The organism is Pseudomonas sp. NBRC 111123 (genome assembly GCF_001320205.1).
Lineage (GTDB): Bacteria > Pseudomonadota > Gammaproteobacteria > Pseudomonadales > Pseudomonadaceae > Aquipseudomonas > Aquipseudomonas putida_J.
The window spans coordinates 55603-111463 of sequence record NZ_BCAZ01000011.1; the positions used below are offsets into that span (position 1 = coordinate 55603).

Below are 55861 nucleotides of genomic sequence, written 5' to 3' on the forward strand. Positions count from 1 at the left end.
AGCAACAAGAAGTACGCGTGAGGATAACGCCATGACCAAAGCCCGCGCGTTCATCAACCCCAACATGCAGAACTACCACACACTCAAGGCCGGCCTTGCGCTCAGTGGGCATTCGGCCAGCAAGTTCGACGTCCTGAATTCACACATTTACAACAGCGTGGTCAGAAGCGGCGAACTGGTCATTATCGGCGACTGGTCCACGCCCTCATGCACCAGCCAGGAGGCGTACCTGATGGCAAAGGCTGGCGTAGTACACATGGGGTTGATGCGTAGCGGGCAAGGTGCCGACGAGTTCTTTCTGGAGAATTTCGAGTTGCTCAAAAGTCTGCTTACCCATGCCGCTACAGGCGCAGGCGTGGTCAGCGATGGCTGGAGCAGGCACCTGAAGACGATTCAGGGCACGTTGCTGGAAATTGAAAAGCTGTATCAGGAGCATATGAGTTCAGGGACGCTCAAGGCTCGCGATCAGTTTTATGCCAGGCGCGCGGCGCTGTTCGCCAGGCTGGACGAGCAGTTGAGTAAAATGGCAGCGTTTGGTGCCGGCTTGCGAAACAAAGGATCAATCAAGAGAACGCTTGGTATTTCCACTAAAAGCTATTTGAATTCAGGGGAAATTGCGGGGTATGCGGATAAGGTTGCCGGGGTGGGCAAAGCTGCACGCTTGATCAAGAATGGCAGCTATATCGGCGTAGCACTCGGGGTGGGAGCTACGGGGCTCGAGATTCAGAAGGCCTGTACCTTGGGGAGAGAGGACGAATGCAGCAGAGCGCAGTTCGTCGAGACTACATCTTTGGTTGGTGGTTTAGTAGGCGCTAGCGCTGGAGGTTATGCTGGTGCATATATTGGCCCTGCGGTGTGCGCAGCTCTGGGCATTGCCAGTGCCGGGACAGGTGCACTTGCTTGTGCGGTTGTTGGAGGTGCCATAGGAGGAAAATATGCAGGTGAGTACGGCGGAGAAAAGGGCAAATCCTTCGGTGATTTTCTATATCGAGAAAGCCTGAAGTGAACGCCGCCATGGATCCGGGAATAGTAGGATTTTTAATAATTACCCCCATGGCACTCACATTCATAGCCCAGTGCTACGCTGCTCATAAATACACAGAGATTTTTGAGTCATCCTTACCAAACTGCAAATACATCATAGATAACAGAAACATCTACAAGCACGCCGGCCTGCCAGGAAAATTAATACGCACTGGTTCCATATCGGTAGTATTGGCAATCCCCAAACTTTTCATATGGCGAGGACTCGTTAACGCGGAGGAGATCAAGGCTTTCCCCGCAAAGCACCGACGCATTCTTCTTTGTCTGCTGGCCCTGCATATGACGCTACTATCAGCGCTTGTACTTTCCCACTTCCTGTTTCCAGCTCAATGACCGAATCCACGGGGCGATCTACACCACCGAACCTCTTACCTACCCCGCTGTCCGACCTAGCACCACCAAGCTGTAAACCACGACCTTCGCAGGTGGGTTTGCCCCCGCGCTTGTGTCATCATGCTCCGACCGCCGGTTAGTCTTTTTAAGCCTCTCTATGAACAGACCCTACGCATTGCTGCTTGCCTTCGCCCTGCTCCAGGGCTGCCAGAGCCTGGCCCCGCAAAAGGCCGAGCCTCCTGCCGCCGAGGCCGAGGCAAAGAAGCCCGAGGTGTATGGGTCGTTCACGCAGGACACCCTTTATAGCCTGCTGGTGGCCGAGCTGGCCGGCCAGCGCAACCGCTTCGACATCGCCCTGGCCAACTACGCCGACCAGGCCGAGAAGACCCAGGACCCGGGCGTCTCCGAGCGCGCCTACCGAATTGCCGAGTACCTCGGCGCCGACGAGCCGGCCCTCGACAGCGCCCTGATCTGGGCCAAGAACGACCCGGAGAACCTCGACGCCCAGCGCGCCGCCGCCATCCAGCTGGCCCGAGCCGGTCGCTACGACGACTCCATGACTTATATGGAGAAGGTGCTGCAGGGCCAGGGTGACACCCACTTCGACTTCCTCGCCTTGTCGGCCGCCGAAACCGACCAGAGCACGCGCGACGGCCTGATGCAGAGCTTCGACCGCCTGCTGGTCAAATACCCGGACAACAGCCAGCTGGTGTTCGGCAAGGCGCTGCTGCTGAATCAGGACGGCAAGTCCCAGGAAGCCCTCGACCTGCTCGAGGCGCACCCGGCGCAGAATGGCGAAATCGCCCCGATCCTGTTGCGCGCCCGCCTGCTCCAGGCCCTGGACCGCGGCCCTGAGGCGCTGCCGCTGCTGCGTGGGGCGATCCGTGACAACCCGGATGACAAGCGCCTGCGCCTGACCTATGCGCGCACCTTGGTCGAACAGGACCGCATGGCCGATGCCAAAGCCGAATTCCTCAGCCTGGTTCAGCAGTACCCGGATGACGATGAGTCGCGTTACTCGCTGGCCCTGGTGTGCCTGGAGATGAAAGACTGGGACGAAGCCGAGGTCTACCTGCGCGAGCTGATCGAGCGCGACAGCAACGTCGACGCCGCCCACCTGAACCTGGGCCGCATCGCCGAAGAACGCCACGATCCGGCAGGTGCCCTGCGCGAATATGCCCTGGTCGGCACTGGCCCGGACTACCTGCCGGCCCAATTGCGCCAGGCTGACATCCTCATTGCCAACGGCCGCGGCGCCGAAGCATCGCGCCTGCTCGCCGAAGCCCGCGAAACGCAGCCGGACCTGGCCGTGCAGCTGTACCTGATCGAATCGGAAAGCTACAGCAACAATAACAAGGACGCCCAGGCTGACCAGGTGCTGCAACAAGCCCTCAAGCATTACCCGGACGACCTCAACCTGCTTTATACCCGCGCCATGCTGGCCGAAAAGCGCGATGACCTGCCGCTGATGGAAAAAGACTTGCGCGCCATCATCGCCCGCGAGCCCGAAAACGCCATGGCGCTGAACGCCCTCGGCTACACGCTGGCCGATCGCACCACCCGCTACAGCGAAGCCAAGGTCCTGATCGACAAAGCCCACCAGCTGACCCCGGACGACCCGGCCGTACTCGACAGCATGGGCTGGATCAACTACCGGCTTGGCAACCTCGCCGAGGCTGAAAACTACCTGCGCCAAGCCTTTGCCCGCTTCCCCGACCATGAAGTGGCTGCCCACCTGGGCGAAGTCCTGTGGGCCAACGGCAAGCGCCGCGAGGCCCGACAAGTCTGGGCCAAGGGCTTCGAAGCCCAGGCCGACAGCCCTATCCTGCGCAAGACCCTCCTGCGCCTGACCGGATCCGAGACTCTTTAACGCCATGTTCCTGCGCCATTGCATCACCTTTACCCTGATCGCCCTGCTGGCCGGTTGCGCCGGCTTCGGGAGCCGCGAAGCCCTGCAGGGCCACGGCGACCCGCAGCAGTGGCGCGCCCATAAAGAGCAGTTGAGCAGCCTCGACGGCTGGCAGATCAACGGCAAGGTCGGCATCCGTGCCCCGCGCGATTCCGGCAGCGGCACGCTGTTCTGGCTGCAACGCCAGGATTATTACGACATCCGCCTGGCCGGCCCGCTCGGCCGCGGCGCTGCTCGCCTGACCGGCCGCCCCGGTGGCGTGGTGCTGGAAGTGGCCAACCAGGGCCGCTATGAAGCCGCAAGCCCCGAAGCCCTGCTGGAAGAACAGCTCGGCTGGCAGCTGCCGGTCTCGCACCTGGTCTGGTGGGTGCGCGGCCTGCCCGCCCCCGACAGCAAGAGCAAGCTGACCCTGGACGGCGACAGCCGCCTGGCCAGCCTCGAGCAGGACGGCTGGCAGGTGCAGTACCTGAGCTACACCGAGCAGAACGGCTACTGGCTACCCGAACGCCTGAAACTGCATGGCAAGGATCTCGACGTGACCCTGGTGGTCAAGGACTGGCAGCCGCGCCAGCTGGGGCACTGATCCCATGCGCACGCTCACCCTGCCCGCCCCGGCCAAGCTCAACCTGTGGCTGCACATCATCGGCCGCCGTCCCGACGGCTACCACGAGCTGGAAACCGTGTTCCAGTTTCTCGACCATGGCGACGAACTGAGCTTCGCCCTGCGCGAGGACGGCGTGATCCGCCTGCACACTGAAATCGAAGCGGTGCCCCACGACAGCAACCTGATCGTACGCGCTGCGCGTAAATTGCAGGAACAGTCCGGCACGCAACTGGGCGCCGATATCTGGCTGACCAAGGTGCTGCCCATGGGTGGCGGCATCGGCGGCGGCAGCTCCGATGCGGCGACCACCCTGCTGGCACTGGCGCACCTGTGGCAGCTGGACTGGGACGAGGACCGCCTGGCCGCGCTTGGCCTGAGCCTGGGTGCCGACGTGCCGGTGTTCGTCCGTGGCCACGCGGCATTTGCCCAGGGTGTGGGCGAGCAACTGACCCCGGTCTCCCCCGACGAACCTTGGTATGTCGTGCTGGTGCCGCAAGTGTCTGTCAGCACAGTAGAAATTTTTTCACATCCACAGTTGACACGTGATTCGCTCCCCCTTAAGATGCGCCCCGTTCCCGAGGGAAACAGTCGAAATGACTGCCAACCGGTGGTAGAGCAGAGTTACCCAGAAGTTCGCAACGCGCTGAATTCATTGGGTAAATTCACAGAGGCTCGACTTACCGGTACTGGAAGTTGTGTGTTTGGGGCCTTCCCAAGCAAAGCCGAAGCTGATAAAGTTCTGGCCCTTCTTTCAGTGACCCAAACAGGGTTTGTGGCGAAAGGAAGCAATGTTTCGATGTTGCATCGCAAGCTGCAAAGTCTGGTCAAGAAGTCGAGCACATAAGTGTTCGCAGCAACAGATACAGGGGCGTCGCCAAGCGGTAAGGCAGCAGGTTTTGATCCTGCCATGCGTTGGTTCGAATCCAGCCGCCCCTGCCATTTTCCTTATACTCATCCAGGTATACCCTCAGCCTTCAGGTACTGCGCGTGTCCAAGATGATGGTCTTTACGGGGAACGCTAACCCCGATCTGGCTCGGCGTGTCGTACGTCAGCTGCATATCCCTCTCGGTGACGTCTCTGTCGGTAAATTCTCCGACGGTGAGATCAGTACTGAGATCAATGAAAATGTCCGCGGTAAAGACGTCTTCATTATTCAGCCGACCTGTGCCCCGACCAACGATAACCTGATGGAACTGGTAGTGATGGCCGATGCCTTCCGCCGCTCCTCAGCATCCCGAATCACCGCCGTGATTCCCTACTTCGGATATGCCCGCCAGGACCGCCGTCCGCGTTCGGCACGTGTAGCCATCAGCGCCAAAGTCGTCGCTGACATGCTCACTGTCGTGGGTATCGACCGTGTTCTCACCGTCGACCTGCACGCTGACCAGATCCAAGGCTTCTTCGATATCCCAGTCGACAACATCTACGGTTCGCCCGTACTGGTCGACGACATCGAAGACCAGCGTTTCGAGAACCTGATGATCGTTTCCCCGGACATCGGTGGCGTTGTGCGCGCACGCGCCGTTGCCAAGTCCCTGGGCGTCGATCTCGGTATCATCGACAAACGCCGCGAAAAGGCTAACCACTCCGAGGTTATGCACATCATCGGCGACGTCGAAGGGCGCACCTGCATCCTGGTAGACGACATGGTCGACACCGCCGGCACCCTGTGCCACGCGGCCAAAGCCCTGAAAGAACACGGCGCTGCCAAGGTTTACGCCTATTGCACGCACCCTGTCCTGTCGGGCCGTGCGATCGAGAACATCGAGAAGTCGGTACTGGACGAGCTGGTAGTGACCAACACCGTTCCGCTGTCCGCCGCTGCTCAAGCCTGTGACCGTATCCGCCAGCTGGATATCGCACCGGTTGTCGCTGAAGCGGTCCGCCGCATCAGCAACGAAGAATCGATCAGCGCGATGTTCCGCTAAGCGGAACGCGTGTTGATGTGAAGCGCCCCGCCCCAGCATTTGTTGGGGCGGGGCTTTTTTGCCATCCCCGTCTGGCGCTGGTCGCAAACGCCTTTCGGGAGGCTATTTTGGAGAAGCAAAATGACTGATTTCATCCTGAACGCCCAAGCGCGTACTGACCTGGGGAAAGGTGCGAGCCGCCGCCTGCGTCACTCCGCCAACATCCCAGCCGTTGTATACGGTGGCGATAAAGAAGCCCAATCCCTGACCATCGTGGCCAAGGAAATCGCCAAGCTGTTCGAAAACGAAGCTGCCTTCAGCCACGTTATCGAGCTGAACGTCGACGGCGCCAAGCAGAACGTCGTGGTCAAGGCCATGCAGCGTCACCCAGCCAAAGGCTTCATCATGCACGCCGACTTCGTTCGCGTCGTTGCTGGCCAGAAGCTGACCGCTGTTGTTCCAGTGCACTTCATCAACGAAGAAGCACCGGTCAAGAAAGGCGGCGAGATCTCGCACGTTGAATCGCAGATCGAAGTTTCCTGCGAAGCCAAAGACCTGCCTGAGTTCATCGAAGTCGACCTGGCCAACGCCGAAATCGGCACCATCATCCACCTGTCGGACCTGAAAGCTCCGAAAGGCGTAGAGTTCGTCGCTCTGGCCCACGGTGATGACAAAGCTGTTGCCAACGTTCACGCTCCGCGCGTTTCCGCCGAAGCTGCTGAAGAAGGCGCTGCCGAGTAATCCACTCGCACGCCGGTGTTGATCGGGTTACAGTGCGCCCCGCGCCCTGTAACCCACCAACTCCAAGGAAGAGCCCCTGACGTGACCGCCATCCAGTTGATCGTTGGCCTGGGTAACCCCGGCCCCGAATACGAACAGACCCGGCATAACGCAGGGGCTCTTTTCGTTGAACGCATTGCCAGCGCCCAGCGTGTATCGCTGACCGCTGACAAAAAATATTTCGGCCTGACGGCTAAATTCAGCCATCAGGGCAACGACGTTCGTTTGTTGATCCCCACCACCTACATGAACCGTAGCGGCCAGGCCGTGGCGGCATTGGCCAATTTCTTCCGCATCAAGCCGGAAGCGATTTTGGTGGCGCACGACGAACTCGACCTGCCTCCGGGCGTTGCCAAGCTCAAGCGCGGCGGCGGCCATGGGGGGCACAACGGCCTGCGCGACATCATCGCGCAGCTCGGCAACCAGAACGACTTCCACCGCCTGCGGCTTGGCATCGGCCACCCGGGTGACGCCAAACTGGTCTCCAACTTCGTCCTGGGCCGCGCGCCGCGCGCCGAGCAGGAGAAGCTCGACGCCAGCATCGATTTTGCCCTCGGCGTGCTGCCGGACGTACTGGCCGGCGACTTCGCCAAGGCCATGCGCGAGCTGCACAGCCAGAAGGCCTGATTTCCTAGAGAGGGGAATACCCATGGGTTTCAATTGCGGCATCGTCGGCCTGCCCAACGTCGGCAAGTCCACCCTGTTCAACGCCCTGACCAAGTCCGGCATCGCGGCGGAGAACTTCCCTTTCTGCACCATCGAGCCGAACAGCGGCATCGTGCCGATGCCCGATGCGCGCCTGGCGGCGCTGGCGGAAATCGTCAAGCCTAACCGCATCCTGCCGACCACCATGGAATTCGTCGACATCGCAGGCCTGGTGGCCGGTGCGTCGAAAGGCGAAGGCCTGGGCAACAAGTTCCTCGCCAACATCCGCGAGACCGACGCCATCGCCCACGTGGTGCGCTGCTTCGAAGACGAGAACGTGATCCACGTTTCCAACAGCGTCGACCCCAAGCGTGACATCGAGATCATTGACCTTGAGCTGATCTTCGCCGACCTCGACAGCTGCGAGAAGCAACTGCAGAAGGTTGCCCGTAATGCCAAGGGCGGCGACAAGGACGCCCTGGCGCAGAAGGCCATCCTGGAAAAGCTGATTCCGCACTTCACCGAAGGCAAGCCTGCGCGCAGCCTGATGAAGAACATGGCAGACGACGAAAAGGCCGTCATCCGTGGCTTCCACCTGCTGACCAGCAAGCCAGTGATGTACATCGCCAACGTCGCCGAAGACGGCTTCGAAAATAACCCGCACCTGGACGTGGTCAAGGCCATCGCCGAGGAAGAGGGCGCGGTCGTGGTGCCGGTGTGCAACAAGATCGAAGCAGAAATCGCCGAGCTGGATGACGGCGAAGAGAAGGACATGTTCCTCGAGGCCCTTGGCCTGGAAGAGCCTGGCCTGAACCGCGTGATCCGTGCCGGTTACGAGCTGCTCAACCTGCAGACCTACTTCACTGCGGGCGTGCAGGAAGTGCGCGCCTGGACCGTACGCGTTGGCGCCACCGCCCCGCAGGCGGCCGGCGTTATCCACACCGACTTCGAAAAAGGCTTCATCCGCGCTGAAGTGGTGGCCTATGACGACTTCATCCAGTTCAAGGGTGAAGGCGGTGCCAAGGAAGCCGGTAAATGGCGCCTGGAAGGCAAGGACTACATCGTCAAAGACGGTGATGTGATGCACTTCCGCTTCAACGTCTAAGCGGCAGTTCACAGTACTGACAAACCCCTTGATGCCTATGGCTTCAAGGGGTTTTGTTTTATGGGGCACACATGCCTTTCCACAATCTCTGGCATCAAGGCCAGGTGATCTCCCCCGCTTCCCGGCTCAGTACCAAATCTGCCAACGCCCTCCCCATCTGCACGTTATGCACGCTATTCACCAGCATGCCGATGCCCGGCTCGCCGGCATTGCCGCAGATGTATTCGTCGAGGGTGTCTTCAATTCCGCGCAGCAACTGAATGACATAGAGCAATGCCTCGGGTGAGGGCATGTCTTTGTTGATGGTGTAGAACGGCTGGGATGTAACTTTGGCGGGTGGATCTGGAACAAGTTTTTTCATGATTTCTCTCTCGTTTGTTTGCATGGGCTGCCTTCCCTTTCCCTCTCACAGGATTAGGTGGCAGCTGTACGCGGGGTGAGAGACCGGCCAAACAAGAGCGAAAACCGGCCAGGCACGGGGCCTGCCCGCGCACAGCTACCATGACGACAATCTCTTGCTTGTGAGCGGGCTCTCACACCCGGTCGTCAAACTTCGACGACCCGGGGAAATTAGCCCTGATGCTCAACATCGACAACAGAGAAACGGCAGCGGCGTGCGTAGGATAATTCCCAAGCTATCTTCAACAGAAGCATTTGGTTTCAAGTTCGGAATTGTCTTACACCTGAGGGATTGCCGGGGCTGCGTTGCAGCCCCCTGGCTCTGGAGCCCGCACCATGCACGAACTCCCGCCGCGCCGATGCTTCGACTGGCAACGCTGGCTCCCCGGCCTGGCCACCCTGCTGCACTACCAGCCCGCCTGGCTGCCCAAAGACATCGCGGCCGGCCTGGTGCTCACCACCATGCTGGTGCCAGTCGGCATCGCCTACGCCGAAGCGTCCGGGGTACCGGGCATCTATGGCTTGTATGCCACCATCATTCCGCTGCTGGCCTATGCCCTGTTCGGCCCCAGCCGCATCCTGGTACTCGGCCCGGACTCGGCACTGGCCGCACCCATCCTGGCAGTCGTGGTGCAATACGCCGCCAGCGACCCGCAGCGCGCGATTGCCATCGCAAGCCTCATGGCCCTGGTGGCCGGCGCCTTCTGCGTGATCGCCGGGCTGCTGCGCCTGGGCTTCATCACCGAGCTGTTGTCCAAACCGATCCGCTACGGCTACATGAACGGCATCGCCCTCACTGTGCTGATCAGCCAGCTGCCCAAGCTGTTCGGCCTCAAGGTCGACAGCCAGGGGCCCTTGCGTGACCTCTGGCACCTTGGCCAGGCAGTGTTCGCAGGCCATGGGCACTGGCCAAGCTTCATCGTCGGGGCCAGCAGCCTGGTGCTGATCCTGCTGCTCAAACCCTTCAAGCGCATCCCCGGCATCCTGATCGCCGTGGTGCTGGCAACCTTGGCGGTGAGCCTGTTCAACCTCGACCAGATGGGCGTCAAAGTGCTCGGCCAGTTGCCCCAGGGCCTGCCCAGCTTCGCCTTGCCGTGGGTCACCGACATCGACCTGGTCGAAGTGGTACTGGGCGGGATCGCCGTGGCGCTGGTGTCGTTCGCCGACACCAGTGTGCTGTCACGCTCCTATGCCGCGCGGCTGAAAACACCCGTCAACCCCAACCAGGAAATGTTCGGTTTGGGTGTGGCCAACCTGGCCTCCGGCTTGTTCCAGGGCATCCCGATCAGCAGCAGCTCGTCGCGCACGCCGGTGGCCGAGGCGGCCGGCTCGAAAACCCAATTGACCGGCATCATTGGCGCGCTGGCGGTGACCCTGCTGCTGCTGGTCGCCCCCAACCTGATGCAGCACCTGCCCAACAGCGCGCTGGCTGCTGTAGTGATCGCTGCAGCCCTGGGGCTGTTCGAGTTCGCCGACCTCAAGCGCATCTTCCGCATGCAGCAATGGGAGTTCTGGCTGTCGTTCACCTGCTTCGTCGGCGTCGCGGTGTTCGGCGCCATCCCGGGTATCTGCATTGCCGTGGCAGTGTCGGTGATCGAATTCCTGTGGGATGGCTGGCGGCCGCACTACGCGGTACTCGGGCGGGTCGACGGTACCCGTGGTTACCATGACGTGAAACGTTACCCACAGGCACGGCGGATTCCCGGGCTGGTGCTGCTGCGCTGGGATGCGCCGCTGTTCTTCGCCAATGCCGAGCAGTTCCAGGGCACGGTGCTGGCGGCAGTGGACGAATCACCCACGCCAGTGCAGCGGCTGGTGATTGCGGCGGAACCGGTCACCAGCATCGATATCACATCGGCGGACATGCTCGCCGAGCTGGATCGGGCGCTGGAGGCGCGTGGGGTGGAGCTGCAGTTTGCCGAGATGAAGGACCCGGTGAAGGACAAGATGAAGCGCTTCGAGCTGTTCGAGCCTTTGGGCGAGAAGGCATTCCACCCAACAGTCGGTGCTGCGGTGGATGCCTATCTGGCGGATACCGGGGTTGACTGGAAGCCTTGAGTAGCCAGTGCTGGCCTCTTCGCGGGTAAACCGGCTCCCACAGGGATAGGGTGACCCCTTGGGCGACGCTGTACCTGTGGGAGCGGGTTTACCCGCGAAAGGGCCGGTGCAGGCGTGCTAGGCCGCCCGAACCCGACGCCGGTCGATCCAGATCAGCATGGCGCTGGCGTAGAGCGACACTGCCACGAACAGTGCCATACGCACGGCAAAGGCCTTGTACACATCCTGCCCGCCGGCACTGTCCTGCACCGACTGCCCGAGCAGGATCAGCAGGGTCGTCAGGCAGCTCACCCAATACGCCGGGCTTTGCTTCGTGTCCACTGCACGGTAGAGCCTGCGCGCCTGCCAAAGGACGAACAGCAGCACCCAGAGGAAGAACATCCACAGGTGTACGAACAGGCTCAACGCCCCCCACAACAGCATCGCCAGCACCCCGGCCAGCAAGGTCGAGCCAATCAGTTCACGGCTGGCATGCCGCGCCCGTGTCTCCCCCGCCTGCTGCCCCAGGCTCACCGCCTTCATGATCAGCGGCATGAACTGATCCGGGACGATCAGCGCCAGCAGAAACGCCGGCATGACGATGAGCGTGGCGCGCAGGGCAACCCAACCGACATCCGCGCTGTCGGGCAGAGGTGGCGAAGGCTGTACCGGCGCGCCGGCAGGTTCCGGAAACAGCACATGGGCCAGCGCCGTGCCCAGCACCGCCAGCAGCATGCCCTTGGCCAGGGCCTCGACCACCGACAGCGCCAGGCTGAAATCGCTGGTGCCGGCTGCCGCGATCATGGTCAGGCCGATCACCAGCAGGTTGGCCAGCAAGCCATTGCCGCCCTTGAGCGCATAGCGCAAGACCAGGAATACCCCCACGCCGACCAGCAGTACCCCGCTCACCGGGGCATGGCGCAACAGCGGAATCAGCAGCAGCCCGCTGCCGCAGCAGAGCAATACCAGAATCGCCAGTGCAGGCGCCGCCTTGACTGGCAGCGGCTGGCTGCGCATGGCCAGCAGCAGCACCGCGAACACCGGCGCCAGGATCGGCACCGGCAGGCCCAGGCCGAAACTGCTCGCCAGGCACAGCGCCACGCCCCAGGCCAGGCGCAGCGCGCGCAGGCGACGCAGCTCAATAGGCATACGACAGCCAGCTCATCAGCCACATGAACACGCGGCCCAGCAGGTTCAACGGGTTGCCTTCGTTGGGCAGGGCCATGACTTCGGCCTGGCCACCCACGCGCAAGCCGGAGGTGTCGGCCAGCTGATCACGCTCGAGCTCGACGATCACCGGGAAGCGCTGCGCCGAGCGCAGCCAGTCGCGGCTGTTCTGCACGGTCGGCAGGCTGCCTGGCGGCGCGGGCTGGCCGACGCTCACGCCATAGCCGATGCTGCGGACCTGCCCTTTCAGCACGGTGCCGGGCATGGCGTCGAGCACCACCAGCACCGGCGCACCGGGGCGCAGGCGGCCGAGGTTGTTCTCGGTCATGTCGGCACTTATCCACACGTCGTGGATAGTGATCAGGGTCATCATCGGGCTACCTGCACCGACGTAGTGGCCTACGTCGGTGCGCAGATCGGTAATCAAGCCGTTGGCATCGGCGCGCACCACGGTACGCGCCAGGTCCAGACGGGCTTTTTCCACGTTGGCTGCCGCGCTGCGCAGTTGCGCGTTGTCGGCATCGGCACCGCCCTGCTGCTCGCGGGCCCGCACCACTTCGGCGCGGGCGGCCGCCACCTGGCTGATGGCCTGATCACGGGTGGCCTGCGCCCCTTCCAGGCGGCGGACCGATACCGTGCCCGGGTCCTCGTCGATCAGCCGCTTGAGCCGTTCGGCATCCTGGCGCGCCTTGCGTTCGTGGGCCTGCGCTGCCACCAGTGCGGCCTGGGCCGAGTCGATGCCTGCGGTACTGGCGCCGATCTGCCGGCGCACGGTATCCAGGTCGGCTTCGGCGCGGGCCAGGGCAATACGGTACTGCTCCTGGTCGAGCTCGAACAGCACATCGCCCTGGCGCACTTCCTGGTTGTTGCCCACGGCCACACGCTTGATCTGCCCGGCCACTTCGGCGGCCACCGGCACCACGTAGGCCTGTAGCCGGGCTTGTTGGGTGTAGGGCGTGAAACGGTCAGCCAGCAGGTACCAGACCAGGCTGACGACGATCAGGATCAACACCCAGCGCATGCCGCGGTCGGGGGCTGACGGCGTGTCTGCGGCGTCACTCATTTCGGCTCACCTTGTGCGGGGTCGGCGGGGGCCGGCTCGTCGAGCAGGTCGCCCCAATCGGTTCGGTTTTGCATCTGCTGGCGGGTGGCCCGGTCGATCGGTTTGCGCTGGTTGTCCCAGCCGCCGCCCAGCGCCTTGTACAAGCTCACCAGGCTGCTCACCGCATTGCCACGGCTGACCAGGTAGCCGTCCTGCTGCTGCAACAGCAGCTGCTGGGCGTCGAGCACACGCTGGAAGTCGGCAAAGCCTTCCTGGTACTGCGAACTGGCCAGGGCCAGCGAACGCTGGGCGGCCTGCGAAGCATCCTGGCGAATGCTTGCGCTCTGCAGCGAACGCACCAGGCCGCTGGCAGCGTCGTCGGCCTCGTGTGCGGCTTCGCGCACGCTTTGCTGATACAGCTCGATCAGTTGCTGCAGGCGGGCGTCCTCGACCCGCACGGCGTTCTTGCGCCGGCCATAGTCGAACGGGTTCCAGATCAGGCTCGGCCCGGCAGCCAGGTCGAAGGTGTTGGGCAGATGATTGGCCGACAAGAACGTCCAGCCGATGCTGCCGAGCAGGCTCAACTGTGGATAAAGGTCTGCCTCGGCCACCCCTACCAGCGCCGATTGCGCCGCCACCGCCTGCTCGGCGGCGCGGATGTCCGGGCGACGTTGCAACAGGCTGGCAGGCACGTCCTGCAACACTGCGCGGTCCGGCAGCGGCAACTGCCCGTGGCGCGCCGCAAGCTCGGGCAGCGGCCCCGGCGGCCTGCCAAGCAGCGAACAGAGCACGTTGCGCAAGGCATTGAGCTGGTTCTCGAACTCGGGGATGGTGGCCAGGGTCGCCAGGTACTGGGTACGCGCCTGCTGCCAGTCGAGTTCGTCGTTCTCGCCGTGACGGAACAGCCGCTCGGTGATCTCCAGGCTGCGCGCCTGGCGCTTGGCGTTGTCTTGCGCAATATCCAGCCGCGCCTCAGCCGTGCGCAGGGCGAAGTAGGTATCAGCCACCTGCGCACGCAGCAGCAGCATCGCATCGGCGTAGTTGGCCTGGGAGGCGAAATAGACCGCATCGGCGCTTTCGATGGCGCGGCTGAAACGGCCCCAGAAGTCGATTTCCCAGCCGATATCGAAGCCTGCACTGGATTGCCAGAACACCGAGTCCCGGGCAGTGGACGTGCCAGACTGGTCCTGCTTCAGGTACAGACTCTGCGCACGCAGCTGCTGCAGCTGTGGGTAACGCCCGGTCTGCACGATGGCCAGCTGCGCCCTGGCCTCGGCGATGCGCAGGCCGGCCACGCGCAGGTTGGTGTTGTTGGCATCGGCTTCGGCGATCAGCCCTTCGAGCGTCGGGTCGGCGAAGATCAGCCACCACTGGCGCAGGTCCGGTGCCGGGGCGGAGCGCCCGGCCTGCTCAAGCACTGGCGTGCTCCAGCTGTCCAGCCATGGCTCCTGAGGCTTCTTGAAGTCCGGGCCGACCTGGGTGCAGCCGGCCAGGACCATCAGCAACCCCAGGCCATAGCAACGATTGGGCATGGCGGGCCCTGGCTCAGGTGGCAGGTGGTGCCGGCTGCTCCGGCACCTGCAGCGCGACCCATTGCCAGAACAGCACGTAGGTCACGCCGAGGATCACCGGGCCGATGAACAGCCCGATGATGCCCTTGACCACCATGCCCCCCAACGCCCCGATCAGCACCACCGGCATCGGTACATCCACCCCGCGCCCCAGCAGCAGTGGCTTGAGCACGTTGTCGGCAAGCCCGCCGACGAAGGTGTAGATGGCGAAGACGATGGTCGCCACGGTGAAGCCCTCGACATTGAACACGTAGATGATCACCGGCAGCGTGACCAAGGTCGCCGGGGCCTGGGCAATCCCCAGCATGAGGATGACGATGGCCAGCATGCCGGCACCTGGCACACCCTTGACCACGAAACCGACACCGATCAGCAGCATCTGGATGAAGGCGATGCCGATCACCCCTTGGGCAACGGCGCGAATGGTCGCGGTGCACAGCCTTGCAAGCGGTTTGCCACGCTCTTCGCCGGAGACCCGCATGGCAATGCGCTGCGCGGCGACCTCGCCACGCTCACCAAACGCCATGATGATGCCCGAGACGATAATCGCCCCGACAAACAGCAGGAACGCACCACCGGCACTGGCCGCAGCGCCCAGCACGGTGCGCCCGGCACCCTTCAGCTGGGGCATCCACTGGTTGAGCACATGTGCCATGTTTTCCGAGGCCGATAGCCACAGCGCATAGACCTTGGGCCCGATCAGCGGCCAGGCCGCCACCGACTCGGGCGGTGCCGGCACACTCCAGGCGCCGCTCTTGAGCAAGGTCACCATGCTGTCCACCGACTCACCAATGGACATCACCACCAGGTAGATCGGTACCAGCAATACGATCAGCACCAACAGCACCACCAGGGTTGCCGCATAACCGTCTTTGATGCCAGTGCCGCGCTTGATCCGCAAGTACAACGGATACAGGGTCACCGCCAGAATCACCGACCACAGCATCAGCTCCAGGAACGGCTGGAAAACCTGGAAGGAGAAAACCACCAAAGCGGCCACCAGGCCCGCCTTGATCAGCACGTCGAGCAGGCCCCGCGACAGGACGCTGTCCAGCTTCAAACCCGGCTGCATGTTTCACCTCCGAACGTTAGGCGCGCCCTCATGGCGCTAATCGGTGCCTGCTCCAGGTGTCGGCTGCGGGCTGTTGCCATCTCTCAATTGCCGCGCCAATGCCATCATCACCAATGGCACCACTGCCATCGACAGGGTGATGGCGAGCACCAGCAGGTCGTGCACCTGCTGGGTCAGCACCTGATGCCCCAGCGCCAGCTTGAACACCACGAAGGCAAATTCACCGCCGGACGCCAGCACCACCGCCAGGCACAGTGCCTGGGCGTGGTCAAGGCCACCCACCGTACGCCCGAGCACCAGCAGCAGCGGCAGCTTGACCACCACCAGCAGCAACGTCAGCCCCAGCACGATCAAGGGCATGCCGAACAGCAACTGCAAGTCGGCGCTCATGCCGACGCCAACGAAAAACAGCCCAAGGAGCAGGCCCTTGATCGGTTCGATCTGGGTTTCCAGTTCATGACGAAAGGGCGAATCGGCCATCAGCACACCGGCAAGGAAGGCCCCCAGTGCCATGGACACCCCCACGTGCTCCATCAACCAGGCAGTGCCCAGCACCACCAGCAAGGCCGTGGCGGTAGACAGCTCGGGCAAGCCCGAGCCGACCGTCCATTTGAAAACCGGGGTCAACAGATAGCGGCCAAAGACAATCACCACACCAATACCGCCCGCCACTGCCAGCAGCGGCCAGGAGCCTTCGTCGGCGGTGCTCACATCGCCACCGAGCAACGGCACCACGGCAATCAGCGGAATGGCGGCAATGTCCTGGAACAGCAGGAGGGCGATGGCCAGGCGACCGTGCGGCTTGCCCAGGTCCTTGCGCTCGGCCAGCACCTGCAGGCCAAAAGCCGTCGATGACAGCGCCAGCCCAAGGCCAAGCACGATGGCTGCCGCTTTCGACTGGCCAAACAGAAAGGAGGCCAACAGGCTCAGTACCACGGCAGTCAGCCCCACCTGCAACGACCCCACGCCGAACAGCGCCCTGCGCATGGTCCACAGCCGCCGTGGCGACAGCTCCAGGCCGATGACGAACAGGAGCATGACCACGCCCATTTCCGACAGGCGGGCAACGTTGTCGGGGTTGCCCAGCAGGCCCAGCACCGACGGCCCGATCAGGATGCCAGCCAGCAGATAGCCGGGCACCGCGCCCATTTTCAAACGTTGCGCCAGTGGCACCAGAAGCACCACGGCCAGCAGGAACACTACCGTGGCCTGCAGCAGGCTGCCGTCATGAGGCATCAGTTCGCACCCTTGCTACGCACCGCCGGAAGGGATCAGAAGCGTTCTTCGATCACTTTGAAGGGATAGGCCACAGCCTTGTATTTGCCGATCTTGCCGCGCTTGGGCAGCTTCACTACCTGTTCGCGGGTGATGTCCTTGTAGGGGATGCGCGACAGCATGTGGCTGACGATATTCAGCCGGGCGCGCCGCTTGTCGTTGGAATGCGCCATGAACCACGGCGCCCAGGACGAATCCGAGGCGGCGAACATGTCGTCGCGGGCGCGGGTGTAGTCATCCCAGCGGGTGTATGACTTGAGGTCCATGGGCGACAGCTTCCACAGCTTGCGCCCGTCGCTGATACGGTCCTGCAGGCGCCGGGTCTGCTCTTCGGCGCTGACTTCCAGCCAGTACTTGATGAGGATGATCCCCGACTCGACCATCATCTTCTCGAACAGCGGCACCACGGCGAGGAACTTGGCGCTCTGCTCTTCGCTGCAGAAGCCCATCACCCGCTCGACACCGGCGCGGTTGTACCAGCTGCGGTCGAAGATCACCACTTCGCCCGCGGCAGGCAGGTGGCGCAGGTAGCGTTGCACGTACATCTGGGTCTTTTCCCGCTCGGTCGGTGCCGGCAGCGCCACCACGCGGAACACCCGTGGGCTGACCCGCTCGGTGATGGCCTTGATGGTGCCGCCCTTGCCGGCACCATCGCGGCCTTCGAACACGACGCAGACCTTCAGGCCCTTGGCCACGACCCACTCCTGCAGCTTCACGAGCTCCACGTGCAGCTTCCTGAGCGCGTGCTCATACGTTTTGCCGCCCAGCTTTTCTGGCTGCTCCTTCGAATCCTTCTTCTTGGACGGCTTGGCCATAGCGCTCTCCTGAGGGCGAATGAAAAGTCAGTATGGTCGATCCATGACAATTTGCCGTTTCGCCTGTTAGGCAAGTTGCCGCGCCCTGACGCCCTTACTTCGCCAGCTTGTTGTAGCTGGTCATCAGGTTGCGATAGTCCGGGATGTGGTTGGAGAACAGTGTGCCCAGGCCTTCGATATCGTTGCGCCAGTCACGGTGCAGCTCGCAGGCCACGCCGAACCAGGTCATCAGCTGGGCACCGGCTGCCTCCATGCGTCGCCAGGCCGAATCGCGGGTCAGTTCGTTGAAGGTGCCGGAAGCGTCGGTGACCACGAACACCTCGAAGCCCTCCTCCAGCGCAGACAATGCCGGGAAGGCCACGCAGACCTCGGTGACCACCCCGGCGATCAGCAACTGCTTCTTGCCGGTGGCCTTCACTGCCTTCACGAAGTCCTCGTTGTCCCAGGCGTTGATGTTGCCAGGGCGGGCGATGTAGGGGGCGTCGGGGAACTGCTCCTTGAGCTCCGGTACCAGTGGGCCGTTGGGGCCGGTCTCGAAGCTGGTGGTAAGGATGGTCGGCAGCTTGAAGTATTTGGCCAGGTCAGAGAGCGCCAGGACGTTGTTCTTGAAACGGTCCGGGTCGATGTCGCGGACCAGTGAAAGCAGGCCGGTCTGGTGATCGACCAGCAGGACGGCGGCGTTGTTCTTGTCCAGTCGCTTGTATTGGAAGGCCATGCCGAATCTCCTTGCAACAAAGGTTGGGAGCTTCAGCGTAGGCAAGTATCAGGGGCTGATGGGACCGTCAGTCGGTTTGGCTGGGCAAGCCTGTGCTGGCCTTTTCGCGGGTAAACCCGCTCCCACAGGAGTTTCACCGGGCTTGAGTATGATGCAGTACTTGTGGGAGCGGGTTTACCCGCTCCCACAGGAGTTTCACCGGGCTTGAGTATGGTGCAGCACTTGTGGGAGCGGGTTTACCCGCGAAGAGGCCAGCACAGGCTCAATACTCGCGCCGCTTGCTGAACGCCCAGCGCCCCGCCAGGAAGGTGAAGGTCGCCACCAGCGCCACCAGCAGCCAGAAGCCGTTCGGGTCGCCCGAGAGCGGCACGCCGCCGACGTTCATGCCGAAGAAGCCAGCGATGATGTTGATCGGTAGCGCCAACACGGTGACCACGGTCAGGGTGAACAGGGTGCGGGATACAAGTTGCAGTTCGATGATACTTGGGCTCGCCTTGGGCCTTGTTGCGCCTGTGAGATCGAGCGCCGCCCGCGCGGCGCATCGCGGATAAATCCGCTCCTACATTTTTTGCAACGTGCCAAACCTGTCAGGCCGTGGTTGCCTGTCTTGTGTTCTGGGATTCACTTCAGAGATTTCTGAACTAATTATTTTCCGCCTGCGATTTTTTCCCTTGCCCTCCCCCTCCAGAATCGCTTCACCACAATCACAATAACCGTGAGGCCACTCCCGTGGACCAGACACTCCAGGTACGGCAGGCCGCCGCCGACCTCGTCGCCGCCTTTGCCAGCAACGACAGCGCCCGCTACTTCGCCTGCTTCAGCGAAGACGCCACCTTCCTTTTCCACACCTTGCCGCAACCCCTGCTGTCCCGCCGTGCCTATGAAGACCTCTGGGCCCAATGGCAGGCCGAAGGCTTTGCCGTGCTCGGCTGTGAGTCCAGCAACGGGCAGGTGAGCCTGCAGGGTGACGTGGCGATCTTCATGCATGACGTGGCCACGCATATCCGTATTGCCGGCGAGGAGCATCAACTGGCCGAGCGCGAGACCATCGTCTTCCGCCGCCACGGTGAACAATGGCTGGCGTGCCATGAGCACCTGTCGGTCGTCACCGCAGCCTGATCCGAACTTACGCGGCCTTGCCGCACTGCCATCGCACCCACAAGAGGGCTCGCGCACCGCGCCGGGCCTACAACAACCGCGCTGGAGCATCACCATGAGCCACTCGACCGGTATCGAGACCAATGGCGTCGAACAGATCCCCGACGATCAACGCGACGCCTCCCCGCTTGACCTGTTCCGCCTGATCTTCGGCGGTGCCAATACCTTCGCCACTGCCGTGCTGGGCAGCTTCCCGGTGCTGTTCGGGCTGTCGTTCCAGGCCGGGGTCTGGGCGATCCTGCTTGGCGTCGGCGTGGGCGCACTGATCCTCGCACCGATGGGCCTGTTCGGCGCGCTCAACGGCACCAACAACGCGGTGTCGTCAGGCGCGCATTTTGGCGTGCACGGGCGCATCGTCGGCTCGTTCCTGTCGTTGCTCACTGCCGTGGCGTTCTTTTCGCTGTCGGTGTGGAGCTCGGGTGATGCCCTGGTCGGCGGCGCCAAGCGCTTGGCCGGGCTGCCGGAAACCGACCTGACCCTGGGCCTGGCCTACGGCCTGTTCGCGGTGCTGGTGCTGGTGGTATGCATCTTCGGCTTCCGCTTCATGCTGTGGGTCAACAAGATCGCCGTGTGGGCGTCGAGCCTGCTGTTCCTGCTGGGTATCTTCGCCTTCGCCGGGCCGTTCGATGCGGGCTTCGCCGGTAGCGTCAACCTGAGCCAGCCAGGCTTCTGGGCGGCATTCGTCGGCGCCGCGATCCTGGCCATGAGCAACCCGGTGTCGTTCGGTGCCTTCCTCGGCGACTGGTCGCGCTACATTCCGCGGCAAACGCCGAAGTCGCGCATCATGCTGGCGGTGATCGCCGCCCAGGTGGCCACGCTGATCCCGTTCCTGTTCGGCCTGTGCACCGCCACCCTGGTGGCCACCCAGGCACCCGACTACATCGCCGCCAACAACTATGTCGGCGGCCTGCTGGCAGTAGCGCCGAGCTGGTTCTTCCTGCCGGTGTGCCTGATTGCGGTGATCGGCGGCATGTCCACCGGCACTACCGCGCTGTATGGCACCGGCCTGGACATGTCCAGCGTGTTCCCGCGCCTGCTCAGCCGCGCGGGCGCCACCTTGCTGATCGGCGTGCTGGCGATCGGCTTCATCTTCATCGGCCGCTTCACCTTCAACCTGGTGCAGAGCGTGTCGACCTTCGCCGTGCTGATCATCACCTGCACCAGCCCATGGATGGTGATCATGATCCTCGGCCTGATCACCCGTCGCGGCTTCTACCACGCCGACGACCTGCAAGTGTTCACCCGCGGCCAGCGTGGCGGCCACTACTGGTTCCTGCATGGCTGGAACTGGCGCGGCATGGGCGCGTGGATCCCCAGCGCGATGGTCGGCCTGTGCTTCGTCAACCTGCCGGGGCAGTTCGTCGGCCCGCTGGGCGACCTGGCCGGCGGCATCGACCTGAGCCTGCCGGTAACCCTGGGCCTGGCCGGCGTGCTGTACCTGCTGCTGCTCAACCTTTTCCCTGAACCTGCTGGCGTGTATGGCCCCAATGGCCCGCGCTGGGTGCGCTGCAAAAGCGACCCACGCACGCCGGTGACCACCGCCGAATTGGCCTGACTGGATACCGACCATGACCACTTCCCACTACATTGCCGGCCGCTGGGTCGAAGGCCAGGGCAGCGACTGCATCAGCGTCAGCGAACCTGCGCTGGGCCTGCCCTTCGCCGAACTGATGGCCGCCAGCGTGGCCCAGGTCGACCAGGCTGTGGCCGCTGCTCGCGAAGCCCTGCCAACCTGGAAACAGGTCAGCGCCAGCACTCGCGCAGCCTTCCTGCGCGGCTTTGCCGAACAGCTCGGTCAACGCCGTGAAGCCTTGATCACGCTGCAGATGCGCAACAACGGCAAGCCGCGTCACGAGGCCGAAATCGACCTGGATGACGCGATCGCCACCTTCGCCTACTACGCCGACCTGGCCGAACAACTGCCGTCGAAAAACCGCGACGTACCATTGGCTGCGCCCGGTTTCACTGCGCGCACCCGCCTGGAGCCGGTGGGTGTGGTCGGCCTGATCGTGCCCTGGAACTTCCCGCTGGTGACCAGCGCCTGGAAGCTGGCCCCGGCGCTGGCGGCCGGTTGCACCGTGGTGCTCAAACCGTCGGAAGTGACCCCGCTGATCGAGCAGACCTACGGCCAGATCGCCGACACCCTGGGCCTGCCGGCTGGCGTGCTGAACATCGTCAACGGCAAGGCTGAAACGGGCGCCGCGTTGAGCAGCCACAACGGCCTCGACAAGCTGTCGTTCACTGGCAGCAACAACGTCGGCAGCCAGGTAATGCGCAGTGCGTCGGCACAGTGCCGGCCGGTGACCCTGGAGCTTGGTGGCAAATCGGCGATCGTGGTGTTCGACGATTGCGACCCGGACCAGGCGGTGGAATGGATCGTTGCCGGTATCAGCTGGAACGCCGGACAGATGTGCTCGGCCACCTCGCGCCTGCTGGTGCAGGACGGCATCGCCGATGCGCTGCTGCCGCGCTTGCAGGCGGCACTGGAAAAGCTGCGGGTCGGTAACCCGCTGACCGAAGAGGTCGACATGGGGCCGCTGACCAGCCAGGCGCAGTGGTTGAAGGTTGCCAGCTACTTCGCGACGGCTCGCGAAGAAGGCCTGCAGTGCCTGGCGGGCGGGCAGGCGCTGGATCGTGAGGGGTGGTTCGTGAGCCCGACGCTGTATGCCGATGTGCCCAAGAACAGCCGCCTGTGGACCGAGGAAATCTTTGGCCCGGTGCTGTGCGCACGTCGCTTCAGCACCGAAGCGCAGGCAATTGCCGAGGCCAACGACAGCCGTTTCGGGCTGGTCGCCACGGTATGCTCCGCCGACCTGGAGCGCGCCGAGCGCGTGGCCGATGCGCTTGAGGTCGGGCATGTGTGGATCAACTCGGTGCAGGCGGTGTTCGTCGAGACTTCGTGGGGCGGCACCAAGGGCAGCGGGATTGGCCGTGAGCTAGGGCCTTGGGGGTTGTCGGCTTACCAGTCGGTGAAGCATGTGACCCGGTGTTTGGGATGATGGCCTAGGGGTGTGAGCCGCGCCGTCTTTGGCGCCAATGAGATCGAGCGCCACCGGCGCGGCGGTCGATCTCATAGGCGCTGGATCTCTCACGGCGAACACATGATGGCCCTCACCCAATCCCAAGCCAGCCTAACCGAGCCCTCGCCCGACGCCCTGCTGTACGTTTCCCAGTGACTGCGCGGCATCGAAGACACGCTGGACGAATACATCTGCGGCAATGCTGGCGAGCCTGGCATCGGGATGTTGGTGAACACCGTGCACACCCTGCAAATGGCCAGGGCGCTGAATGAGCGGGTCCTGGGCCGGGATGCCGGAGCAATCACAGGGTGCTGGCGCTGAGGCTCCGCTGGAGAATGTAGCGGGGCTGCTGTGCAGCCCAATCGCCGGCAAGCCAGCTCCCACAGGGATATCACAGGCCTGACGACGGCGCTGTCCCTGTGGGAGATCACCCAGCCTTTTGGGCTGCGCTGTCGCGCAGAGAACAAAGCCTCAGCAAGCGCCGCGCCCACAAGACCTCTGCTAAATCAGAGCGTTATGTGTTGCTCAATGAAAGCCGGCTTGTCGGCGATTGGCATCACGCTGACTCGTCAGCCGAACGCGCCCCTTCCTGCACCAGCACCATGCTCTGCGGCGAAGACAGGGCAATACCCTCATCGCGCAAGCGCCCCAGAATGGTGAACAGCAAGTCGCTGCGGGTGCCCGACACCTGCCGCGGCCCTGCCACATAACCGCTCACACCCATGACCATGCCCGCTGAGGTCAGGTCCTTGAACGTCACCGAGCAAGCCGGTGCGTCAAGAATCGCTTCATGCTCGTGATAGGCCGCCAGCAGCAATTCACGCACATGGTTGGCATCGGTCTCCAGGGGCAGGGTCAAGGTAATACCCACCACGCCCAGGGCATTGCCCATGGTCACGTTGCGCACGTTCTGCGAAATGAACTGCGAGTTCGGCACGATCACCGTGGAGCGGTCGGACATCTGGATCTCGGTGGCGCGCACGTTGATCCGGCGGATGTCACCCTCGACCCCTGCCAGGCTCACCCAGTCGCCCACCTTGACCGGGCGCTCGGTGAGCAGGATCAGGCCGGAGATGAAGTTCTGCACGATCTGCTGCAAGCCAAAACCGATACCGACCGACAGCGCACTGACCACCCAGGTCAGACTGGTCAGGTTGATGCGCAGGGTCGACATCACCAGCATGGCCAGGAACAGGAAGCCGAGGTAACCGACCAGGGTCACCAGCGAGGCCCGCATGCCCGCATCCATGTCGGTTTCCGGCAGCAGCCGCTCGCTCAGCCAGCGCTTGACCACGCGGATGCCGAACAGGCCGCCGAGGAACATCGCCAAGGCCAGCAGAATGTCCTGCGGCACGATATTGAGGTTACCCAGCACCTTGCCGCCAGTGCCGTCCCAGTCGCCCAGGCTCAGCAGCAGCTCGCCAGGGCTGGTGCCGGACGGCATCAGTGCCAGCAGCACCGCCAGGAACAGCAGCACCGTACGGCTGATGCCGACCAGGATCGTGCTGGCCTGGGCCTGGTGGCGAGGCGCCAGGCCCAGGGTCGAGGCCAGGGCCAGGCCGCCCGGCTGGCGTGGCGACAGCAGGGTCTCGCAGAGGTCGGCAAGGAACGTGGTGAGCAGGTAGGCGCACACGGCCACCACACTGATCCACAGCAGCTTGGCCGTGAGGAAGTAGGCCAAGGTCAGGTAACCGGCCAACAGGGCCAGCAAGATCAAGCCCACCCACACCACGGTCACGAACGGAATCAGCCCGGCCAACCCGGTCGGGCGCTCCAGTTCGTGCTTGCGCAGGGTGCGGCGATAACGCAGCAACGCCAGCGTGAAGATCACGGCCACCACCAGCGCTGTCAGGCCGTTGGTGGCCACGGTCAGTGCCAGGCTGGTGCCAATCACGCTGTTGATGCGCTCCATGGTCAGCATGACCATCAGCGCCAGGGCCAACAGCTTGGGGAACCAGCCCAGGGCAGTGGCCACTTCGTCGGGAATCGGCGGCAGGCGCCAGGACGGCCGCTGCAACATCAGCATGGCGCGGCCCAGGCCGGTGATGAAGGCGCTGAACACCACCAGGGTCAAGAAGTGATTGGTCAGGCTGGCGATGTCCGAGCCCAGTTCGGCGCTGCTTTCCAGGCCCCAGCGCAGCAACGACACCGAGCCTGCGATGGTGGCCAAGGTGGCCAGGCTCACGCTCAGCGCCAAGGCACTGCGGCGCAGGCGGCCCTCAGGCAGCCAGCGCACCATGGCGTTGGCCAGCAGACGCTCGATCATCCGCCGCACCCAGATCCAGACCAGGAATGCGGCCATCACGCTTGCGATGAAGAACCAGCGATGGTCGGCACTGAAGGCACTGCTCAGCGCATCGCTGGCTTCGCCGCGCAGGTCGCGCAAGCGCGCCACGTCGTCATCGGTAGGGCGAATGAGGCTCGACCAGAACGCCGGGCTCAACGGCGTGGCGGCGCGGCTGAGGATTTGCGAGTTGAACTGGCTGCGGCGCAGGTTGACGATCTGCGTGGACAGGTCGCGGGCCGACTGGGTCAGCTTGGTGGCTTGCTCCTGCTGGGTGACCAGTGCCTTTTTCTCGGCATCGAGCTGCTTGCGCTGCTGGGTGATGCTCGCGCCCTCGTTGGGTTGCACAGGGCCAAGCACCTTGAGCTTGTCGTCGAGTTTTTCCACGTCGGCAGTGCGCAAGGCACTCAGTGCATCGGCCTGGCGCTGGACCTGTACGGCGGCCATGCGCAGCTGCGACAGCAGGTCATCGTTGGCGTTGCTGGTCACGCCCTGACGGATCTGGTCCAGCCGGTCGTTCAATTGCTCATAATTGGCATTTTCGTCCAGCGCCGGCAGTTCGCCAGCGGTCAGGCTGGAAACGGGGGTCGCTGGAGCAGACCAGGCGGGCGTGGCCGCCACCCACATCAGGGCTAGAAAGCCCAGGCAAAATCGGGCAAGGCTGACTCGCCTCATCGAATGTTCCTCTTTAGACATCGATCTGGCGGGGGATTCTACGCGGCTTCAGGCAATCAGGAGAGTGCCGTTTCTCGCGCCAGCAGTTGCCGTTTGCGTTCCACACCCCAGCGGTAGCCGCTGATGTCGCCGTCACGGCGCACCACTCGGTGGCAAGGGATGGCCACGGCGATGGGGTTGGCCGCGCAGGCCATGGCCACGGCGCGCACAGCCCTCGGTGCGCCGATGCGCTCGGCGATGTCGGTATAGCTGACCCGGCTGCCCACTGGCACCTCGCGCAAAGCCTGCCACACCCGCTCCTGGAAGGCGGTGCCCTGGACATCCAGCGGCAGGGCCAGCCCCAGTGCCGGCGCCTCGACAAAGCCTACAACCTCGGCAACCAGCCGCTCGTAACCGGCATCGCCGCCGATCAGGTGCGCTTTGGGGAACTGATCCTGCAACTGTTCGAGCAACACCTCGGGATCATCGCCGAGCAAGATCGCGCAGATGCCCTTCTCGCTCTGGGCCACCAGAATCGCACCCAGGGAGCACTGGCCGATGGCGAAGTGAATGCTCGCGCCGGCGCCGCCTGCCCGGAACTCGCGGGGGCGCATGCCCAGGCGTTGGTCGGCGCTTTCGTAGAAGCGGCTGTTGGAGTTGTAGCCGGCATCAAAGATGGCATCGGTCACCGAGCTTTGCCCATCGCCCAGCCGCTCGCGCAGGCGCCGGGCGCGAAAAGCGCTGGCGTAACCCTTGGGTGTGAGGCCGGTTTCGGCCTTGAACAGACGGTGCAGGTGGAAGGGGCTGACAGACAGTTGCGCACCGAGCTGGCCGAGGCTGGGTGGGGTGTCGCTGCTTTCCAGCAAGCGACAGGCGCGGGCAACCAGGTCGGAGCGGCGGTTTTCGCCGGTTTTGGCCGTGCAGCGGCGGCAGGCGCGGTAGCCGGCAGCTTCGGCGCTGGCGGCGTCGTTGAAGAACTCGACGTTTTCGCGCTTGGCCATGCGCGATTTGCAGCCGGGAGTGCAGTACACACCGGTGGTGCGCACGGCGTAGACGAAATGGCCGGCAGCAGACGTGTCACGGGACTCGACGGCTTGCCAGCGTTTGGGGTCAGTTGTGAATGCTTTCATCGCGGTTAGCCTCGACTGTCTGTTTCGCCTGTTCCGGCCCTTTCGCGGGTAAAACCGCTCCCACAGGGATCGCACCATGCTCAAAGTTGGTTCTGCCCCTGTGGGAGCGGGTTCACCCGCGAAGAGGCCGGCAAAGCCAATGCAAAAATGTCAGGCCCGCCACAAGTACCAGGCAGCCACAGTCCTGTAGGGGCTCCAGCCACCACCCAGCGAGCGCATCTGCGCCGGCGTCGGTGCCTTGTCCAACCCTTTCAACCGACGATATCCCTCGCGTACGCCAAAATCGTCCACCGGCAGGATATCCGAGCGCTCCAGGCTGTAGATCAACAGCATCTCCACCGTCCAGCGCCCGACGCCGCGCAGCGCCACCAGCCGCTCTATCAAGGCATCATCGGCAAGCCTCAGCGCCTCTTCCCGGCACGGCACCACGCCCTCCAGGCTGGCCTGGGCGATGCCGTATAGGGTCGCCAGCTTGCTTGCCGAAAAGCCACACCCGCGCATTACCTCGGGGCTGACCGCCAGCAGTTGCTCAGGGGTTGGAAATGCCTGCTCGGGGAACAGCGCCAGCAACCGCCCAAGGATCGCTTCGGCCGCCCGAGCATGCAGCTGTTGATAGGCAATGGCCCGGACCAGCGCTTCATAGGGTTCACGCCCAGGCGTCGCCTGATGCAGGCACGGCCCGGTCGCCTCGATATGCCGCGCCCAGTCCGGGTCCAGCGCAGCCAGATGGCCAGTGGCTGCGCGCAAGGCGTCAGGCGAAAGGTCGGCGAGGATCATCCGTAGCTCCTGTAGATGCGAGGCAGGTCCAGCTTAGCCCAGCCGCTGATCGGGCAAACCCCGGATCTTGCGCGGCTAATTTCTGGTATGCCTTGCCTGCGCCCCTATGGCAGCAGGCTTGCCCGCGAAAGGGCCGGTACAGGAAAAACCAGATAACTCAGTCAGCAACCGCCGGCAACTTACCCACCCGCCGATACGACTGCCGGGCAAAGCACACGAACAGCCCCGCCGTCAGCGCCAGCGCCATCGGCAAACCATGCGGTACGACATCCATCGCCGCCCCGCTCACCAGCGGCCCGACCAGGCTGCCGACACCCCACAGCAGGCCCACGCTGGCATTCGCCGTGACCAGGTCCTGCCCTTTGAAGCGCTGACCGATCAGCACCAGCGCCAGGGTGTAGATACCGCCTGCCACTGCGCCCAGCAGCACCAGCATCGGCCACAGCAGCCAGGTCACCTGCAGCAGCCACGGCAGGGCGATGCCGATGGCCATCGCCACCAGCCCGCACACCAGGTGCAGCCCGGTGCGCTCGACGCGGTCGGCCAGCCAGCCCAGAGGGAGCTGGAACACCATGTCGCCAGCGAACACCACGGTCACCATCAGTGCTGCAACGGCCACGGCAAAACCATGGCTGCTGGCATATACCGGCAGCAGCGACAGCACCACGGCATCGAAGAACGAGAAGAACAGCACCGCCACACACAGCGCCGGCGCCACGCGGAAGAAGCCCGCCAGGCCGAAGCTTTTCTCGCCTTCATCACCATGCTCGACAGGGTCGTTGGGCACGGTCAGCAGGATGCACAACAGGGCCAGGCCATAACCGATGGTGACCACACCGACGATCCACGGGCTATCGGCGCCAATCAGCGCGATCAGTGCCGGGCCGAGCACCTGGAAGCCAGTAAAGCTGGTGGCGTACAGGGCCATGATCTTGCCGCGGTTGTGGTCCGGGCACAGTGCGTTGACCCAGGATTCGCCGAGGATGATCGCGATGCCCATGCCGATACCCAGGCCCAGGCGCAGCACGGCCAGCATCCACAGCGAATCGAACGCCGAATCGAGCAGGGCGATGCTCACGGTGCACAGGCTGAAGCACAGCAGGTAGATGGTGCGCCGGGTCAGGTGCCGGCAGCAGGCATCGACCATGAACGCCGAGAGCATCATGCCCGCAGCAGGAATAGCCGAGATGATGCCGATTTCAAGGGTGCCGGCACCGGCCTCGTGCAAGCGCAACGACACCAGCGGCAGGCTGGCCCCCAGGCTGAAGCCCACTACCGATACGGCGAACAGAAGGCCCGCCAGCAAACGCATGTTCATGTACCACTCCAGGCAAAACTGAAAAGACGCGCAGATACAGGCGCCCACACGCACACCGGGAAGGCGGGCGACGCAAGGGCGCGGGGTCAGTTCAGGGCTTGGTGTGGCGAGAAGGTGAAGGCGAACAGCACGCTGCGGCGACGCTTGAGCACCGTATCGCTCGGCCACGCACGACGCATGGCCTGAAGAGCAGGCTGGCGGGCGTGTGGGAGGGATTGGGTACGGCGCATTGCTGTGGCTACTACGCAGGTGAGTTGAAAAGAGAGGCGGCACTCTAGGCGAAGGCAGGCGGAGTCGTCAATTGCCCAGGGGCCTCTGCGAGGCCCTATCGCGACACAAGGCCGCTCCTACACAAGCACCCGCCCCCTTGCAGGAGCGGCCTTGCGTCGCGAAAGGGCTGCACAGCAGCCCCCGCGATATCAGCGCTTACCGGTATTTGGCAGAAACACCGCCAACAAGCCGAACAACGGCAGGAACGAGCACAACCCGTAGACGTACTCGATACCGCGCAAATCAGCCAGGTACCCCAGCAGCGCCGCACCAATCCCGCCAAAGCCAAACATCAGCCCGAAGAAGACCCCGGCAATCATGCCCACGCTGCCCGGCACCAGCTCCTGGGCATAGACCACGATTGCCGAAAACGCCGAGGCCAGGATGAAACCGATCACCACGCTGAGCACGGTAGTCCAGAACAGGTCGGCATACGGCAGCACCAGGGTGAACGGCGCCACGCCAAGGATCGAGAACCAGATCACCGCCTTGCGCCCGATACGGTCGCCGATCGGCCCGCCAAAGAAGGTACCCGCCGCCACAGCGCCGAGGAACAGGAACAGATGCAGCTGCGAGCTGGCCACCGACAGGTCGAACTTTTCGATCAGGTAGAAGGTGAAATAGCTGGTGAAGCTGGCCATGTAGAAGTACTTGGAGAACACCAGCAGCCCGAGCACGATCAGCGCCGCGATCACCCGCCCGCGCGAAATACCGTGGGTGGCCTGCACCGCCTTGCGCGCCTTGGCCTGGTTCAGGTGTTCCTTGTACCAGCGGCGCAGCATCAGGGTCACGGCAAAGAAGAACAGCGCCGCCAGGCCGAACCAGGCCACGTGGGTCTGGCCGAACGGGATGACGATAGCCGCCGCCAGCAGTGGGCCAAAGGCAGAACCGGTGTTGCCGCCAACCTGGAAGGTCGACTGCGCCAGGCCGAATCGGCCACCCGAGGCCAGCCGGGCGATACGCGAGGTCTCTGGATGGAAGGTCGACGAACCGATGCCGACCAGCGCAGACGCCAGCAGAATCATCGGGAAGCTGCCGACGAACGCCAGCATGACGATCCCCACCAGGGTGCACAGGGTGCCCAGCGGCAACAGGTTGGGCGTCGGTCTGCGGTCGGTGAAGAAACCGACCCAAGGCTGCAACAGCGAGGCAGTGATCTGGAAGGTCAGGGTGATCATGCCGATCTGGGCGAAACTCAGGTCGTAATTGGCCTTGAGCATCGGGTAGATCGCCGGCAGCACCGACTGGATAAGGTCGTTGATCAGGTGCGCCAGGGCGCAGAAGGCGATGATGCGCATTACCAGCGGATTGGCTTGGTTCGCCGAACCTGTGCTGGCGGTAGGGATGCTGCTGATGGCCATGGGCTTGAATTCCGTCCGCAGGTTTGGGATCCGATTATCAGGAAACAAATAGATACATAGCTACCTTTTTTATTTGGCGGACATCACGCACTTGTAAATGGTTCTCAATATATTTAGCATCTCTGGCCTGAATTCTCCGTAATCGTTGGGCGAAACCGCCCTCATGCGAGCACACCGACCCATGAGCCCGATGCCCGCCACGCCGATTCAAGCCGATCCTCAGCAGGAAGCGCTGGAGTGGTTTTCCCGCTTGCGCCAGCCCGGCTGCGATGAAGGCGAACGCCAGGCATTCGGCCGTTGGTGCCAGGATCCGCTCAATGCACACGCCTATGCCGAACTGGAAGCTTGCTGGCAGCAACTTCAGGTGCCCCCGCCCCGTCCTCGGCCGCGCTTGCTCAAGGTCCGCCGCAGCTACTTCAGTAAAGTGCTGGCCGCACTTTTCCTGCTTGTGCTTGGCGCTCTGGCTTGCCTGTATTGGCCGCTGATGCAGCGTCTGGCCAGCGAACTGCACACCGATATCGGCGAGCGCCGCAGTACACGCCTGGCCGACGGTTCGACCTTGCACCTGGGCAGCGCCAGCGCGATGAATGTCGACCTGCGCGGGCGCACACGCCAATTGCACCTGGTACAAGGCCAGGTGTACCTGGATGTAGTGCTCGACGGGCGCGCCATGGAGGTTCAGGTGGACGATGCCCGTATCCAGGTGTTCGGAACACGCCTGATGGTGGCGCGGCATGGCGATCATGACGAACTGCTGGTGCTCAATGGCAAGGCCATGGTCATCCAGGGTGGCGACCAGCGCATGGTGTCGGCGGGTGAGCGAGTGACCTTCACCGAGGCGCGAATCAACCCGGTGCAGAAAGCCGATATGAAAACTGCCGATGCCTGGCGCACGGGCCAACTGCATGCCAGCGAAATGCCCCTGGGCCAGGTCATCGAACGCTTAGCCAGCGCCCAAGGCCGAAGGGTCTGGCTAATGGATGAGCAGACCGCTTATCGACGCGTCAACGGCGACTTCAACCTCGACCACCCCGGCCAGACCCTGGACGCGCTGGCTGCCGAGCAGCATTTGCAGCTCTACGACGTGCTCGGGCAGTGGCTGATCGTTCGCTGAAACCGGGCTCGGCCGCTAAGTTTTTGAAAGCGTGCAAATTTTTTTGAAAAAGAGTGTTGACACAGGTCCATCACAAGGGAATAATGCGCGCCATCGGCTACATAGCTCAGTTGGTTAGAGCATAGCATTCATAATGCTGGGGTCCGGGGTTCAAGTCCCTGTGTAGCCACCAAACCTGAAAAGGGCTTACCGCAAGGTAAGCCCTTTTCTTTTGCCTGTAAAAAAATCCCTCCCTCTCAGCGCACCCCGGCAACCGCCACGGCCAGCCCCAGGCTGATCAGCGCAAGACCGATCACCCGGTCGACCAGGCGCTGCCTTGCGATCATCAACGCACGCAATCGCGCACTGGAAAAGAACACCGCCACCAGGCTGAACCAGGCCCAGTGGGCGAACGACATGAATGCGCCGTAGGCGAAATCCAGCGTCAGCGCTGTACCCGGTTGCACCACCTGGGTGTAGGCGCTGATCACGAAGAGCATGGTCTTGGGGTTGAGGGCGTTGGTCAGGAAACCGGTACGCAGTGCCGACGGCCAACCTGATTGCTGCCCTCCCCCCTCCAAGTCGATGCGGGACGTATTGGTCAGCGACTGGTAGCCCAGGTAGATCAGGTAACCAGCGCCCAGCACCTTCATGCCAAGGAAAAGACCCGGGCTCTGGCTGATGATCACCGCAACGCCGAACACCGTATACAGCACATGCACCTGCACACCCAGGGCGATACCCACTGCCGCAGCCAGGCCAGCCTTGCGACCTTGGGCGTAACTGCTGCGGGTGACCATGGCGAAGTCGGCGCCGGGGCTGACGACGGCAAGCAGGGTGAACAGGGCGACAGCGATGAGTTCGGTCATTGGAAAGGGCCTTCGATAATCGATGAAAATGCACGGATGCGCTGATTATCGACGGCGTGATGAGGCGTTAAAAACGATTTATAGTGCAGCACATCTGATAGCTTTCCTGACAGATAAGTACGGCCCGACTGGGCCGCTTCGCGGTCAAGCCCGCTCCCACAGGTCATGTCAGGCTGAAAGGGATGCCATGAAACTGCCGCCACTCACCGCCTTGCGCTACTTCGATATCGCTGCCGAAACCGAAAGCTTCGTGCGCGCCGCCGAGCGCCTGCATGTCACCCACGGCGCGGTCAGCCGCCAGGTACGCCTGCTCGAAGAAAGCCTGGGCATTGAACTGTTCGAACGGCGCAACCGGGCGATCTTCCTCACCCCCGCCGGCCGAGAACTGCATGGCACAACTCAGGCGATCTTCGAACAGCTCGAAGGCACCGTGCAGCGCCTGCAGCAGCAGGAACGCAACAATGTGCTGGTGCTGTCTTGCGAGCCGACCATCGCCATGCGCTGGCTGATTCCGCGCCTGCCGCGTTTTCACGCCACACACCCGGACCTGCAATTGCACCTGGTGGCTGCCGGAGGCCCGGTGGACTTCGCCCGCGGCGGGGTCGACCTGGCGCTACGGCGCGACGATTTCCACTGGCCGCCGACGCTGCACAGCATGAAGATCTGCGACGAGTGGATAGGCCCTGTCAGCCGCGCGCGCAGCGACAACCTCGACGGCCAACGCCTGTTGCACAGCAGCACTCGCCCCAGCGCATGGCCTACCTGGCTGCGCCTGAGCGGGCGGCAGGCAATACACAACGAACGCAGCGACTTCGAACACTTCTACCTGTCGCTACAAGCCGCCAGCGCCGGCCTGGGCCTGGCCATCGCCTCGGCATTGATGGTGCGCGACGAGCTCGACAGCGGCCCATTGCAGGCCCCATTCGGTTTCCTGCGCGATGGCTCTGCCTATCACCTGCTCAGCCCCCAACCACTAAACGATGGCGGCAAGCGCCAGCGCTTTGCCGAATGGGTGAAGCGTGAAAGCCACGCCTGCCTCACTCACCTGGGCTTGCTGCAGAATGACGAGGCTGCGCTGCCATCACCACCCCAGGTGCGATAACCAGCGGTATCGATGTGGATACGCCCGCTCGGATAACGCCCCAACCCCATGCTCCAAGCCTGGCCGTACTGCTGCCAGAAGCGGCACAGCGGATTGGGATCGGCCCAGGCCGGCAGCAGGATATCCACCGCGAAAGCGCGGGTATGGGCGCTGCCCACGGCGCCACCGGCACAACGATTGAGATCGGGATCCCGATAGGCGGAGACCACTTCGAACTGGCGCAGCATGTTCTGCTCATCGAGGGTCTTGATCAGCGAAAGGGTGGAGCGCACTGCCGGCCAGTTACTGGCAGGCGGCACCGCGAACGGCGAGGCATGGCACAGCTTCCAGTCCGAGGCCGAACGCAGCAGCTGATGGATGGGCACCACACCATAAAGACGAGCATCCACCAGCATCTCGCGAAACGGCCGGGTCTGATGGTCACCTGCCCACTGCGCGAACATCCACAGGTCACGCTCGTCGGCCAGCGCCACTGTGCTCCACAGCACACCTGCAGCCAGCAGCATCCCGCTTGCTCTTCTCATCCCCACGCTCCCTGCTCCAGTATGAGTGCGGCCGCCACCCCGGGCGGCCACTTACAAGGAGTTAAGCATGCACAAGACTGCCGCAACGAGCCTCGCCGCCCTCGCCTTCAGCGGCCTGGCCATGGCGGATGCACGCATCGACCTGGGCGATGCCCAGCGCGTCACCCGCCTGTTCGCCTTCCCCAACAACTGCCACGTGATCTGTTACCGCGACTGGACGCTGGAGCAGACCGTGGAGCACTACCTGACCCAGAGCGTACGCCGCGACGGCCATGCCAAGGCTCGGGTACACGTCGGCCGCGACAACGGCCGGTTGCATGCCACCATCAGCGACGTACCCGCTAACTATGCCGAGCCCCTGCGCAGGCTGCTCGACAGTGGCGAGCTGGCCTATGACGGTGCCACCCAGCTGAACAAGGACGGCAAATGGTCCTACGACTGGTACCTGTTCCTGCCGTTGGGCATGGCCCTGCAGAACCGCCGCAGCATCGAACTGCTGCACTTCCCGCCGGACTATTCGTTGACTCAAGCCCAGGACTACCTGCGCTCCAACACCACCGACCGCTGGGCCGAACTGCTGACCTTCAATGGCATCGACGCCAGCCAGACCCCGGCCTTCCAGACGATCATCGACATCGCCCCGATTGCCGCCCCGGCCAGCGCGGGTGATGCCCTGACAGGCACCTACGGCTATTTCAAGGACTACCAACTGCGCATGGTCCGCGAGATGACCCTGCAAAGCGCCACCAAACCCCTGCCGATGGTCGCCTTTGGCGCACCGGTGCGCAGCTGGATCCAGCAACAGTACGGGCCGCAGGTGAGCGTGTTGGGCCTGGTCAGCATCAGCCCGCAACCGGGGGCGCAGGTGCCGGTGCTCGGTTCCAACCATCCCAGCGCCATCTGGTACGCGGCGGATAAGGACAGCCATGGAGGCGATCAGGATGCAGCGGATGCGGCAGGCTTGAAGATGATGGGGCAGGACCTGACCGCAGCCTGCTGGCAGGCGGGGATGGGGCGTAACCCGGGGGCCGAGCCGAAGATGACCCTGGATGCCTGTTCGAGCAAATGGCAAGTGACGCAGAAGAAGCAGACCTGCGAGCTGTTCTTCCGCACGATACGCAAGTACACGCCGGAGCAGGCGGCGGCCAAGTGCAATACCGGGGAGATGACCCGAAGCCTGCGGGACCTGCGCAAGCCGGTCGAGGTTGTGCCGCGGGAGCTGTGATCGACTCGATGGCCTCATCGCGGGCTTGCCTGCGAAGAGGCCAGTACTGGTTACTCAGTCCTCAAGCAGCGTACAGGCCATCACCAAGGCATCTTCACGCCCGCCGGCGACCGGGTAGTAGTCACGGCGGCGGCCGATCTCGTTGAAGCCATAACGCTCATACAGGCGATAAGCCGACTGGTTGCTGGCCCGCACCTCGAGGAAGCACTCACGCCCGTTGAGCTGATAGGCCCGCGCCATGAGGTGCTCAAGCAAACGCAGACCAAGACCGCAGCCCTGATTCTCCGGCTTTACCGTGATGTTCAGCAGGTGCGCCTCATCGATGATCACATTGATCACCCCATGGCCCACCTGCTGCTGGCCATCGAACATCAACCACACTTCGTAGGATTTGAGCGCATCCTGAAAGATGCCCCGAGTCCAGGGATGACTGAACGCGGCATATTCGATCTTAAGCACGGCATCCAGATCCGCCTCGGTCATCGGGCGGAAACTGATCGAGTCACTCATTCAACGCTCTTCCAGCGCGCCATCAGCTGGCGCATCGCTTGCCAGACGTCCGCCTTGCGCTGCGGCTCGTCCATCAACAGTTCAAGGCCCGGCAAAACCCAGGCATCGCCCAGGCCGTCGACCTTCAGTACTTGGTAATAGGCTTCAGCGTCTGCGCTGGCGGCATAGCGCATGGCCGGCAGGCCGATCAGCCACAGCACGCTGCAGGGGGCCTGTTCAAGGCGCGCCTGGATAAAGCCCTGGACGAAATCACGCGCTGCATCCGGGCCCTGGTCCATGTTGCCACGCACCAGCAGCGGCCAGCGCACCGGCTCGCCGATGATCTGCGGCGCATCGGGCAAGCCGGCGGCACGCAGCATGTCCTTGAGCAGCAGATAGGAGGGATCCCGACTCTGGAAAGGCTGCCCCGTGGCCAGCTCAACCAGCAACAGGCAGTTGCCGGCGCGCAGCAGTTGCAACGAGAAACGCGGCGGCGGTACCGGTGCCGGACGTGGCGCCGGCGCCTCTTGCTCGGCTTCGACCGGCTTGGCAACTGCCTTAGGCGTGCTGCCAGGGCGAGGAATCTCGATTTTCGGGCGCTCGCCGGAACGGGCCTGGGGCGTGGCTGGCGCCTCGCTGGCCGCCGGCACGGATGGCCGGCTGTCGAAATCGGCTTCCTTCACCGGCACTGGCGGCAACAGCAGCTCGGGGCGCGAAGGTGCGGCGAACGGCAGTTCGGCGCGCGGCAGCCAATGCACCACTTGCATGGCGGAAAGGTAGGCGCGGCGGCGGGGTTCGGTCAGCAAGGCTCGGGGATCCGGGGTTTGAAACGTCGCACATTCTAACGTTGTTGGCCAGGCTGTGCTGCAACTGGTCGGCGGAAATTTGCTGACCGGGCCGATCTCTTCGCGGGTAAACCCGCTCCCACAAGTACTGCACAGTATTCGAAACCTGTAGAGAGCCTGTGGGAGCGGGTTTACCCGCGAAGAGGCCAGCAAATCTCGCACAAGGACCAAGGTTATCCCTCATTACAGACCAAGGGGTGAAATCCTCCCCCCCGGATGAAGTACAATCGCCCCCTTTTTACTTGGCAACGAGTAGACGCCAATGATCGAACCCAAGCGCGTCCTGCGCGCCCTAGCCGAACACTGGGCCCTGATCGAGCCGCTGTGCGAGCGTTTCGACCAGGGCACCCTGAGCCTGGTGGAACTGCGCCAGCAACTGGGCCGCCAGCAGGTGGAAAGCACGCCGCAGGACATCACCCAGCTGCTCGACGTGTGGATCCGCCTGGATATCCTGGTGCCGGTGGCCAAGAGCCCGAACCGTTTCGAGCTCAACGCCCAGATCCACGACTTCCTCGCCTACCTGCGCCGCGAGCACCGGCTGGGCCTGTGCCTGGAGATCGAGGCCTACCTGCGCCACCTGGAGCGCCTGGCCGGGCACATCCAGGATGCCTTCGACAACCGCGACAGCGACGACCTGGCGCGCCAGCTGCGCTTGCTCGACATGCGCGTGCGCGACGTGCTGAAAAAGCTCGACAACGACGAGCAGGCGCTGGTCGCCGTGGCCGAACGGGCCAAGACCAGCAACCGCCAGATCCCGCTGCGCCAGCGCTACGCTGAAGTGCTGGCGACCTGGGACGAGTACGTCGAGCCGATGATTCAGCTGGTGAACGCCGACGGCGCCTTCGAACAAGGCGTGCGCAAGGTCGAAACCGTGCTGCTGAAGCTGCTCGGCGAGCAGGCGCGCCTCGGCCACCTGGTCGATGATGACATGCTGCTGCGCACCCACGCGCGCATCCTGGAAATGCAGACCAGCGCCCAGCTGACCCTGCGCCACGCCCGCGAACTTTTGCTGCCGCTGCGTGAAGAAGCGCGCCGGCACAACGCCGTGACCCGCGGCGCCGCGCTGGCGCTGTCGGTGATCCGCCGCAAGGGCATCGACGCCGTGCCGCAAGCAGCCATGCCGCTGTTCACCCGCCCGCAAAGCACCTTCCTCGGCAGCGCCAGCCAGGTCGAGGCCTACGTCTATGCCCTGGCCCGCTTCGAGCCGAAGCCGGCCAAGTTCCCCAAGGCGCACAAGACCCAGAAAGGCCCGCTGCCGCGTGCCCCGCGCACGGTCAAAGAGATGCTCGAGCGCTGCGAAGACGCCCTGCCGCTGCCAGACCTGATGGTCTGGCTGCTGGACCAGGAGCCCGAAGGCGCCACCGACGAACTGCTGTACTGGTTCTCGCGCCTGTCGCGGGAAAAGCGCTTCAAGCGTGAACGCCTGGAGCGGCGCGAGTACACCACCCACGAACACCTGGTCAGCCTGCGCTCGTTCGCCCTGACGTCCAGCCGCGAAGCGCAACCTGAAACCAACGCGAGCCCAGCCAATGCATCTTGATCTTTCCGAACTGTCCCAGCTCGCGCCGATCTTCCGCGAGCTGTTCAAGGGCTTCCACGTCAGCCGCCGCGACCCGGAAATGTACGCCCAGCTGTCGAACTTCCAGGACCAGTACCGCACCCTGTTCAAGGCCCTGGGCTTCGAGCTGGTGTGCGACACCCGCGGGTTCTACTACTTCGTCCCCGAGCAGGCCGCCGCGCAGGTCAACAAAACCGCCCAGCGCCTCTCGCTGTTCACCTTCATCATCGTCGAGCATCTGGCCGACCAGGGCCGCGACCCGATGGCCGTGCTTGACGGCGGCAGCATCGGCCGCGACGAGCTGCCATCGCTGCTGGACAAGTACCGCGACCTGTTCCTGCAGGCCGAAGTGCAGACTGTCGACGAGCTGGAAGAAAAGATCATGCGCCGCATGACCCAGCTCGGCTTTGCCCATGAAGAAGGCGGCATCTACCGCTTCCTGCCACCGATGCACCGCTTCCTCGACGTGTGCCTGTCGGTGCAGCAGGACCGCGACCTGGCCGCCAGCCTGCACAGCGACCTGCCGCTGCCGACCCCGGTACTGGTGGAAGAAGAAAGCCCGGAACAACTCAACCGCACCGACGACCCGCTCGACCTCACCCCGTTCGACGGCGAGAAAAGCGAAGAGGACGCCCTGGCCCGGGCCATCCGCGAAGAGCAACAGGAGATTGACGCATGAGCCAGGAACGCTACGGCATCCGCCGCTTCGCACTGCTCAACACCGCCGGCTACAGCCTTGGCCTGTTCCCGCTGGAGCACCCGCTGTCGGTCTACGGTGCCAACAACCTGGGTAAATCGGCGTCGATCAACGCCCTGCAGTTCCCGATCCTGGCGCGCATGTCCGACATGAGCTTCGGCAAGTACAGCCTGGAGCAGTCGCGCCGCTTCTATTTCGCCAGCGACACCTCGTACATTCTCTGCGAACTGAACCTGCCCCACGGCCCGCACGTGATCGGCGTAGTCGGCCGCGGCCCGGGCGGCGGTTTCGGCCACCAGTTCTTCGCCTACAAGGGCGAGCTGGACCTGGCCCACTACCAGAAGAACGACACCTGCCTGCGCCAGAAAGAGCTGTTCACCAACCTTGAGCGCCTGGGCCTGAAGGCCTATGAGCTCAAGCCCGATGAACTGCGCCGGCTGCTGGTCGGCGGCCACACCTCGTGCCCGCTGGACCTGACCCTGATCCCGCTGCGCTCGACCAGCGAGCAGAGCCTGAAAACCTTCCGCGCGCTGTTCATCAACCTGCTGCACATGCGCGAAATCACCGCCGCCAAGCTCAAGCAACTGTTCCTCGACGCCTTCGAGCACAGCCTGCGCTCGGGTAGCGTCGACTACATCGCCGCCTGCGAAGAAGCTTTCCGCGACGTGCGCCGCATGGAGCAGGACTACAACGCCCTGGTCGCGGCCGGCCCGCTGGTCGAGGCGCTGGCCGGCGGTGTGGCCCAGCGCGACATCTTGCGCGGCAAGCTGCACCGCCTTTCGCCACTGCTCGACAACCTGCTGGGTACCTGGCAGGAATACGCCATGGCGCGCAAGGAAGAGCTGGTGATCCAGGCCGAGCACTTCCGTGGCGAGCAGGACCGCCTGCAGAACGACCAGCGTGGCGGCACTCAGGAGCTGATGCGCCTGGAGCGTGAAATCACCGGCATCCAGCGCTGGCTCGGCGAGCTGTCGGTGCTCAAGCACCGCTTCGCCCTGGTCGATGACGTCAAGGTTCTGGAGCAGCAACTGCTGGCCGCCAAGGACGCCCACGACGAACTGGCCGGCGCCCTGGCGCAGTCGCGCCAATTCAGCGCCGAAGACCTCGACGAGCGCGTGCGCGACCTGGAAAAACGCCTGAAGCAGGTCAAGCAGCAGCTCGACCATGCCGACAACAACAGCTACGCCCGCCTGCGCGAAGAGTTCTCGCAGCAAGACGTCGATCGCCTGATGCGCCTGTTCAACGGCGCGCTGTTCAGCCTGCCGCTGGGCGAGCGCGGTATCGAGCTGGACGACAGCGACCTGTGGGTAAAATCCCTGGAGGCCGTGCTCGACGGCTTCAAGGGCGAGCGCTTCGAAGCTCCCGGCCTGTCCATCGACCTCTCCAATATCGACCCACCGGCACTGCAGGCCCTGGCTGACCGCGCTGCACTGCGCGACCAGAAAGAGCGCCTTGAAAAAGAGCTCAAGCAGCTCAAGACCCAGCAGCAGGTCGCCGCCGACCGCACCGCCTCCAAGGCTCAGACCGAAGCGCTGTACCAGGAAGTTCTGGACGCCCAGAAGGCTCTGGAAGACTACCGCCGCAGCGAAACCCTGAGCGCCGAAGAGCCGGAGAAGATGGAGCAACTGGCGCAGCTGGAAGCCGCCCAGGATGAACTCAAGCGCTCCAGCGACGCCTTCACCGAACGCGTCCAGCAGCTGTCGGCCAAGCTGCAGCTGGTCGGCCGCCAGATCGGCGACCTGGAATCCAAGCAACGCACCCTGGAAGACGCCCTGCGCCGCCGTCAGCTGCTGCCGGCTGACCTGCCATACGGCACGCCGTTCATGGAAGCGGTCGACGATTCCATGGACAACCTGCTGCCGATGCTCAACGACTACCAGGACAGCTGGCAGGCCCTGCAACGCGTCGACAACCAGATCGAGGCGCTGTACGCCCAGGTGCGCCTCAAGGGCGTGGCCAAGTTCGACAGCGAAGACGACATGGAGCGCCGCCTGCAACTGCTGGTGAATGCTTACGCGCACCGCACCGACGAGGCCCTGACCCTGGCCAAGGCGCGCCGCGCCGCGGTCACCGACATTGCCCGGACCTTGCGCAACATCCGCAGCGACTACGACAGCCTCGAGCACCAGTTGGCCCTGTTCAACCGCGAGATCAACAAGCGCCAGGTGTCCAACCTGGAAAGCTTCCGCGTGGTACTCGCACCGAACAAGGAAGCGCTCAAGCACATCGACCAGATCATCCACAGCGCTGGCCAGTACGAGGAAGGCGAAACCCTGTCGGTGTTCGACCTGACCCAGAGCGCCGAGCAGGACAACAAGAACGAAGAGGCCAAGGAGTACCTGGCGCGGCTGGTGGCGGCCAACCACAACCAGCTGGGCCTGAAGGACCTGTTCGAACTGGCGTTCGAGATCACCAAGGTCAATGGCCAGCCGATCATCCACGCCGACATCGACGGCGCGGCGTCCAACGGCACCACCATGACCATCAAGGCGCTGACCAACATGTACCTGTTGCTGCACTTGATGGACCGTGACCTGGCCGGGCGCATTCGCCTGCCGTACTACCTCGACGAGGCAGCGGACATCGATGAACGCAACCAGGCAGCACTGTTGGAGACCAGCCTGCAGCTGGGCTTCGTGCCGATTCTGGCGAGTGTGAAGCCGCAGGTATCGGCGCGCGTGGCGATCGACCTGGAAGGGGGCAGCGGGCCGAACGGCATCTACATCGACGAGGCGGACTGGAAGTACATCAGCCGGCTGGATGAGGTGAAAGCGGTTGTGCGGGAGGATCAGGCCGAGGAGCTGGCCTGAGGAACCTGGGGCCGCTCTGCGACCCTCTCCGACCGGCCCGGCGCCCCGGCAAAGCCGCCGCTACAGGGGTATGCGTTTCCCTGTAGGAGCGGCCTTGTGTCGCGATGGAGGCCGAAGGCCTCCCGGCAATCTACCAGGCTATCAGTGAGCCCACGGCAAAATCGGAATAGCCGTCACCGCATTCTGCGGGCTGCCCTCGATCATGCGGTCGCTGTACACCAGGTACACCAGGGTATTGCGTTTCTTGTCCAGGAAACGCACTACCTGCATGGTCTTGAACACCAGCGAGGTGCGCTCCTTGAACACCTCCTCGCCGTCCTTCAAATCACCCTTGAAGCTGATCGGCCCGACCTGACGGCAGGCAATCGAAGCCTCCGCGCGATCTTCCGCCAACCCCAAACCACCCTTCACGCCGCCGGTCTTGGCCCGCGACAGGTAGCAGGTCACACCCTCGACCTTGGGGTCGTCAAAGGCCTCGACCACAATGCGGTCGTTCGGCCCAAGGAACTTGAACACAGTGGAAACCTGGCCGATCTCCTCGGCCCCAGCCAGCATCGGCAGGGCAAATACTGCCAGGGCGAGCGCCCGCTTGAGCAGGCTCATACCAGCACCAGATTGTCGCGATGCACCAGCTCCGGCTCGGCGATGTAGCCCAGCACAGCCTCGATCTGATCGGACGGCTGGCCGATGATCTTCTGCGCTTCCAGCGCGCTGTAGTTGGCCAGGCCACGGGCTACCTCGACGCCATCCGGGCCGACGCAAACCACCATCTCGCCACGGCGGAAGCTGCCCTGCACGGTCTTCACGCCGACCGGCAGCAGGCTTTTGTGCGCTTCGCGCAGCGCCTGCACGGCACCGGCGTCGAGCACCAGGGTGCCGCGGGTTTGCAGGTGGCCTGCCAGCCACTGCTTGCGTGCCGCCAGCATGCCGCGCTCGGGCGACAGCAGCGTGCCCAGGCGCTCGCCGGCCTTCAGGCGATCCAGCACGCGCTCGATGCGACCACCGATGATGATCGTGTGAGCACCGGAACGAGCTGCCAGGCGCGCGGCGCGCAGCTTGGTCTGCATGCCGCCACGGCCCAGTGCACCACCGGTACCACCGGCCACGGCATCGAGTGACGGGTCGTCGGCGCGGGCTTCGTAGATCAGCTGGGCTTCTGGGTTGTTGCGCGGGTCGGCATCGAACATGCCGTCGCGGTCGGTGAGGATCACCAACAGGTCGGCTTCCACCAGGTTGGCCACCAGCGCGGCCAAGGTATCGTTATCGCCGAAACGAATCTCGTCGGTGACCACGGTGTCGTTTTCGTTGATCACCGGCACCACACCCAGGTCGACCAAGGTACGCAGGGTGCTGCGGGCGTTCAGGTAACGCTTGCGGTCGGACAGGTCATCGTGGGTCAGGAGGATCTGCGCGGTGTGCTTGCCATGCTCGCCGAAGCTCGATTCCCAGGCCTGCACCAGGCGCATCTGGCCAATCGAGGCCGCCGCCTGCAGCTCGTTCATCGCACTCGGTCGCGAAGTCCAGCCCAGCTGGCTCATGCCGGCAGCCACGGCCCCGGAGGAGACCAGTACCAACTCCACGCCTGCTTCACGCAGCGCGACCATCTGCTCGACCCATACGGCCATGGCGCTGCGGTCGAGGCCCTTGCCATCGGCGGTCAGCAGGGCACTGCCAATCTTCACGACCCAGCGCTTGGCGCCCGTCACCTTGCTTCGCATCTTCTTCCAACCTATGTCGAATCTGTAGATACCGTGGATACAAAAACGCCGCTCCTGAGAGCGGCGTTTAGTGTACTGCAACCGATCAGTCGCGCACGTAAATGATTTCCGGGCCGTCTTCGTCGTCCTCGAAATCATCGTCCCAGGCATCGTCGTCGTCGCCAATGTCGTGCACGCTCTTGACACCCGTGCGACGCAGGGTACGGGCGTCGTCCAGGGCCTGCAGCTGGGCACGGGCTTCGTCTTCGATGCGCTGGTCGAGGTCGGCCAGCTCTTCGGCGTAGGCCGGGTCATTGGCCAGGCGGTCGGCGCGGTCTTCGAGGTAGCGCATCAGGTCGTGGCTGAGCTTGTCGGTGCCCTGCTTGGAGATAGCCGAGATCACGTAGACCGGGCCTTCCCACTCCAGGCGATCGATCACTTCCTGAACACGCTCATCACGCTCGTCGTCCATGACCATGTCCGCCTTGTTCAGCACCAGCCAACGCTCACGCTCGGCCAGCGACGGGCTGAAGCGGGTCAGCTCGTTGACGATCACTTCAGCGGCATCGGCCGGGCTGCTTTCGTCCAGCGGGGCGATGTCCACCAGGTGCAGCAGCACGCGGGTACGCGCCAGGTGCTTGAGGAAGCGGATGCCCAGGCCGGCACCGTCGGAAGCGCCTTCGATCAGGCCAGGGATGTCGGCGATGACGAAGCTCTTCCAGCGGTCGACGCTGACTACGCCCAGGTTTGGCACCAGGGTAGTGAACGGGTAGTCGGCCACTTTCGGCTTGGCCGCCGAAACCGAACGGATGAAGGTGCTCTTGCCGGCGTTCGGCAGGCCCAGCAGGCCAACGTCGGCCAATACCTTCATTTCCATCTTCAGGTCGCGCTGGTCACCCGGCTTGCCTGGAGTGGTCTGGCGCGGCGCACGGTTGGTGCTGGACTTGAAACGGGTGTTGCCCAGGCCGTGCCAGCCACCTTGGGCGACCATCAGCTTCTGCCCGTGGGTGATCAGGTCACCGATCACTTCCTGGGTCGAGGCGTCGATCACCGTGGTGCCGACCGGTACGCGCAGGAACAGGTCATCGCCCTTCTTGCCGGTGCAGTCGGTGCTGCCGCCATTGGAGCCGCGCTGGGCTTCGTGGTGACGGGTGTAGCGATAGTCGACCAGGGTGTTGAGGTTTTCGTCGGCCACCATGTACACCGAGCCACCGTCACCACCGTCGCCGCCGTTGGGGCCGCCGTTCTCGATGAACTTCTCGCGGCGGAAGCTCATGCAACCGTTACCGCCGTCACCGGCTTTGACCCGAATGGATACTTCGTCAACAAACTTCATTGGAAACCGCCTCTCGCCTGCGGGCGAGTTGAATACTGAAAAACCTGAGGCTCTTGCAAAAATGAGCGCGGCGGCCCCGTACGACCGAAGAAACCCACGCCGGCAGCCCATACAAACAGCTTTGCAAGAGGCTCACCACAAACGAAAAAGCCCCGTCGCATGACGGGGCTTCTGGAGCGACGTCGCGATTAAGCGGCGACGATGCTCACGTAACGGCGCATGAACTCGCCTTTCTTCTCGAACTTGATCACGCCTTCGATCTTGGCGAACAAGGTGTGATCCTTGCCCATGCCAACGCCGTAGCCAGCGTGGAATTCGGTGCCGCGCTGACGGACGATGATGTTGCCTGGTTTGATAACCTGGCCGCCATACATCTTCACGCCAAGGCGTTTCGATTCTGAGTCGCGACCGTTACGAGTACTACCACCAGCCTTCTTGTGAGCCATGGTTCAATCTCCAAATAAATTCAGGGGAACCGGGCGATTAAGCCTGGATACCGGTGATTTTGATCTCGGTGAACCACTGGCGGTGGCCCATACGCTTCATGTGGTGCTTACGACGACGGAACTTGATGATGCGAACCTTGTCGTGACGGCCTTGCGAAACGACTTCGGCAACCACTTTAGCGCCGGCGACGACTGGTGCGCCGATGGTGACTTCTTCACCGTTGGCAACCAGCAGAACGCGATCGAAGGTCACGGATTCGCCAGTGGCGACTTCCAGTTTTTCGATCTTGAGGAATTCACCTTCAGCGACTTTGTACTGCTTGCCGCCGGTAACGATTACTGCGTAAGACATGGTATTTCTCCGATAATCCTGCTCACCCAGCGCTTTATATGATGAGTATTGGCTGGCATGGCTGCATGGGGCTGGAACGGCCCTGTGCAATTGCGTAAGGCAGGTGCTGCCCAGGAAGTTAGGGTGCGCGATTGTACGCAACCCAGGTTTTGCTTGCAAGTCCCGGCCCCGGGCGGCCGGCACCGCGCCTTGACACACCGGAACCCGCGACCTAGCATGCCGCGCAACCTCACTGGAGCAGCCGATGCAACCCCAAACCTTCTACCGCGCGGTAGCTGAAGATTTCAGCGCCGTCGACGAGATCATCAAGAAGCAGCTGACCTCGCGCGTGCCGCTGGTATCGAAGATCGGCGACTATATCACCTCTGCCGGGGGCAAGCGCCTGCGTCCGCTGCTGGTCCTGCTGTGCGGCAAGGCCCTGGGCCGCGAGGGCGCCGACCTGCGCCTGCTGGCCGCGACCATCGAATTCCTGCACACCGCCACCCTGCTGCACGACGATGTGGTCGACATGTCTGGCATGCGCCGTGGCCGTTCCACCGCCAATGCGCTGTGGGGCAACGCGCCAAGCGTGCTGGTGGGCGACTTCCTCTATTCGCGCTCGTTCGAGATGATGGTCGAACTGGGCTCGATGCCGGTCATGCAGATCCTCTCCAAGGCCACCCGGGTAATCGCCGAGGGCGAAGTGCTGCAGCTGTCGCGGGTACGCGATGCCAGCACCACCGAAGAGGTCTACATGGACGTCATCCGCGGCAAGACGGCGATGCTGTTCGAGGCCTCGACCCACAGCGCCGCAGCGCTGGCCGAAGCCAGCGAAGAGCAGCGCGAAGCCCTGCGCACCTTTGGCGACCACCTGGGCGTGGCCTTCCAGCTGGTCGACGACCTGCTCGACTACGAAGGCGATGCTGAAGCCCTGGGCAAGAATGTCGGCGATGACCTGGCCGAAGGCAAGCCTACCCTGCCACTGATCTACACCATGCGCGAAGGCACGCCTGAACAGGCTGCACTGGTGCGCAAGGCGATTCAGAAAGGTGGCCTGGAGGACCTGGAGCAGATTCGCGAAGCCGTCGAGGCTTCGGGCGCCCTGAAGTACACCGCCGAGCTGGCGCGTGACTACGTCAAGCGTGCCATCGCTTGCCTGGAAGTGCTGCCAGCCAGCGAATACCGGGATGCGCTGGTCGAGCTGAGCGAGTTTGCCGTCGCGCGTACTCACTGACAGACCGAATCGCCTTATTCGCGGGCAAGCCCGCTCCCACAGGCACTGCACAAGCCTCGATGGCCGCGCAGATTCTGTGGGAGCGGGCTTGCCCGCGAAGCTTTTGTCCGGACAAAAACACTTCGAGCGCAAAACCTCATACAATGTGGGCTTTTAACCGCCTGTCTGTTTTAAGGATCCGAAGTGAGCACTCTGCCTCCCTGCCCAAAATGCAACTCCGAATACACCTACGAGGATGGCACCCAGCTCATCTGCCCGGAGTGCGCCCACGAGTGGTCGGCCAATGGCGAAGCCGAAGCCGCCAGCGATGACGTGGTGAAGAAGGATTCGGTCGGCAACGTCCTGCAGGATGGCGATACCGTTACCGTGATCAAGGACCTCAAGGTCAAGGGCTCGTCCCTGGTGGTCAAGGTCGGCACCAAGGTCAAGAACATCCGCCTGTGCGACGGCGACCACGACATCGACTGTAAGATCGACGGCATCGGCGCCATGAAGCTGAAGTCGGAATTCGTGCGTAAGGTCTGATTACAAAATCCGCCAATTGGCGCTTGCTATTCTGATAATAAGAATTATTCTCATTGGAACCGCTTTCCAAGGAGAATAGCCATGACTTATCTGATCGACGCCTGGCTGGACCGCCCCCACCCTTACCTGCGCATCCTCCACCGGGAAACCGGTGAGGTGTGCGCGGTGCTCGAAGAAGAAGCACTGGACGAGCTGCGCGACCAGGGAGACCTGGATCTGGACGGGCTGAATTCGAGTGAGCCAGTGGTGCTCAAGGAGCTGGTGCGGAATTTGTTTCTGTTCTGCTATGCGCGGGCGTTGCGCCCTGGGGGATCAGACTGGAATTGAGGCTGGCAGCGCCGGCCTCTTCGCGGGCAAGTCGGGGCGCCGAACCGCCGCTCCCACAGGTATCACAGAGGATTCAGGCCTTGTGCGATACCTGTGGGAGCGGCGGTTCGGCGCCCCGACTTGCCCGCGAATGGGCCGCAAAGCGGCCCCAGCGGTATTACAGAACGTCGAGCAGCTCGACGTCGAACACCAGCACGCTGTGCGGCGGGATGCTACCTACGCCTTGAGCGCCGTAGGCCAGCTCGCTTGGCACGTACAGGCGCCATTTGCTGCCGGCGTTCATCAACTGCAGGGCTTCGGTCCAGCCAGCGATCACGCCACCAACCGGGAATTCAGCCGGCTGACCACGGTCGTAGGAGCTGTCGAACACGGTGCCGTCGATCAGCGTGCCGTGGTAGTGGGTACGCACGTTGCTTTCGCGGGTCGGCTTGGCGCCTTCACCTGCGGTCAGCACTTCGAACTGCAGGCCCGAAGCCAGGGTGGTGATGCCGTCACGCTTGGCGTTCTCGGCCAGGAATTCCTTGCCAGCGGCAGCAGCGGCTTCAGCCTTGGCGGCAGCTTCGGCTTGCATCAGGTCGCGGATGACCTTGAAGCTGGCCGACAGGTCGGCTTCGCTGACGCGGCTGTCGGCGCCGTTGAAGGCGTCGGTCAGGCCGGCCAGGATGGCTTCCAGGCTTACACCTGGTGGCGGGTTGTCACGCAGCTGGCCGCCCAGCTGACGGCCGATGCCGTAGCTGACGCGAGTTTCGTCGGTAGACAGGTTGAGTTCGGACATTATCGTGCTCCACTGCAGGGCGCAGTGCAGCCGCGCCCTTGATGAAAAGGGCGAGCAGCCTAGCACACTGGGGCGCCGCGAGCAGCTACCAGGCCGAACGCTGGGAAATCGGCACCTTCAGGTCTTCTTGCGGGTGCGTGCCCATGCCGCACATCTCGTCCTGCACCGACCAGTGCACGAGGTTCATCGACACCATCGGGATGGTCTGCAGCAGCTTGCGCGCATCCTCCACCGAGTGCACGCGCAAGCGTTCACCGCGGGTATCGGACAGGGGATGGGGATGGCCTTTGACCCGGGCCTCCAGGAGGTAATCGCCGCCTTCGATGGCGATCAGGTTCACTTCGTCGACATGGCCGGCCCTGGCCTCGGTATTGAGCTGATGCAGGTTCATGAGAGCACCTCGCTTTGGGAACCACGCATGAGTGCTCATTTTTTGTACGGATGCAGAAATTGCACAAGGCATTCCTGACGCCGCTCGTCAGTTCAACGTTGCGCACGCCCTGTAGGAGCGGCCTTGTGTCGCGAACGGCTGCGCAGCAGCCCGGTTTTTCAACTTCGCAACAGATAGCCGGGGCCGCATTGCGGCCCTTTCGCGACGCAAGGCCGCTCCTACAAGGAGTGCGCCAGCCGTCAGTGCTTGGTCAGCTTGTCCAGGTAGCCCATGCAGAAGGCCGAGACCACGAAGGTCATGTGGATGATCACGTACCACATCAGGTAATCGGTGGAGATGTTCTGCGCATCCATGAACACCCGCAGCAGATGGATGGAAGAAATCGCCACGATCGAAGCGGCTACCTTCATCTTCAGCGACGAAGAGTCCATCTTGCCCAGCCAGTTGAGCTTCTCCTTGCTCTCGTCGATGTCCAGCTGCGACACGAAGTTCTCGTAGCCGGAAATCATCACCATGACCAGCAGGCCGCCAACCAGCGACATGTCGATCAGCGACAGGATGACCAGGATCAGATCGGCCTCGCTCAGGGCGAAGACGTTGGGCAGGACGTGGACAACTTCCTGGAAGAACTTCAGCGCCAGGGCCAGCAGGCCGAGGGACAGACCGAAGTAGATGGGAGCGAGCAGCCAGCGCGAAGCATACATCGCGTTTTCGAGAATACGTTCCATGGAGGGTTTTGGACTCGTCAGGTGACTGGAAAATCGGCCGCGAGTATAGCCAGCCACCTGTGACAGCAAAAGCCTGCGGCTGGATGCCGCACCGCCAGGAATGTGTATTCAGGTTTCAGGGTGGAACTGGTAATCCCCCAGGTTCCGACAACGCTCGCCGTTGATCCGGCGCAACTGAGCCTGCAAGTGCAGGCACCAGATCTGTGGATCATCGGCTACCTGGTACCCATGCAGGGTCAGGCTGTCGACGATGGCACTGAGCACGGACTCGGCAACCATCGGCCCATGGAACGGCCCTTGGGCCTTGATCGCCGAAGGTTGTTCACCGGCCATGCCGGCGGCAAACAGCAAGGTCCACATGCCATTGTCGCCGGCCAGTGGGCGGATGCTGCATTCGATACGGGTCACCAGGCCCAGGCACTGGCGAGTAAGGCTGAGGTTGCGCATGGCCGCGTCCCCCTCCAATAAGCCCTGTTCAGCCTGAAAACCAGGCTGTTTCCATCCTGAACCCTGATACCGTCCTTAAGTTCCAGCATAGAAGAACAGCACAAAAAGATGGAAAACCGGCGCTGAACGGTAGCACATGGCCGCCAGCGCCGTTTTATTGACTCAGGCCGGTTTGGCCTGGGCAATCACCTCTTCCAGGCGTTCCTTTTCTGCCTTCTCGATTTCTTCCTCGCCGATCATTTCGGCAATCTCACGCAGGCGCTCGACCACCCTGGCATTGACGCTGCCCTCGGTGAACTGGCCTTTTTCGTCCAGCACCCCGGCCTCCTCGCCCACCAGCAGGCTCAGCGCCTCGTCAGCCTGGCTTACGGCATAGACATGGAACATGCCGTTTTCCACTGCCTGCAGCACGCGCTCGTCAAGCATCAGCGTGGCGACGTTGGCGCGCGGAATGATCACCCCCTGCTCGCCCGTCAGGCCGCGTGCCTCGCAGAGGCGGAAGAAGCCTTCGATCTTCTCGTTGACCCCACCCACCGCCTGCACTTCACCAAACTGGTTGATCGAACCGGTAATGGCGAAGCACTGCTTGAGCGGCGTGCGCGACAACGCCGAGATCAGCGTGCACGCTTCGCCCAGCGAGGCGCTGTCGCCATCGACATAGCCGTAGGACTGCTCCAGGGCGATGCTCGCGGAAATCGCCAAGGGGAATTCCTGGGCATAGCGGCTGCCCAGGTACCCGGTGAGGATCATTACCCCCTTGGAGTGGATCGGCTGGCCGAGGTTGACTTCGCGTTCGATGTCGACGATGCCGCTGCCGCCCGGGTAGACGGTGGCGGAAATGCGCGCTGGCATGCCGAACGCCGAATCGCCGACTTCCAGCACGGTCAGGCCGTTGCACTTGCCAATGGCCGCGCCTTCGCTGTCGATCAGGATGATGCCGGCGAGCATGTCATCGAGCACGCGCTGCGAGACACGCCCGGTGCGAGTGGCCTTGGCCTTGAGCGCACGCTCGATGTGACCGGCGTCGGTCATCTCGTCACTGGCCAGCTGGCGGATGAAATCGGCCTCGCTGACCAGCTGGAACAGGTCACCGATGCGTGCCGAAAGGCGCGACTGGTTTTCCGCCAGGCGTGCGCTGTAGGTGGCCAGGCGCGCCACCGCATCGCTGGTCAGCGGTGCCATGCCTTCTTCATTGGTGCGGGTGCGCAGCAGCTGGGCAAACTGCTCGAGGTTCTCGTCGACCATCGGCATGTCTTCGTCGAAGTCGACCAGCACCCGGAACATCTCCTGGAAGTCCGGATCGTGATCCTGCAGCGCGTAGTACAGCTGGCGCGAACCGATGATCACCAGCTTGACGTTCAGCGGGATCATCTGCGGCGTCAGGCTGACCGTGGCGACACGCCCCAGCTCGCCCAGCGGCGACTCCATTTTCAGCTTGCGCGATTGCAGGGCGCGCTTGAGGGCGTCCCAGACGAATGGCTCGCCCAGCATCTTCTCGGCTTCGAGAATCAGGAAGCCGCCATTGGCGCGGTGCAACGCGCCAGGGCGCAACTGCCGGTAGGAAGTGTACAGCGCCCCTTGGTCGGTGCTGTATTCGATGCGGCCGAACAGGTTGTCGTAGGTCGGGTGCGGCTCGAACACCACTGGCGCACCACCGTCAGCGTGGTGGCCGACCACCAGGCTCGGCGCGTACTGCTCTTCGAGCAACTTGCGCGCAGCAGCGTCGGTCTTGCTGTCTTCAACCAGCTGTTCGACTACGGTACGCAGCAGGTTGAGCTGCACGGATTGCAGGTAGGCGCAGACCGCCGCGTTCTCGGCGTACTTTTCCGACAGCGGCGCCAGCAATGGCTGCAAGGCCAGGGTAATGGTTTCTTCGTTGAGCTGACGCAGCTGGTTGTTCGACTCGCGCTTCCATTGCGGCAGGCTGGCCAGTTCCTCGTTGAGGCGCTCTTCGAGCAGGGCGATATCCTCATGGAACTGCTCGCGGACTTCTTCTGGCAACTGGGCGAATTCGGCTTCGTCCAGCGCCTTGCCGTCGGCCATGGGGGTAAAGGCGACGTTGCTGGCATCGCGGTACAGGGCCACGTCCTTTTCCAGCGAGGCGCGCTCGATCACATCCAGGGCACGGTCGTAACGCTGGTTGAAGGCGCGGTCGATGGCGCCCTTCTTCTGCTGGTACGACGGGTGCTCGAACACCGCCGGGAAGGTTGACAGCAGGTTGTCGATCAACCCGCCCATGTCGCTGATGAACTCGGCCGCGCTGCCCGAAGGCAGCTCCAGCGCACGCGGCTCGCGGGTGTCGTCGAAATGGTTGACGTAGAGCCAGTCGGCCGGGGTTTGCTGGCGCTTGCCCTCGGCCTTGAGGTAGCGCTTGACGAACGAGAAGCGACCGGTGCCTGGCTCGCCCATGACGTACACGTTGTAACCAGGGCGCGGCATGGCCACGCCGAACTGCAGGGCCTCGACAGCACGCTCCTGGCCCAGGACTCCGCGAAACGGCTCCAGATCGTCGGTATTGGTAAAGGCAAACTGCTCGGGGGAGAAACGCCGGGTCAGGGCTTCAGGCGCGAGACGCAGGCGCGCAGCGACAGGATCGGGCATTGGGTTTCCTTACTTCGGCGGGGCAGATACGGAGCATTCTGGCGCTGCCCGCGCGCGCCTTGCAAGGCTCCACGGGACTTTATGTCGCAGCTGCGACGCTGACATGGAAAAGCAAATTTTTCGCAATCAACAACGCAACCTTTAGATCATGCCTAAACTCCAAGCTGCGCGGGTGGGTGAAACGCTTTCCCGACCTGGCAACACGTTGCCAGACAACCCTGACCCTTGGTTAAGACAAAGAGAACAATGCTATGAAACGGATTCTTCTGGGTACTCTGTTCACCGTGGTCTCGCTCAACGCCCTCGCTGAAGCGCCGGGCGGCCCGAACTGCGGCTGGGGCAACATGCTGTTCGAAGGCCAGCGCGGTACGCCGGCCCACTTCCTGGCTTCCACCACCAACGGTACCTCCGGTAACGCCACCTTCGGCATGACCTCCGGTACCAACGGCTGCTCCACCAAGGCTTCGCTGACCTACGGCGGCAAGTCCTGGTTCGCCATGAACGGCATGATGAACGAGCTGTCCGAAGACATGGCCATGGGCCAGGGCGAAGCCCTGACCACCTACGCCGTGGTCCTCGGTGTGGCGCCGGAAGATCGCGGCTACTTCGCCTCGGTCACCCACCAGCACTTCAACCAGATCTTCAACAGCGCCGACGTGACTGCCGAAACAGTCCACAGCAACACCCTCGCTGTTCTGAAGAACGACCCACGCCTGGCCAAATACGCTACCGAGGCCTGAGTGCAGCTGCTCCCGCCCCTCACGGGGCGGGTTTCGCCTTTTTCGGCATCGTCAAGAAGTAGTTGCCCGATATGCTCAAACGCCTCGCTTCCCTGGCGCTGTGTGCCTGCGCCCCCGTACATGCCATGCCCGTGCTGGACCCAGGCCGTATCCAGCAACTGGCCAATACCCCTTACTGGATTGCCCTAGGCCACTATGAAACCGCCAAGCTCGGTGGCTGGCGCAGCTATGTGGACGATGACGCCTTCTTCCTCGCCGAGGACGGTGCACACCATCCCGACCAGGAGCTCAAGGCCACCGTCGAAGCGCTGTATGCACCTGCCAGCCTGGGTGACAAGCACGCCCAGTGCGTATTCCCCGCGCGCACCCGCTGGCTGCGTGAACAGCTCGGTCTGCAAGGCCTGCCGCAGCCGGACTGCCAGGAATTCAAGACCTGGTACCAGTCGATCGACCCGCACAGCGCGGCGCTGATTTTCCCGGCGGCCTACCTGAACAGCCCGTCATCGATGTTCGGCCATACCCTGTTGCGCATCGACCAGTCCACCACCCGCAGCGACGACACCACGCTGCTGAGTTACGCAATCAACTTTGGCGCCTACATCGAAGGCAGCGACAACAGCATCCTGTATGCCTGGAAGGGCCTGATGGGTGGCTACCCAGGCCTGTTCGCGCTGATGCCTTACCAGGAAAAGCTCTCCGAGTACCGCAGCCTGGAAAACCGCGACCTGTGGGAATACCAGCTGGACCTGACGCCGGAAGAAACCGGGCGCATGGTCGAGCACGTCTGGGAACTTAAGCAGATCCAGTTCGATTATTTCTTCTTCGACGAAAACTGCTCCTACCGGCTGCTGGAGCTGTTGCAAGTGGCGCGGCCGAGCCTGGACCTGACCTCGCAGTTCCCGCTCACCGCCATCCCCACCGACACGGTAAAAGCGGTGAAGCAGTCTGGCCTGGTCGCCAGCGAAACCTACCGCCCGTCACGCGAACGCGAGTTGCTGGCCCGGGCCGAGCCGCTGGACCATGACGAGAAGCGCCAGGTACTGGCCGTCAGTGCTGATACCGCGCAATTGCAAAGTGCCGATTTCAAAGCCCTGCCCCGCGAGCGCCAGGCGCTGGTGCAGGATGCCGCTTACCGCCTGGAACGCTACCGGGCCAACGGCCAGGAGCGCGACCCTGGCCAGGCCAAGCGCAGCTTCGAGCTGCTGCGGGCGATCAACAGCAACCCGCCGCCAGCGTTGCAGATCGAACGCCCTGGCTTGCCCGAGGACGGCCATGACTCGCGCACCTGGCAGCTGGGCGTCGGTACCCGTGAAGACCGCGCCTACGCCGAATATGGCCTGCGCATGGCCTACCACGACCTCAACGACAACGCCTATGGCTTCCCGCTGGGCGCGCAGATCGAGATTCTGCAGCTCAAGGTGCGTCAGTACGAAGGCAACGACTGGCAGGTACAGCGCCTGGACCTGGCCACTATCCGCTCGCTGACGCCGCGCAACGCGTTGCTCAAGCCTTGGTCCTGGCAAGTAGCCGGAGGCCTGGAGCGGGTGCCTGGCAAACACGACGACGAGGTGCTGGTGAGCCATGTAAACGGCGGCGCCGGCGGCACCTGGCAACTGGCCGATGGCTTGCTGGGCTTTGCCCTGGGCACGCTGCGGGTCGAACACCACAACGACTTCGCCCAGTTCATCGCCCCGGCGACGGGGTTCAACGGTGGGTTGCTGTGGCGCAACGGCCTGGGCAACATGACGCTGGAAGCCAAGGGTGATTACTTCACCAATGGCGAGGTGCGGCGCAGTGTGAGCCTGAACCAGCAGTGGGAGATCAGCCAGAACCTGGGGCTGAGGTTAAGTGCTTCGCGCCAGTTCAGCCACCTGGCGACAGCGCAGAATGAAGTGATGCTCGAAGTGAAGTGGTATCACTATTGAGGCCGCTTTGCGGCCTTTCGCGGGCAAGTCGGCACAACAACAGCACTGTGAACCAACCGACTCTTTGACACTGTTTTGACAGCTCGCCGACAAATCGCCACCTAGACTTTGCGGTATCTCCCCAAAGGTCCAGGTGGTCATGTCGCGGTACTGGTTCGGCTTGTGCATTGCGTTGTTGCTGGCGGGTTGCGAAACCACCCACGATCAGATGGTCAACCACGGTTATCCCCCCGCCTACGCCGACGGCTATCAGGACGGTTGCAGCAGCGGCCGCCAGGCGGCTGGCCTGATGGTTGGCGACTTCAAGAAAGACGTGCCGCGTTACCTGCACAATCGCCAGTACGAAACCGGCTGGGACGATGGGTTCCGCCAATGCCACGCGATGCAGAACAGCGAGGAGCAGCGCCAGTACCACGAGCGCTTCTGGGACGAGCGTGACCGCGAATGGCAGCAGGAGAAAGACCAGGGCGCCGCCCGCGCCTACCGCCGCTGATTCCAACATGCCTGCGTCGCAAACTGACATCCACTGAAACCGCCAGCCTGCCATGCTGGTCTCCTGTACAAGGAGGCCATTGCATGAGCCGAGCATTCGTCAACGAAGACCAGGCCGCCGCCCAGGCCGATCAGCCGGTAGAGCGGCGCGTCAGCGACCAGCCCAATTACGTGACCGCCAGCGGCCTGCGCCAGCTGCAACAACGCGTGAGCGAGCTGAATGCCTTGCGCAGCGCGTTGCAGGCCCAGGCCGAGCGCGGT

54 protein-coding genes, 2 tRNA genes and 1 pseudogene (2 of these 57 running past the window's edge) are annotated in these 55861 nt (G+C 63.3%); 28 read left to right on the forward strand and 29 right to left on the reverse strand.

Translation table 11 applies throughout. The annotated features are described in order from the left end of the window. From APH27_RS08400 to ychF, 10 genes are all read left to right on the forward strand, one after another. On the forward strand, window positions 1–21 hold the 3' portion of the coding sequence (locus APH27_RS08400; protein WP_027918304.1) for a type VI secretion system tube protein Hcp. The gene continues 468 nt to the left of window position 1, outside the view; 21 of the gene's 489 nt are visible here — the last part of the coding sequence; its start codon lies off the left edge, out of view; the stop codon is at window positions 19–21. Between the two features lie 10 nt (window positions 22–31). Then, on the forward strand, window positions 32–1006 hold the full coding sequence (locus APH27_RS08405; protein ID WP_060484539.1) for a hypothetical protein: 975 nt from the start codon (window positions 32–34) through the stop codon (window positions 1004–1006). Window positions 1007–1534: 528 nt separating this feature from the next. Next, complete coding sequence (locus APH27_RS08410) at window positions 1535–3247, forward strand: tetratricopeptide repeat protein (RefSeq protein WP_027918302.1); 1713 nt, start codon at window positions 1535–1537, stop codon at window positions 3245–3247. 4 nt (window positions 3248–3251) lie between these two features. Further along, the gene (gene lolB, locus APH27_RS08415; protein ID WP_027918301.1) at window positions 3252–3869 is read left to right on the forward strand and encodes a lipoprotein insertase outer membrane protein LolB; all 618 of its coding nucleotides are present in this window, start codon (window positions 3252–3254) and stop codon (window positions 3867–3869) included. A 4-nt stretch (window positions 3870–3873) separates the two neighbouring features. Further along, window positions 3874–4734, forward strand: coding sequence for a 4-(cytidine 5'-diphospho)-2-C-methyl-D-erythritol kinase (gene ispE, locus APH27_RS08420; protein WP_060484540.1), 861 nt, complete (start codon window positions 3874–3876; stop codon window positions 4732–4734). A 20-nt stretch (window positions 4735–4754) separates the two neighbouring features. After that, window positions 4755–4829 (forward strand) — tRNA-Gln (locus APH27_RS08425). Between the two features lie 48 nt (window positions 4830–4877). Beyond that, window positions 4878–5819, forward strand: coding sequence for a ribose-phosphate pyrophosphokinase (locus APH27_RS08430; protein ID WP_003247410.1), 942 nt, complete (start codon window positions 4878–4880; stop codon window positions 5817–5819). Between the two features lie 120 nt (window positions 5820–5939). Next, window positions 5940–6539 carry a 50S ribosomal protein L25/general stress protein Ctc gene (locus APH27_RS08435; RefSeq protein WP_060484541.1) on the forward strand — a complete coding sequence of 200 codons (600 nt, stop codon included), beginning with the start codon at window positions 5940–5942 and terminating at the stop codon, window positions 6537–6539. A gap of 81 nt (window positions 6540–6620) precedes the next feature. Next, window positions 6621–7205: an aminoacyl-tRNA hydrolase gene (gene pth / locus APH27_RS08440; RefSeq protein WP_009686183.1), complete on the forward strand. Its 585-nt coding sequence runs from the start codon at window positions 6621–6623 to the stop codon at window positions 7203–7205. Between the two features lie 22 nt (window positions 7206–7227). After that, on the forward strand, window positions 7228–8328 hold the full coding sequence (gene ychF / locus APH27_RS08445) for a redox-regulated ATPase YchF (protein ID WP_027918298.1): 1101 nt from the start codon (window positions 7228–7230) through the stop codon (window positions 8326–8328). Between the two features lie 94 nt (window positions 8329–8422). Here the strand turns inward: ychF and APH27_RS08450 are convergent, their stop codons facing one another. Then, window positions 8423–8713, reverse strand: coding sequence for a hypothetical protein (locus APH27_RS08450; protein WP_256250567.1), 291 nt, complete (start codon window positions 8711–8713; stop codon window positions 8423–8425). 350 nt (window positions 8714–9063) lie between these two features. On the opposite strand from APH27_RS08450, the gene APH27_RS08455 reads away from it, so the two are divergent. Further along, entirely contained in the window at window positions 9064–10785 is a 1722-nt protein-coding gene (locus tag APH27_RS08455) for a SulP family inorganic anion transporter (RefSeq protein ID WP_060484542.1), read from the forward strand. A 117-nt stretch (window positions 10786–10902) separates the two neighbouring features. Here APH27_RS08455 and APH27_RS08460 read toward each other — a convergent pair whose 3' ends face one another. The 8 genes and pseudogenes from APH27_RS08460 to APH27_RS25765 all read right to left on the reverse strand — a co-directional run. Then, on the reverse strand, window positions 10903–11913 hold the full coding sequence (locus APH27_RS08460; RefSeq protein ID WP_060484543.1) for a DUF2955 domain-containing protein: 1011 nt from the start codon (window positions 11911–11913) through the stop codon (window positions 10903–10905). After that, a complete protein-coding gene (locus APH27_RS08465) occupies window positions 11903–12994 on the reverse strand; it encodes an HlyD family secretion protein (protein WP_060484544.1) in 1092 nt (363 codons plus the stop codon). Before APH27_RS08465 ends, APH27_RS08460 begins: the two co-directional genes overlap by 11 nt. Next, on the reverse strand, window positions 12991–14505 hold the full coding sequence (locus APH27_RS08470; RefSeq protein ID WP_027918293.1) for an efflux transporter outer membrane subunit: 1515 nt from the start codon (window positions 14503–14505) through the stop codon (window positions 12991–12993). The genes APH27_RS08465 and APH27_RS08470 overlap by 4 nt, the downstream gene beginning before the upstream one ends. A gap of 13 nt (window positions 14506–14518) precedes the next feature. Then, window positions 14519–15616: an AI-2E family transporter gene (locus tag APH27_RS08475; RefSeq protein ID WP_027918292.1), complete on the reverse strand. Its 1098-nt coding sequence runs from the start codon at window positions 15614–15616 to the stop codon at window positions 14519–14521. Between the two features lie 36 nt (window positions 15617–15652). Beyond that, window positions 15653–16852: a monovalent cation:proton antiporter-2 (CPA2) family protein gene (locus APH27_RS08480; RefSeq protein ID WP_027918291.1), complete on the reverse strand. Its 1200-nt coding sequence runs from the start codon at window positions 16850–16852 to the stop codon at window positions 15653–15655. Window positions 16853–16887: 35 nt separating this feature from the next. Further along, on the reverse strand, window positions 16888–17706 hold the full coding sequence (ppk2, locus tag APH27_RS08485; protein ID WP_060484545.1) for a polyphosphate kinase 2: 819 nt from the start codon (window positions 17704–17706) through the stop codon (window positions 16888–16890). Window positions 17707–17800: 94 nt separating this feature from the next. Next, window positions 17801–18421, reverse strand: coding sequence for an isochorismate family cysteine hydrolase YcaC (ycaC, locus tag APH27_RS08490; protein WP_010951959.1), 621 nt, complete (start codon window positions 18419–18421; stop codon window positions 17801–17803). A 262-nt stretch (window positions 18422–18683) separates the two neighbouring features. Continuing rightward, window positions 18684–18881: pseudogene (locus APH27_RS25765) on the reverse strand (CorA family divalent cation transporter); the annotation flags it as partial. A gap of 269 nt (window positions 18882–19150) precedes the next feature. Here APH27_RS25765 and APH27_RS08495 point away from each other — a divergent pair. From APH27_RS08495 to APH27_RS08505, 3 genes are all read left to right on the forward strand, one after another. Then, complete coding sequence (locus tag APH27_RS08495; protein WP_060484546.1) at window positions 19151–19540, forward strand: nuclear transport factor 2 family protein; 390 nt, start codon at window positions 19151–19153, stop codon at window positions 19538–19540. A gap of 94 nt (window positions 19541–19634) precedes the next feature. Further along, complete coding sequence (locus APH27_RS08500; RefSeq protein WP_060484547.1) at window positions 19635–21134, forward strand: cytosine permease; 1500 nt, start codon at window positions 19635–19637, stop codon at window positions 21132–21134. 13 nt (window positions 21135–21147) lie between these two features. Continuing rightward, window positions 21148–22578, forward strand: a complete 1431-nt coding sequence (locus APH27_RS08505; RefSeq protein WP_060484548.1) for an aldehyde dehydrogenase family protein — start codon at window positions 21148–21150, stop codon at window positions 22576–22578. A gap of 577 nt (window positions 22579–23155) precedes the next feature. On the opposite strand, the gene APH27_RS08510 is transcribed toward APH27_RS08505, so the two are convergent. The 6 genes from APH27_RS08510 to APH27_RS08530 form a co-directional block, all read right to left on the reverse strand. Beyond that, a complete protein-coding gene (locus tag APH27_RS08510; RefSeq protein ID WP_027918285.1) occupies window positions 23156–25558 on the reverse strand; it encodes a DUF3772 domain-containing protein in 2403 nt (800 codons plus the stop codon). Window positions 25559–25614: 56 nt separating this feature from the next. Beyond that, window positions 25615–26667, reverse strand: coding sequence for a bifunctional DNA-binding transcriptional regulator/O6-methylguanine-DNA methyltransferase Ada (gene ada / locus APH27_RS08515; protein ID WP_060484549.1), 1053 nt, complete (start codon window positions 26665–26667; stop codon window positions 25615–25617). A 150-nt stretch (window positions 26668–26817) separates the two neighbouring features. Next, a complete protein-coding gene (locus tag APH27_RS08520) occupies window positions 26818–27444 on the reverse strand; it encodes a DNA-3-methyladenine glycosylase (protein ID WP_060484550.1) in 627 nt (208 codons plus the stop codon). 157 nt (window positions 27445–27601) lie between these two features. Beyond that, window positions 27602–28762, reverse strand: a complete 1161-nt coding sequence (locus tag APH27_RS08525; RefSeq protein ID WP_060484551.1) for an MFS transporter — start codon at window positions 28760–28762, stop codon at window positions 27602–27604. An 86-nt stretch (window positions 28763–28848) separates the two neighbouring features. After that, window positions 28849–28992: a hypothetical protein gene (locus tag APH27_RS26585; RefSeq protein WP_165837390.1), complete on the reverse strand. Its 144-nt coding sequence runs from the start codon at window positions 28990–28992 to the stop codon at window positions 28849–28851. Between the two features lie 189 nt (window positions 28993–29181). Further along, window positions 29182–30393 carry an MFS transporter gene (locus APH27_RS08530; protein ID WP_060484552.1) on the reverse strand — a complete coding sequence of 404 codons (1212 nt, stop codon included), beginning with the start codon at window positions 30391–30393 and terminating at the stop codon, window positions 29182–29184. A gap of 181 nt (window positions 30394–30574) precedes the next feature. On the opposite strand from APH27_RS08530, the gene APH27_RS08535 reads away from it, so the two are divergent. Beyond that, window positions 30575–31507 (forward strand): FecR domain-containing protein, encoded by a 933-nt coding sequence (locus APH27_RS08535; protein ID WP_256250568.1) that lies wholly within the window; start codon window positions 30575–30577, stop codon window positions 31505–31507. 95 nt (window positions 31508–31602) lie between these two features. After that, window positions 31603–31679 (forward strand) — tRNA-Met (locus tag APH27_RS08540). Window positions 31680–31743: 64 nt separating this feature from the next. On the opposite strand, the gene APH27_RS08545 is transcribed toward APH27_RS08540, so the two are convergent. After that, a complete protein-coding gene (locus APH27_RS08545; RefSeq protein ID WP_060484554.1) occupies window positions 31744–32355 on the reverse strand; it encodes a LysE family translocator in 612 nt (203 codons plus the stop codon). A 187-nt stretch (window positions 32356–32542) separates the two neighbouring features. Here APH27_RS08545 and APH27_RS08550 point away from each other — a divergent pair, with 187 nt between their 5' ends. After that, window positions 32543–33457, forward strand: coding sequence for a LysR substrate-binding domain-containing protein (locus tag APH27_RS08550; protein WP_060484555.1), 915 nt, complete (start codon window positions 32543–32545; stop codon window positions 33455–33457). Here the strand turns inward: APH27_RS08550 and APH27_RS08555 are convergent. Next, window positions 33397–33981, reverse strand: coding sequence for a D-Ala-D-Ala carboxypeptidase family metallohydrolase (locus APH27_RS08555; RefSeq protein WP_027918277.1), 585 nt, complete (start codon window positions 33979–33981; stop codon window positions 33397–33399). The genes APH27_RS08550 and APH27_RS08555 overlap by 61 nt on opposite strands. Before the next feature lie 67 nt (window positions 33982–34048). Here APH27_RS08555 and APH27_RS08560 point away from each other — a divergent pair, with 67 nt between their 5' ends. After that, window positions 34049–35206 carry a hypothetical protein gene (locus APH27_RS08560; RefSeq protein ID WP_027918276.1) on the forward strand — a complete coding sequence of 386 codons (1158 nt, stop codon included), beginning with the start codon at window positions 34049–34051 and terminating at the stop codon, window positions 35204–35206. 54 nt (window positions 35207–35260) lie between these two features. Here APH27_RS08560 and rimI read toward each other — a convergent pair whose 3' ends face one another. After that, a complete protein-coding gene (gene rimI / locus APH27_RS08565; protein WP_025337640.1) occupies window positions 35261–35716 on the reverse strand; it encodes a ribosomal protein S18-alanine N-acetyltransferase in 456 nt (151 codons plus the stop codon). Then, on the reverse strand, window positions 35713–36501 hold the full coding sequence (locus tag APH27_RS08570) for a hypothetical protein (RefSeq protein ID WP_027918275.1): 789 nt from the start codon (window positions 36499–36501) through the stop codon (window positions 35713–35715). The genes rimI and APH27_RS08570 overlap by 4 nt, the downstream gene beginning before the upstream one ends. 301 nt (window positions 36502–36802) lie before the next feature. On the opposite strand from APH27_RS08570, the gene mksB reads away from it, so the two are divergent. From mksB to mksF, 3 genes are read left to right on the forward strand one after another with little or no spacing between them, the layout of a single operon-like run. Further along, complete coding sequence (gene mksB, locus APH27_RS08575; RefSeq protein WP_027918274.1) at window positions 36803–38080, forward strand: Mks condensin complex protein MksB; 1278 nt, start codon at window positions 36803–36805, stop codon at window positions 38078–38080. Then, entirely contained in the window at window positions 38070–38777 is a 708-nt protein-coding gene (gene mksE / locus APH27_RS08580) for an Mks condensin complex protein MksE (RefSeq protein ID WP_060484556.1), read from the forward strand. Before mksB ends, mksE begins: the two co-directional genes overlap by 11 nt. After that, window positions 38774–41605 (forward strand): Mks condensin complex protein MksF, encoded by a 2832-nt coding sequence (gene mksF / locus APH27_RS08585; RefSeq protein ID WP_027918272.1) that lies wholly within the window; start codon window positions 38774–38776, stop codon window positions 41603–41605. The genes mksE and mksF overlap by 4 nt, the downstream gene beginning before the upstream one ends. A 141-nt stretch (window positions 41606–41746) precedes the next feature. On the opposite strand, the gene APH27_RS08590 is transcribed toward mksF, so the two are convergent. From APH27_RS08590 to rplU, 5 genes are all read right to left on the reverse strand, one after another. Then, window positions 41747–42208, reverse strand: coding sequence for a CreA family protein (locus tag APH27_RS08590; RefSeq protein WP_027918271.1), 462 nt, complete (start codon window positions 42206–42208; stop codon window positions 41747–41749). Next, window positions 42205–43323: a glutamate 5-kinase gene (gene proB / locus APH27_RS08595; protein WP_027918270.1), complete on the reverse strand. Its 1119-nt coding sequence runs from the start codon at window positions 43321–43323 to the stop codon at window positions 42205–42207. The genes APH27_RS08590 and proB overlap by 4 nt, the downstream gene beginning before the upstream one ends. Before the next feature lie 85 nt (window positions 43324–43408). After that, a complete protein-coding gene (gene cgtA, locus APH27_RS08600; protein ID WP_060484557.1) occupies window positions 43409–44638 on the reverse strand; it encodes an Obg family GTPase CgtA in 1230 nt (409 codons plus the stop codon). 188 nt (window positions 44639–44826) lie between these two features. Further along, entirely contained in the window at window positions 44827–45084 is a 258-nt protein-coding gene (gene rpmA / locus APH27_RS08605; RefSeq protein WP_003247464.1) for a 50S ribosomal protein L27, read from the reverse strand. A gap of 37 nt (window positions 45085–45121) precedes the next feature. Further along, window positions 45122–45436 carry a 50S ribosomal protein L21 gene (rplU, locus tag APH27_RS08610; protein WP_003247466.1) on the reverse strand — a complete coding sequence of 105 codons (315 nt, stop codon included), beginning with the start codon at window positions 45434–45436 and terminating at the stop codon, window positions 45122–45124. Between the two features lie 244 nt (window positions 45437–45680). Here rplU and APH27_RS08615 point away from each other — a divergent pair, with 244 nt between their 5' ends. From APH27_RS08615 to APH27_RS08625, 3 genes are all read left to right on the forward strand, one after another. Beyond that, window positions 45681–46649 (forward strand): polyprenyl synthetase family protein, encoded by a 969-nt coding sequence (locus APH27_RS08615; RefSeq protein ID WP_027918268.1) that lies wholly within the window; start codon window positions 45681–45683, stop codon window positions 46647–46649. 183 nt (window positions 46650–46832) lie between these two features. After that, window positions 46833–47174 (forward strand): zinc ribbon domain-containing protein YjdM, encoded by a 342-nt coding sequence (locus tag APH27_RS08620; protein WP_043208469.1) that lies wholly within the window; start codon window positions 46833–46835, stop codon window positions 47172–47174. Between the two features lie 81 nt (window positions 47175–47255). Further along, window positions 47256–47501: a hypothetical protein gene (locus APH27_RS08625; RefSeq protein ID WP_027918266.1), complete on the forward strand. Its 246-nt coding sequence runs from the start codon at window positions 47256–47258 to the stop codon at window positions 47499–47501. A gap of 157 nt (window positions 47502–47658) precedes the next feature. On the opposite strand, the gene APH27_RS08630 is transcribed toward APH27_RS08625, so the two are convergent. The 5 genes from APH27_RS08630 to APH27_RS08650 form a co-directional block, all read right to left on the reverse strand. Further along, the gene (locus tag APH27_RS08630; protein WP_060484558.1) at window positions 47659–48276 is read right to left on the reverse strand and encodes an FKBP-type peptidyl-prolyl cis-trans isomerase; all 618 of its coding nucleotides are present in this window, start codon (window positions 48274–48276) and stop codon (window positions 47659–47661) included. 85 nt (window positions 48277–48361) lie between these two features. Next, window positions 48362–48667: a DUF6482 family protein gene (locus APH27_RS08635; RefSeq protein WP_027918264.1), complete on the reverse strand. Its 306-nt coding sequence runs from the start codon at window positions 48665–48667 to the stop codon at window positions 48362–48364. Window positions 48668–48906: 239 nt separating this feature from the next. Next, window positions 48907–49395: a TIGR00645 family protein gene (locus APH27_RS08640; protein WP_003247486.1), complete on the reverse strand. Its 489-nt coding sequence runs from the start codon at window positions 49393–49395 to the stop codon at window positions 48907–48909. 108 nt (window positions 49396–49503) lie between these two features. Further along, a complete protein-coding gene (locus APH27_RS08645; protein ID WP_027918263.1) occupies window positions 49504–49842 on the reverse strand; it encodes a hypothetical protein in 339 nt (112 codons plus the stop codon). Window positions 49843–50004: 162 nt separating this feature from the next. Beyond that, window positions 50005–52443, reverse strand: a complete 2439-nt coding sequence (locus APH27_RS08650; RefSeq protein ID WP_060484559.1) for a Lon protease family protein — start codon at window positions 52441–52443, stop codon at window positions 50005–50007. Between the two features lie 251 nt (window positions 52444–52694). Here APH27_RS08650 and APH27_RS08655 point away from each other — a divergent pair, with 251 nt between their 5' ends. The 4 genes from APH27_RS08655 to APH27_RS08670 all read left to right on the forward strand — a co-directional run. After that, a complete protein-coding gene (locus tag APH27_RS08655; RefSeq protein WP_027918261.1) occupies window positions 52695–53183 on the forward strand; it encodes a DUF3015 domain-containing protein in 489 nt (162 codons plus the stop codon). A 71-nt stretch (window positions 53184–53254) separates the two neighbouring features. Further along, on the forward strand, window positions 53255–55108 hold the full coding sequence (locus APH27_RS08660; protein WP_027918260.1) for a DUF4105 domain-containing protein: 1854 nt from the start codon (window positions 53255–53257) through the stop codon (window positions 55106–55108). Window positions 55109–55247: 139 nt separating this feature from the next. After that, on the forward strand, window positions 55248–55601 hold the full coding sequence (locus APH27_RS08665; RefSeq protein WP_060484560.1) for a hypothetical protein: 354 nt from the start codon (window positions 55248–55250) through the stop codon (window positions 55599–55601). Window positions 55602–55684: 83 nt separating this feature from the next. Then, window positions 55685–55861, forward strand: partial view of a GreA/GreB family elongation factor gene (locus tag APH27_RS08670; RefSeq protein WP_060484561.1) — the start only. 321 nt of this gene lie beyond the right edge of the window; only the first 177 of its 498 coding nucleotides appear in the window; its start codon is at window positions 55685–55687; the stop codon falls past the right edge of the window.

Excerpts from the sequence above, each read along its gene's own strand:
- APH27_RS08615 (WP_027918268.1), top strand. The coding sequence starts at position 45,681 with ATGCAACCCCAAACCTTCTACCGCGCGGTAGCTGAAGATTTCAGCGCC.
- APH27_RS08435 (WP_060484541.1), top strand. The coding sequence starts at position 5,940 with ATGACTGATTTCATCCTGAACGCCCAAGCGCGTACTGACCTGGGGAAA.
- mksB (WP_027918274.1), top strand. The coding sequence starts at position 36,803 with ATGATCGAACCCAAGCGCGTCCTGCGCGCCCTAGCCGAACACTGGGCC.
- APH27_RS08555 (WP_027918277.1), bottom strand. The coding sequence starts at position 33,981 with ATGAGAAGAGCAAGCGGGATGCTGCTGGCTGCAGGTGTGCTGTGGAGC.
- APH27_RS08500 (WP_060484547.1), top strand. The coding sequence starts at position 19,635 with ATGAGCCACTCGACCGGTATCGAGACCAATGGCGTCGAACAGATCCCC.
- APH27_RS08550 (WP_060484555.1), top strand. The coding sequence starts at position 32,543 with ATGAAACTGCCGCCACTCACCGCCTTGCGCTACTTCGATATCGCTGCC.
- APH27_RS08475 (WP_027918292.1), bottom strand. The coding sequence starts at position 15,616 with ATGCAGCCGGGTTTGAAGCTGGACAGCGTCCTGTCGCGGGGCCTGCTC.
- ycaC (WP_010951959.1), bottom strand. The coding sequence starts at position 18,421 with ATGGCCTTCCAATACAAGCGACTGGACAAGAACAACGCCGCCGTCCTG.
- APH27_RS08480 (WP_027918291.1), bottom strand. The coding sequence starts at position 16,852 with ATGCCTCATGACGGCAGCCTGCTGCAGGCCACGGTAGTGTTCCTGCTG.
- APH27_RS08505 (WP_060484548.1), top strand. The coding sequence starts at position 21,148 with ATGACCACTTCCCACTACATTGCCGGCCGCTGGGTCGAAGGCCAGGGC.
- APH27_RS08650 (WP_060484559.1), bottom strand. The coding sequence starts at position 52,443 with ATGCCCGATCCTGTCGCTGCGCGCCTGCGTCTCGCGCCTGAAGCCCTG.
- rplU (WP_003247466.1), bottom strand. The coding sequence starts at position 45,436 with ATGTCTTACGCAGTAATCGTTACCGGCGGCAAGCAGTACAAAGTCGCT.
- ispE (WP_060484540.1), top strand. The coding sequence starts at position 3,874 with ATGCGCACGCTCACCCTGCCCGCCCCGGCCAAGCTCAACCTGTGGCTG.
- APH27_RS26585 (WP_165837390.1), bottom strand. The coding sequence starts at position 28,992 with ATGCGCCGTACCCAATCCCTCCCACACGCCCGCCAGCCTGCTCTTCAG.
- APH27_RS08625 (WP_027918266.1), top strand. The coding sequence starts at position 47,256 with ATGACTTATCTGATCGACGCCTGGCTGGACCGCCCCCACCCTTACCTG.
- APH27_RS08640 (WP_003247486.1), bottom strand. The coding sequence starts at position 49,395 with ATGGAACGTATTCTCGAAAACGCGATGTATGCTTCGCGCTGGCTGCTC.
- APH27_RS08470 (WP_027918293.1), bottom strand. The coding sequence starts at position 14,505 with ATGCCCAATCGTTGCTATGGCCTGGGGTTGCTGATGGTCCTGGCCGGC.
- APH27_RS08645 (WP_027918263.1), bottom strand. The coding sequence starts at position 49,842 with ATGCGCAACCTCAGCCTTACTCGCCAGTGCCTGGGCCTGGTGACCCGT.
- APH27_RS08635 (WP_027918264.1), bottom strand. The coding sequence starts at position 48,667 with ATGAACCTGCATCAGCTCAATACCGAGGCCAGGGCCGGCCATGTCGAC.
- APH27_RS08665 (WP_060484560.1), top strand. The coding sequence starts at position 55,248 with ATGTCGCGGTACTGGTTCGGCTTGTGCATTGCGTTGTTGCTGGCGGGT.
- APH27_RS08465 (WP_060484544.1), bottom strand. The coding sequence starts at position 12,994 with ATGAGTGACGCCGCAGACACGCCGTCAGCCCCCGACCGCGGCATGCGC.
- APH27_RS08545 (WP_060484554.1), bottom strand. The coding sequence starts at position 32,355 with ATGACCGAACTCATCGCTGTCGCCCTGTTCACCCTGCTTGCCGTCGTC.
- APH27_RS08535 (WP_256250568.1), top strand. The coding sequence starts at position 30,575 with ATGAGCCCGATGCCCGCCACGCCGATTCAAGCCGATCCTCAGCAGGAA.
- APH27_RS08525 (WP_060484551.1), bottom strand. The coding sequence starts at position 28,762 with ATGAACATGCGTTTGCTGGCGGGCCTTCTGTTCGCCGTATCGGTAGTG.
- ppk2 (WP_060484545.1), bottom strand. The coding sequence starts at position 17,706 with ATGGCCAAGCCGTCCAAGAAGAAGGATTCGAAGGAGCAGCCAGAAAAG.
- APH27_RS08405 (WP_060484539.1), top strand. The coding sequence starts at position 32 with ATGACCAAAGCCCGCGCGTTCATCAACCCCAACATGCAGAACTACCAC.
- APH27_RS08530 (WP_060484552.1), bottom strand. The coding sequence starts at position 30,393 with ATGGCCATCAGCAGCATCCCTACCGCCAGCACAGGTTCGGCGAACCAA.
- APH27_RS08510 (WP_027918285.1), bottom strand. The coding sequence starts at position 25,558 with ATGAGGCGAGTCAGCCTTGCCCGATTTTGCCTGGGCTTTCTAGCCCTG.
- APH27_RS08455 (WP_060484542.1), top strand. The coding sequence starts at position 9,064 with ATGCACGAACTCCCGCCGCGCCGATGCTTCGACTGGCAACGCTGGCTC.
- APH27_RS08560 (WP_027918276.1), top strand. The coding sequence starts at position 34,049 with ATGCACAAGACTGCCGCAACGAGCCTCGCCGCCCTCGCCTTCAGCGGC.
- APH27_RS08655 (WP_027918261.1), top strand. The coding sequence starts at position 52,695 with ATGAAACGGATTCTTCTGGGTACTCTGTTCACCGTGGTCTCGCTCAAC.
- APH27_RS08630 (WP_060484558.1), bottom strand. The coding sequence starts at position 48,276 with ATGTCCGAACTCAACCTGTCTACCGACGAAACTCGCGTCAGCTACGGC.
- APH27_RS08660 (WP_027918260.1), top strand. The coding sequence starts at position 53,255 with ATGCTCAAACGCCTCGCTTCCCTGGCGCTGTGTGCCTGCGCCCCCGTA.
- APH27_RS08520 (WP_060484550.1), bottom strand. The coding sequence starts at position 27,444 with ATGATCCTCGCCGACCTTTCGCCTGACGCCTTGCGCGCAGCCACTGGC.
- proB (WP_027918270.1), bottom strand. The coding sequence starts at position 43,323 with ATGCGAAGCAAGGTGACGGGCGCCAAGCGCTGGGTCGTGAAGATTGGC.
- APH27_RS08460 (WP_060484543.1), bottom strand. The coding sequence starts at position 11,913 with ATGCCTATTGAGCTGCGTCGCCTGCGCGCGCTGCGCCTGGCCTGGGGC.
- cgtA (WP_060484557.1), bottom strand. The coding sequence starts at position 44,638 with ATGAAGTTTGTTGACGAAGTATCCATTCGGGTCAAAGCCGGTGACGGC.
- APH27_RS08410 (WP_027918302.1), top strand. The coding sequence starts at position 1,535 with ATGAACAGACCCTACGCATTGCTGCTTGCCTTCGCCCTGCTCCAGGGC.
- rpmA (WP_003247464.1), bottom strand. The coding sequence starts at position 45,084 with ATGGCTCACAAGAAGGCTGGTGGTAGTACTCGTAACGGTCGCGACTCA.
- mksF (WP_027918272.1), top strand. The coding sequence starts at position 38,774 with ATGAGCCAGGAACGCTACGGCATCCGCCGCTTCGCACTGCTCAACACC.
- APH27_RS08590 (WP_027918271.1), bottom strand. The coding sequence starts at position 42,208 with ATGAGCCTGCTCAAGCGGGCGCTCGCCCTGGCAGTATTTGCCCTGCCG.
- ada (WP_060484549.1), bottom strand. The coding sequence starts at position 26,667 with ATGAAAGCATTCACAACTGACCCCAAACGCTGGCAAGCCGTCGAGTCC.
- ychF (WP_027918298.1), top strand. The coding sequence starts at position 7,228 with ATGGGTTTCAATTGCGGCATCGTCGGCCTGCCCAACGTCGGCAAGTCC.
- mksE (WP_060484556.1), top strand. The coding sequence starts at position 38,070 with ATGCATCTTGATCTTTCCGAACTGTCCCAGCTCGCGCCGATCTTCCGC.
- APH27_RS08450 (WP_256250567.1), bottom strand. The coding sequence starts at position 8,713 with ATGCAAACAAACGAGAGAGAAATCATGAAAAAACTTGTTCCAGATCCA.
- rimI (WP_025337640.1), bottom strand. The coding sequence starts at position 35,716 with ATGAGTGACTCGATCAGTTTCCGCCCGATGACCGAGGCGGATCTGGAT.
- lolB (WP_027918301.1), top strand. The coding sequence starts at position 3,252 with ATGTTCCTGCGCCATTGCATCACCTTTACCCTGATCGCCCTGCTGGCC.